General features: G+C 70.5%; 50 protein-coding genes, 1 tRNA gene and 1 other RNA gene (2 of these 52 running past the window's edge). 10 read left to right on the top strand and 42 right to left on the bottom strand.

The genetic code is table 11. The annotated features are described in order from the left end of the window. From ACFYWI_RS07380 to clpS, 3 genes are all read right to left on the bottom strand, one after another. Window positions 1-79 carry the 5' end (the start) of an amino acid permease gene (locus ACFYWI_RS07380; protein WP_389227320.1) on the bottom strand. Its footprint begins 1,346 nt before the window's first position, so only the first 79 of its 1,425 coding nucleotides appear in the window; it begins with the start codon at window positions 77-79; its stop codon lies beyond the left edge, outside the window. 321 nt (window positions 80-400) lie between these two features. Beyond that, window positions 401-1,000, bottom strand: coding sequence for a DUF2017 domain-containing protein (locus ACFYWI_RS07375; RefSeq protein WP_389226600.1), 600 nt, complete (start codon window positions 998-1,000; stop codon window positions 401-403). After that, window positions 1,000-1,311 (bottom strand): ATP-dependent Clp protease adapter ClpS, encoded by a 312-nt coding sequence (gene clpS / locus ACFYWI_RS07370; RefSeq protein ID WP_389226597.1) that lies wholly within the window; start codon window positions 1,309-1,311, stop codon window positions 1,000-1,002. Before clpS ends, ACFYWI_RS07375 begins: the two co-directional genes overlap by 1 nt. Window positions 1,312-1,508: 197 nt before the next feature. On the opposite strand from clpS, the gene ACFYWI_RS07365 reads away from it, so the two are divergent. After that, window positions 1,509-2,837 (top strand): nicotinate phosphoribosyltransferase, encoded by a 1,329-nt coding sequence (locus tag ACFYWI_RS07365; RefSeq protein ID WP_389226594.1) that lies wholly within the window; start codon window positions 1,509-1,511, stop codon window positions 2,835-2,837. Between the two features lie 149 nt (window positions 2,838-2,986). Continuing rightward, complete coding sequence (locus tag ACFYWI_RS07360; RefSeq protein ID WP_389226591.1) at window positions 2,987-3,571, top strand: nicotinamidase; 585 nt, start codon at window positions 2,987-2,989, stop codon at window positions 3,569-3,571. 276 nt (window positions 3,572-3,847) lie between these two features. Here ACFYWI_RS07360 and ACFYWI_RS07355 read toward each other — a convergent pair whose 3' ends face one another. Then, window positions 3,848-4,162 carry a hypothetical protein gene (locus ACFYWI_RS07355; protein ID WP_389227317.1) on the bottom strand — a complete coding sequence of 105 codons (315 nt, stop codon included), beginning with the start codon at window positions 4,160-4,162 and terminating at the stop codon, window positions 3,848-3,850. Window positions 4,163-4,285: 123 nt separating this feature from the next. Then, the gene (locus tag ACFYWI_RS07350; RefSeq protein WP_389226588.1) at window positions 4,286-6,703 is read right to left on the bottom strand and encodes an immune inhibitor A domain-containing protein; all 2,418 of its coding nucleotides are present in this window, start codon (window positions 6,701-6,703) and stop codon (window positions 4,286-4,288) included. A 370-nt stretch (window positions 6,704-7,073) separates the two neighbouring features. On the opposite strand from ACFYWI_RS07350, the gene ACFYWI_RS07345 reads away from it, so the two are divergent. Further along, on the top strand, window positions 7,074-7,424 hold the full coding sequence (locus tag ACFYWI_RS07345) for a hypothetical protein (protein WP_389226585.1): 351 nt from the start codon (window positions 7,074-7,076) through the stop codon (window positions 7,422-7,424). A gap of 141 nt (window positions 7,425-7,565) precedes the next feature. Here ACFYWI_RS07345 and ACFYWI_RS07340 read toward each other — a convergent pair whose 3' ends face one another. Together ACFYWI_RS07340 and ACFYWI_RS07335 are read right to left on the bottom strand one after the other, a co-directional pair. Continuing rightward, on the bottom strand, window positions 7,566-8,285 hold the full coding sequence (locus ACFYWI_RS07340; protein ID WP_389226582.1) for an RDD family protein: 720 nt from the start codon (window positions 8,283-8,285) through the stop codon (window positions 7,566-7,568). 85 nt (window positions 8,286-8,370) lie between these two features. Beyond that, window positions 8,371-9,888, bottom strand: a complete 1,518-nt coding sequence (locus ACFYWI_RS07335) for an RDD family protein (protein WP_389226579.1) — start codon at window positions 9,886-9,888, stop codon at window positions 8,371-8,373. 230 nt (window positions 9,889-10,118) lie between these two features. Here ACFYWI_RS07335 and ACFYWI_RS07330 point away from each other — a divergent pair, with 230 nt between their 5' ends. Beyond that, window positions 10,119-10,565, top strand: a complete 447-nt coding sequence (locus ACFYWI_RS07330) for an SsgA family sporulation/cell division regulator (protein ID WP_389226576.1) — start codon at window positions 10,119-10,121, stop codon at window positions 10,563-10,565. 78 nt (window positions 10,566-10,643) lie between these two features. Here the strand turns inward: ACFYWI_RS07330 and ACFYWI_RS07325 are convergent, their stop codons facing one another. Then, window positions 10,644-12,011, bottom strand: a complete 1,368-nt coding sequence (locus tag ACFYWI_RS07325; protein ID WP_389226573.1) for an FAD-binding oxidoreductase — start codon at window positions 12,009-12,011, stop codon at window positions 10,644-10,646. Window positions 12,012-12,121: 110 nt separating this feature from the next. Between ACFYWI_RS07325 and ACFYWI_RS07320 the strand changes: the two genes are divergently transcribed. Beyond that, window positions 12,122-13,855 (top strand): tetratricopeptide repeat protein, encoded by a 1,734-nt coding sequence (locus ACFYWI_RS07320; protein ID WP_389226570.1) that lies wholly within the window; start codon window positions 12,122-12,124, stop codon window positions 13,853-13,855. A 98-nt stretch (window positions 13,856-13,953) separates the two neighbouring features. Here the strand turns inward: ACFYWI_RS07320 and hppD are convergent, their stop codons facing one another. Then, on the bottom strand, window positions 13,954-15,093 hold the full coding sequence (gene hppD / locus ACFYWI_RS07315; RefSeq protein ID WP_389227314.1) for a 4-hydroxyphenylpyruvate dioxygenase: 1,140 nt from the start codon (window positions 15,091-15,093) through the stop codon (window positions 13,954-13,956). A 139-nt stretch (window positions 15,094-15,232) separates the two neighbouring features. On the opposite strand from hppD, the gene ACFYWI_RS07310 reads away from it, so the two are divergent. Next, window positions 15,233-15,712: an Lrp/AsnC family transcriptional regulator gene (locus tag ACFYWI_RS07310; protein ID WP_389226567.1), complete on the top strand. Its 480-nt coding sequence runs from the start codon at window positions 15,233-15,235 to the stop codon at window positions 15,710-15,712. A 97-nt stretch (window positions 15,713-15,809) separates the two neighbouring features. Here ACFYWI_RS07310 and ACFYWI_RS07305 read toward each other — a convergent pair whose 3' ends face one another. The 6 genes from ACFYWI_RS07305 to ACFYWI_RS07280 all read right to left on the bottom strand — a co-directional run bounded on the left by ACFYWI_RS07305 (window position 15,810) and on the right by ACFYWI_RS07280 (window position 21,972). Next, window positions 15,810-16,598, bottom strand: a complete 789-nt coding sequence (locus tag ACFYWI_RS07305) for a S16 family serine protease (protein WP_389226564.1) — start codon at window positions 16,596-16,598, stop codon at window positions 15,810-15,812. A gap of 236 nt (window positions 16,599-16,834) precedes the next feature. Then, complete coding sequence (locus ACFYWI_RS07300) at window positions 16,835-17,476, bottom strand: IclR family transcriptional regulator (protein WP_389226561.1); 642 nt, start codon at window positions 17,474-17,476, stop codon at window positions 16,835-16,837. Window positions 17,477-17,876: 400 nt separating this feature from the next. Beyond that, window positions 17,877-19,661, bottom strand: coding sequence for a DEAD/DEAH box helicase (locus ACFYWI_RS07295; protein WP_389226558.1), 1,785 nt, complete (start codon window positions 19,659-19,661; stop codon window positions 17,877-17,879). Between the two features lie 141 nt (window positions 19,662-19,802). Beyond that, window positions 19,803-20,186: a type II toxin-antitoxin system death-on-curing family toxin gene (locus tag ACFYWI_RS07290; protein WP_389226555.1), complete on the bottom strand. Its 384-nt coding sequence runs from the start codon at window positions 20,184-20,186 to the stop codon at window positions 19,803-19,805. Between the two features lie 5 nt (window positions 20,187-20,191). Next, window positions 20,192-20,383 (bottom strand): hypothetical protein, encoded by a 192-nt coding sequence (locus ACFYWI_RS07285; RefSeq protein WP_389226552.1) that lies wholly within the window; start codon window positions 20,381-20,383, stop codon window positions 20,192-20,194. A 71-nt stretch (window positions 20,384-20,454) separates the two neighbouring features. Continuing rightward, window positions 20,455-21,972, bottom strand: a complete 1,518-nt coding sequence (locus tag ACFYWI_RS07280; protein WP_389226549.1) for an MFS transporter — start codon at window positions 21,970-21,972, stop codon at window positions 20,455-20,457. 170 nt (window positions 21,973-22,142) lie between these two features. On the opposite strand from ACFYWI_RS07280, the gene ACFYWI_RS07275 reads away from it, so the two are divergent. Then, a tRNA-Cys gene (locus tag ACFYWI_RS07275) sits at window positions 22,143-22,214 on the top strand. 207 nt (window positions 22,215-22,421) lie between these two features. On the opposite strand, the gene ACFYWI_RS07270 is transcribed toward ACFYWI_RS07275, so the two are convergent. The 9 genes from ACFYWI_RS07270 to ACFYWI_RS07230 form a co-directional block, all read right to left on the bottom strand. Further along, on the bottom strand, window positions 22,422-24,737 hold the full coding sequence (locus tag ACFYWI_RS07270) for a xanthine dehydrogenase family protein molybdopterin-binding subunit (protein WP_389226546.1): 2,316 nt from the start codon (window positions 24,735-24,737) through the stop codon (window positions 22,422-22,424). Next, on the bottom strand, window positions 24,734-26,005 hold the full coding sequence (locus ACFYWI_RS07265) for a (2Fe-2S)-binding protein (protein ID WP_389226543.1): 1,272 nt from the start codon (window positions 26,003-26,005) through the stop codon (window positions 24,734-24,736). Before ACFYWI_RS07265 ends, ACFYWI_RS07270 begins: the two co-directional genes overlap by 4 nt. Continuing rightward, entirely contained in the window at window positions 26,002-26,898 is an 897-nt protein-coding gene (locus ACFYWI_RS07260; protein ID WP_389226541.1) for an FAD binding domain-containing protein, read from the bottom strand. The genes ACFYWI_RS07265 and ACFYWI_RS07260 overlap by 4 nt, the downstream gene beginning before the upstream one ends. 285 nt (window positions 26,899-27,183) lie before the next feature. After that, window positions 27,184-28,803, bottom strand: a complete 1,620-nt coding sequence (locus tag ACFYWI_RS07255; protein WP_389226538.1) for a beta-N-acetylhexosaminidase — start codon at window positions 28,801-28,803, stop codon at window positions 27,184-27,186. Between the two features lie 18 nt (window positions 28,804-28,821). Beyond that, a complete protein-coding gene (locus ACFYWI_RS07250) occupies window positions 28,822-29,673 on the bottom strand; it encodes a carbohydrate ABC transporter permease (RefSeq protein ID WP_389226535.1) in 852 nt (283 codons plus the stop codon). Beyond that, on the bottom strand, window positions 29,670-30,644 hold the full coding sequence (locus ACFYWI_RS07245) for a carbohydrate ABC transporter permease (RefSeq protein ID WP_389226532.1): 975 nt from the start codon (window positions 30,642-30,644) through the stop codon (window positions 29,670-29,672). Before ACFYWI_RS07245 ends, ACFYWI_RS07250 begins: the two co-directional genes overlap by 4 nt. A gap of 14 nt (window positions 30,645-30,658) precedes the next feature. After that, a complete protein-coding gene (locus ACFYWI_RS07240) occupies window positions 30,659-31,963 on the bottom strand; it encodes an extracellular solute-binding protein (protein WP_389226529.1) in 1,305 nt (434 codons plus the stop codon). A 223-nt stretch (window positions 31,964-32,186) separates the two neighbouring features. Next, window positions 32,187-32,468 carry a DUF3039 domain-containing protein gene (locus tag ACFYWI_RS07235; RefSeq protein WP_389226526.1) on the bottom strand — a complete coding sequence of 94 codons (282 nt, stop codon included), beginning with the start codon at window positions 32,466-32,468 and terminating at the stop codon, window positions 32,187-32,189. A 65-nt stretch (window positions 32,469-32,533) separates the two neighbouring features. Next, entirely contained in the window at window positions 32,534-33,094 is a 561-nt protein-coding gene (locus tag ACFYWI_RS07230; RefSeq protein ID WP_389226523.1) for a YqgE/AlgH family protein, read from the bottom strand. 276 nt (window positions 33,095-33,370) lie between these two features. On the opposite strand from ACFYWI_RS07230, the gene murA reads away from it, so the two are divergent. Next, window positions 33,371-34,711: a UDP-N-acetylglucosamine 1-carboxyvinyltransferase gene (gene murA, locus ACFYWI_RS07225; RefSeq protein ID WP_389226520.1), complete on the top strand. Its 1,341-nt coding sequence runs from the start codon at window positions 33,371-33,373 to the stop codon at window positions 34,709-34,711. A 257-nt stretch (window positions 34,712-34,968) separates the two neighbouring features. Here murA and ACFYWI_RS07220 read toward each other — a convergent pair whose 3' ends face one another. The 12 genes from ACFYWI_RS07220 to ACFYWI_RS07165 form a co-directional block, all read right to left on the bottom strand. Continuing rightward, on the bottom strand, window positions 34,969-35,250 hold the full coding sequence (locus ACFYWI_RS07220; RefSeq protein WP_030083433.1) for an HU family DNA-binding protein: 282 nt from the start codon (window positions 35,248-35,250) through the stop codon (window positions 34,969-34,971). Between the two features lie 337 nt (window positions 35,251-35,587). Then, window positions 35,588-37,021 carry an NAD-dependent malic enzyme gene (locus tag ACFYWI_RS07215; protein WP_389226517.1) on the bottom strand — a complete coding sequence of 478 codons (1,434 nt, stop codon included), beginning with the start codon at window positions 37,019-37,021 and terminating at the stop codon, window positions 35,588-35,590. 363 nt (window positions 37,022-37,384) lie between these two features. Then, window positions 37,385-39,763 carry a HelD family protein gene (locus ACFYWI_RS07210; protein WP_389226514.1) on the bottom strand — a complete coding sequence of 793 codons (2,379 nt, stop codon included), beginning with the start codon at window positions 39,761-39,763 and terminating at the stop codon, window positions 37,385-37,387. 61 nt (window positions 39,764-39,824) lie between these two features. Beyond that, complete coding sequence (locus tag ACFYWI_RS07205) at window positions 39,825-40,655, bottom strand: anti-sigma factor family protein (protein WP_389226511.1); 831 nt, start codon at window positions 40,653-40,655, stop codon at window positions 39,825-39,827. Further along, on the bottom strand, window positions 40,652-41,236 hold the full coding sequence (locus tag ACFYWI_RS07200) for a sigma-70 family RNA polymerase sigma factor (RefSeq protein ID WP_389227311.1): 585 nt from the start codon (window positions 41,234-41,236) through the stop codon (window positions 40,652-40,654). Before ACFYWI_RS07200 ends, ACFYWI_RS07205 begins: the two co-directional genes overlap by 4 nt. Before the next feature lie 119 nt (window positions 41,237-41,355). Next, window positions 41,356-41,991, bottom strand: coding sequence for a CGNR zinc finger domain-containing protein (locus ACFYWI_RS07195; RefSeq protein WP_389226508.1), 636 nt, complete (start codon window positions 41,989-41,991; stop codon window positions 41,356-41,358). A 372-nt stretch (window positions 41,992-42,363) separates the two neighbouring features. Continuing rightward, the gene (locus ACFYWI_RS07190) at window positions 42,364-43,509 is read right to left on the bottom strand and encodes a uroporphyrinogen-III synthase (protein ID WP_389226505.1); all 1,146 of its coding nucleotides are present in this window, start codon (window positions 43,507-43,509) and stop codon (window positions 42,364-42,366) included. 102 nt (window positions 43,510-43,611) lie between these two features. Next, window positions 43,612-44,964, bottom strand: coding sequence for a nitrate/nitrite transporter (locus ACFYWI_RS07185; RefSeq protein ID WP_389226502.1), 1,353 nt, complete (start codon window positions 44,962-44,964; stop codon window positions 43,612-43,614). A 105-nt stretch (window positions 44,965-45,069) separates the two neighbouring features. Then, window positions 45,070-46,320 (bottom strand): acyltransferase, encoded by a 1,251-nt coding sequence (locus tag ACFYWI_RS07180; RefSeq protein ID WP_389226499.1) that lies wholly within the window; start codon window positions 46,318-46,320, stop codon window positions 45,070-45,072. Further along, window positions 46,317-48,440, bottom strand: coding sequence for a glycosyltransferase (locus ACFYWI_RS07175; protein WP_389227308.1), 2,124 nt, complete (start codon window positions 48,438-48,440; stop codon window positions 46,317-46,319). Before ACFYWI_RS07175 ends, ACFYWI_RS07180 begins: the two co-directional genes overlap by 4 nt. A gap of 69 nt (window positions 48,441-48,509) precedes the next feature. Continuing rightward, window positions 48,510-49,160, bottom strand: a complete 651-nt coding sequence (locus ACFYWI_RS07170) for a hypothetical protein (protein WP_389226496.1) — start codon at window positions 49,158-49,160, stop codon at window positions 48,510-48,512. Between the two features lie 158 nt (window positions 49,161-49,318). Then, entirely contained in the window at window positions 49,319-50,284 is a 966-nt protein-coding gene (locus tag ACFYWI_RS07165) for a LysR family transcriptional regulator (RefSeq protein WP_389226493.1), read from the bottom strand. A gap of 83 nt (window positions 50,285-50,367) precedes the next feature. On the opposite strand from ACFYWI_RS07165, the gene ACFYWI_RS07160 reads away from it, so the two are divergent. Next, window positions 50,368-51,702 carry an MFS transporter gene (locus tag ACFYWI_RS07160; protein ID WP_389226490.1) on the top strand — a complete coding sequence of 445 codons (1,335 nt, stop codon included), beginning with the start codon at window positions 50,368-50,370 and terminating at the stop codon, window positions 51,700-51,702. Between the two features lie 62 nt (window positions 51,703-51,764). Here the strand turns inward: ACFYWI_RS07160 and ssrA are convergent. From ssrA to ftsE, 5 genes are all read right to left on the bottom strand, one after another. After that, window positions 51,765-52,159, bottom strand: a transfer-messenger RNA (tmRNA) gene (gene ssrA / locus ACFYWI_RS07155). 95 nt (window positions 52,160-52,254) lie between these two features. Next, window positions 52,255-52,734 (bottom strand): SsrA-binding protein SmpB, encoded by a 480-nt coding sequence (smpB, locus tag ACFYWI_RS07150; RefSeq protein ID WP_389226486.1) that lies wholly within the window; start codon window positions 52,732-52,734, stop codon window positions 52,255-52,257. A gap of 35 nt (window positions 52,735-52,769) precedes the next feature. After that, on the bottom strand, window positions 52,770-53,927 hold the full coding sequence (locus tag ACFYWI_RS07145; RefSeq protein WP_389226483.1) for a S41 family peptidase: 1,158 nt from the start codon (window positions 53,925-53,927) through the stop codon (window positions 52,770-52,772). A gap of 67 nt (window positions 53,928-53,994) precedes the next feature. Beyond that, entirely contained in the window at window positions 53,995-54,912 is a 918-nt protein-coding gene (ftsX, locus tag ACFYWI_RS07140; RefSeq protein WP_389226480.1) for a permease-like cell division protein FtsX, read from the bottom strand. A 32-nt stretch (window positions 54,913-54,944) separates the two neighbouring features. Then, window positions 54,945-55,634: a cell division ATP-binding protein FtsE gene (ftsE, locus tag ACFYWI_RS07135; protein ID WP_389226477.1), complete on the bottom strand. Its 690-nt coding sequence runs from the start codon at window positions 55,632-55,634 to the stop codon at window positions 54,945-54,947. Window positions 55,635-55,883: 249 nt separating this feature from the next. Here ftsE and ACFYWI_RS07130 point away from each other — a divergent pair, with 249 nt between their 5' ends. Continuing rightward, window positions 55,884-56,078 carry a hypothetical protein gene (locus ACFYWI_RS07130; RefSeq protein ID WP_389226474.1) on the top strand — a complete coding sequence of 65 codons (195 nt, stop codon included), beginning with the start codon at window positions 55,884-55,886 and terminating at the stop codon, window positions 56,076-56,078. Window positions 56,079-56,159: 81 nt separating this feature from the next. Here ACFYWI_RS07130 and ACFYWI_RS07125 read toward each other — a convergent pair whose 3' ends face one another. Then, on the bottom strand, window positions 56,160-56,247 hold the 3' portion of the coding sequence (locus ACFYWI_RS07125; protein ID WP_389226472.1) for a hypothetical protein. Its footprint extends 602 nt past the window's final position; 88 of the gene's 690 nt are visible here — the last part of the coding sequence; its start codon lies off the right edge, out of view; it ends in the stop codon at window positions 56,160-56,162.

Genomic DNA, 56,247 nt, shown 5'->3' with positions numbered 1-56,247 from the left:
CCAGTCCGCGCTGGTAGCCCTCGTCCGCGCCCGCGGCCTCTTTGCTGTCGTGCTGCTTGTCGACCTGCATTGAGGTCATGGTCATGCGCCCTTTCTCCATGCTGATCCGCCGCGACCGCTGCGTCGCGCGGCTGCGGATCAGGTCCTGATCCCCCCGGATGTGGATGGAGTGCTGCCAGCGGTCTGCCGGCTCAAGCGCCCCCGGGCACAGGGGTGGCGTGCCCGGTGGTCGTGAAGATTTATCACGGCCGAAACGATGATCGACCGGCCGGATCGTGGCGCACACCACAGGAAGAACCGGACAAAGCAATCGCGGCACCGCAATACAGGCCGTAGCGGTGACGCGATCGTTATCCGGATTTGAGTGTCCGTTGAGCGAACACTTCAGGGCGTACCGATGTCAGGACATCAAGGTCTCGACGAGCGTTTCCTGCAGCGCGCCGAGCCAGAGGTAGGCCATCACCATCGGCTTGCGCGGATCGGAGTCCGGCAGCCGGTACAGGGCTTCGTTCTCGTCCTCGTCCCCGACCTCCAGCCGGGTGCCGATGGTCAGCCGCAGGTCGTTGAGCGCGCCGAGCCAGTGCAGGCACTCGTCGGCGTCGAGCTCCAGCACGGCCCCGCCGTCGCCGGCGGCGTTGAGCGAGTCCAGGCTGCGCACCACGGCCATGGCGTCGTCGCGCTTGCGCGAGCGCAGGTCGTTCTCGGTGAAGCGCCTGAACTCGGCCGAGGAGGCGAGCAGTTCGTCGTCCTGAGGGGTGGCTTCGGGGTCGGGGTCGGCGTACGCGTCCGGGAAGAGCCGGGCGAGCGCCGGGTCGGAGGGCGCCTCGCTGGGCCCCTCGGCGAACAGGGCGGCCAGCGGGTCCTCGCCGTCGGCCGGCTCGTCACCGGGCCCGATGAGCTCCAGCAGCTGGACGGCGAGCGAGCGGAGGATCGAGATCTCGACCTCGTCGAGCGCGACGGCAGCGCCGCCGCCCTTGAGCGGCTCGAAGTGGCTGGCCATCACATACGGTCCTGGGAGAGCGTCGCCCACAGTCCGTAGCCGTGCATGGCCTGCACGTCGCGTTCCATCTCTTCGCGGCTGCCACTGGAGACGACCGCGCGCCCCTTGTGATGGACGTCGAGCATCAGCTTGTGCGCCTTGTCCTTGGAGTATCCGAAGTACGCCTGGAAGACGTAGGTGACATAGCTCATCAGGTTGACCGGGTCGTTGTGCACGAGGGTCACCCAGGGCACATCGGGTTCGGGGACGGCGAACGTCTCCTCGGCCGACTCCGGTCGTTCGATCTCTACGGGCACAGTCACTCCACCCATGCTGCCACCCGAGAGGCCTCGTCGCACAAACGGCCCCGGCCGGTGTCCACGACATCTCGTCAAACTGACGAGATGTGGGGTAGCATTCTCGTCATGGCTGCATCACCGGGGGGCGCCGCATCCGATCGCGGCTTCGCCGCCCCGGCGCCCCGGCCGACCGGCCGGCAGCCCGAGACGAAAGCGCGAGGTTGACTGCCGTGAACGTTGCGGACCTTGGGTTGCCGGTGGATGTTCCTTCGACGGCGCTCTTCACCGACCAGTACGAGTTCACGATGCTTCAGGCGGCACTGAAGGCCGGCACCGCGGAGCGCCGTTCCGTCTTCGAGGTCTTCACCCGCCGGCTGCCCGAGGGCCGCCGCTACGGCGTGGTGGGGGGCGTCGGACGCGTCCTGGACGCCGTGGAGAACTTCCGCTTCGACGCCGGCGTCCTCGGCTTCCTGCGCGAGGGGAACATCGTCGACGAGCCCACCCTGAAGTGGCTGGCCGACTACCGCTTCAGCGGCGACATCTGGGGCTACCCCGAGGGCGAGGTGTACTTCCCCGGCTCGCCGATCCTGCGGGTCGAGGGCTCCTTCGCCGAGTGCGTGCTGCTGGAGACCGTGATCCTGTCGATCCTCAACCACGACTCGGCGATCGCGGCCGCGGCCTCGCGGATGTCGTCCGCCGCCGGCGGCCGCAAGCTGATCGAGATGGGCGCGCGCCGCACCCATGAGCTGGCCGCGGTGGCCGCCGCGCGGGCCGCCTACGTCGGCGGCTTCGACTCCACCTCGGACCTGGCGGCCGGGTTCCGCTACGGCATCCCGACGGTCGGCACCAGCGCGCACGCCTTCACCCTGCTGCACGACAGCGAGCGCGACGCCTTCCAGGCGCAGATCGACTCGCTGGGCCGCGGTACGACCCTGCTGGTCGACACCTACGACGTGGCCGAGGCCGTCCGTACCGCCGTCGGGATCGCGGGTCCCGAGCTCGGGGCCGTCCGCATCGACTCCGGGGACCTGCTGCTGGTGGCGCACCGGGTGCGGCACCAGCTGGACCAGCTGGGAGCCGTGAACACCAAGATCGTGGTCACCTCCGACCTGGACGAGTACGCGATCGCCTCGCTGGCGGCGGCGCCGGTGGACGCGTACGGGGTCGGCACCCAGCTGGTCACCGGCAGCGGGCACCCCACCTGCTCGATGGTCTACAAGCTGGTCGCCCGTGCGCAGTCCGCCGGCCCCAAGGCTCCCTTGCACGCCGTGGCGAAGAAGTCGCTGGGCGGCAAGACCTCGATCGGGGGCCGCAAGTGGGCCGCGCGCCGCCTTGATGCGGACGGGATCGCCGAGGCGGAGGTGCTCGGAACCGGCGAGGTGCCGCCCGGTCTCGTGGACCGCCAGCTCCTCGTCCAGCTGGTCAAGGGCGGCGAGCCGGTCGCGCGCGAGCCGCTGGACGCGGCACGCGGACGGCACACCGCGGCCCGTGCGGCCCTGCCGATGTCCGCGACCCAGCTCTCGCGGGGTGAGCCGGTCATTCCGACCGAGTACGTGTGAGCCGAGGCCGTGTGAGCCCAGTGCGTCTGGGAGGCGCTCGCCGGACGCCCCCTCCCGTACGGCACGCCGAGTCTCTACGCTCAATGGCGTCCCCGCAGTTCGCCCGCTGATCCCAGCGCCCCCACCGACCCCACCGAAGGACACCCGCCATGCACCGCGCCTTGCTCGTCGTGGACGTTCAGAACGACTTCTGCGAAGGCGGAAGCCTCGCGGTGACAGGGGGTGCCGATGTCGCAGCCGCCATCACCGACCTCATCGGTCAGGCCCAGCCGGGCTACCGGCATGTGGTGGCCACGCGCGACCACCACGTCGATCCGGGTGACCACTTCTCGGAGCGGCCCGACTACGTCGACTCCTGGCCGCCCCACTGTGTCGCCGGCACGGAGGGTGTGGGCTTCCATCCGAACTTCGCTCCCGCGGTCGCGTCGGGCGCGATCGACGCGGTCTTCGACAAGGGCGCGTACGCCCCGGCGTACAGCGGCTTCGAGGGCACCGACGAGAACGGGACGACGCTCGCCCAGTGGCTGCGCGAGCGCGATGTGACCGAGGTGGACGTGGTGGGCATAGCCACGGACCACTGCGTGCGTGCCACGGCAGTGGACGCGGTACGGGAGGGCTTCACGACGCACGTCCTGCTGGACCTGACGGCGGGCGTCGCGGAGGCGACCACGGACCGCGCGCTGGACGAGATGCGCGCGGCGGGCGTGGAACTGTCCGGCAAGCCGGTCGTCTGACCCAGCGGGGCCCTGCGGGCGCAGGCCGGGTACGGGCTACCGCCGCGAGGTGTCGGCCCCCGGCCGTCGAACGCAAGCCGGGCACCGGCTGCCCGTTGGCAGCCACCGCGAGGCGTCAGCCCTGGTCACAGGCTCGTGGCGCGGAGCCACAGCTCCGGTGTCCGGTGCAGCACCGCCGTGACCCCGTCTGCGGACGGCGGCGGCGCCGGACCGCCGGACGGGCAGGTCCGGATTCCGCGTCGGCGCCGGGCCCGGTACGCGCATGCCGGGCAGGCCTCAGCCGTGGCCCGCGGGGCGCAACAGGGCTCGTATCGGGTGCCAGAGCTCCGCCGTCGCGTTCTGGTTCGCGCGCCACAGCAGGCCGTCGGGGTGGTGGAGCACCGCCGTGATCTCGTCCGGTGTGGGCGGCTCCGCGTTGCCGCGCAGATAGACCGCCCGCAGGCCGAGGTTCCGCAGCCGCGTCAGCGCCCTGGCCCGGTTGGCCGCATGCACCAGGAAGCGCACCGTGCTGCCGTCGCCGACCGGGCTGGGCAGGCTGAGAGCCACCACCACGCTGCCGTTCGGCAACTTGCAAAAACCTCCGCCGGGCATGCGGAACCACTCCCCCGTGAGCTGGTCTGTCAATAAGCACTTCGTCAGACGCACCTAAACACGATCGGCCGTCGCCCGCTAGAGGGCGACGGCCGATCATGCTTTGACCTGTGGTGATACCAATTACTTGGTCGACGGACCAACCTTGACGGTGATCGACTCGCCGCTGCGCGGCTCCTTGACGATCGAGATCTTGGTGTTGGTGTCAGCGACCTTCACGCTCGCGGTCGGGTTCTCCTCGTACCAGTAGACGCCCTTGCGGTCGTCGAAGACGGGGTTGCCCTTCTGCGGCTTGATCCACTGCGCCACGTCCGCGTTGTGCAGCGTGAAGCCGTCCGTCGCGTACCGGCTGAACGCCGAGTCGAACGTCTGGATCTTGTTCCGCATCAGCTTGCCGTCCGCCCACTTCATGGGCTTGGCGTGGGCGTCGACCGGAAGGACCAGTCCGTGGCCCGGGTGGGCGCTGGTGTTGTTGTCCTTCTGCGAGGTGTCCCACAGCCAGATCAGCAGGCCGTTCTGGTACGGGTAGTGCTCGACCCAGGCGTCCTTGGGCGCCTTGAAGCCGAAGTTGTACGGGCCGGCCTTGAGGGTCTTGTCGTACGACACGTACTGACGGTTCTCGGCCAGGTAGTACTGGTCGTACTCCTCGGTGAAGGACTCACCGATGCGCGAGAAGCCCTTCGCGGTCCAACCGGCGTCGTCACCCTCGGCGTTGTCCGAGAACAGCGGGGCGCCGTCGGCGGTGATGCTGATGGCGTCGGCCGCGAAGCCCTTGCCCGCCACTCCGCCGTCCGTCTGGTAGCGGAAGCGGACGTCGACCTTCTTGCCCGCGTAGGCGTCCAGCGCGTAGACGAGCTTCTTGTGCCCGCCCGACGGACCGGTCAGGGCCGGAGCGTCGCTGCTGTCACGGGTGATGGCCTTGCCGTCGGCAGTGCCGTCCACCGGCGTCCAGTTGGCGCCGCCGTCCGTCGACACCTCGGCGTAGAGGTAGTCGTAGTCGGCCTCGATGTCCCACCAGCCGGAGAGCTCCAGGGAGGCCTTCGACCTGCCGGTGAGGTCGGCGGAGCGGGTCAGGGTGTTCTTGAGGTCGTCACCCATGTTGCTCCACCACTGCTTGGAGCCCTCGGCGGGCTTCACGACAGTCGTGGTGACGGCCTTCTTCGGCAGCTCGACGACGAGCGCCTGCGGCCGCTTGGTGTTGTACTCCGCCACACCCAGGGTGTGGGTCGACTTCGTCGCCGCCTTGCCCTTGGTGTAGTTGAGCCAGCCCAGCTGCAGCTTGTCCCAGGCGGTCATGTCGCCCGGCAGGTCGCCGATGGAGTCCTTGCCGGTGCCGAGCCAGGAGCCCGCCGACATCAGGGTCCAGTAGCCGGTCGAGTTCTCGCCCTTGCCCGTGGTGTCGTAGTGGTCGGGCAGACCGAGGTCGTGGCCGTACTCGTGGGCGAAGACACCGAGGCCGCCGTTCTCGGGCTGCATGGTGTAGTCGCCCACCCAGATGCCGGTGCTGCCGATCTGGGTGCCGCCGGCCTTGTTGTTCTCCGGACCGGTCTTGCCGGCCTGGGTGCCGTAGGCGTACCAGCGGTGGGCCCACAGGGCGTTCTCGCCCTCGGCGCCGCCCCCGGCCGACTCGTCCTCGCCCGCGTGGACGATCTGGAAGTGGTCGATGTAACCGTCGGTCTCGTTGAAGTTGCCGTCACCGTCGAAGTCGTAGCGGTCCCACTGGTCGTACTGGGCCAGCTCCGCCTTGATCTGGGCGTCGGACTTGCCCTTGGCCTTCTGGTCGGCGGCCCAGGCGGTGACGCCGTCGCGGACCGTGTCCCAGACGTTGGCGCAGTTGGAGTCGCCGCAGTAGTTCGAGCCGTAGCGGGCCTCGTTGTAGTCGACCTTGACCCAGTCGGCGACCTTGCCGTCGACCGAGTAACGGCCGGAGGAGGTCTTCTCGTAGTAGGTCTTCAGGGACTCCTTCTGCCGGCCCTTCTTGTCCTTGCCGGTGGCGAAGTACAGGTCCTGGAAGTGCTGCTGGTTGTAGTCCGCCTGCCAGGCCGTCGAGTTGTCCTTCGCGCGGTCGGGCTGGGCGATCTTGTTGTGCAGCGGGCCGGGCGTGCCACCGTACTTCTTGACCGGGGCCTGCGGTCCGTCGGGACCGTCCGGGTCGAACATCGTGGTGTCGTCGACCTTGTCGCCGAACTCCACCAGGATCGTGAAGATCTTGTCCGTCTTCTCCCGGCCGAGCTCGACGTACTTCTTGTCGTCGAGCTTCACGACCTTGGACGCCCCGCGCTTCTGCACGGTGGCGTCGCCGGATATCACCTGCTCCAGCGCCGCCTGGCGCTGCTGGTCCTGCTGCTCGCTGAAGGGGCCCTCGAGGTCGTGCTCGACGTGGCCCTTCTGCGGTGCCGGGTCGTGCCGTTCGATACCGGCCGGGTTCGACGGCTTCTGGCCGTCGGCCTGAGCGCTGGTGAACGCCGCGGCCGAAGCAGTGGTCGCGGCGAGCGCAACGAGCACTGCGGACGCTCTGAACGTCCGTCGCTTGCTGGTCACTTGATGGTGTCCTCCCCCGCGCCCCGTCGCCACGGACCTATGTGGGGTCGTCCGCGCGCGGTGACGCGTCACAAGTGACGACATTCGACCGGAGTTGACGAAGAAAAGACAGCCCTTGACTTCGGTCGACCAACTGCACTATGCAGGAGAGGAGTTCCGGTATCCGGACGATGCCGAATCCGGACAAGAGGCGCACACTTTGGCCAGTTGGCCCCATGAATGACTCAATGCGCCCCCCATGCACCGGCACCGTGGGTTAGGTCACGCTTACTGTTCGTTCCGTCCGGGCATCCACCGTCGTAGAGTCTCTTGGCAGTGTGCGAACTGGCCTGAGACTCCCCCTGCCCCTGTCCCGAGGACGGATACCGTCATGCCGCGTCCGACTGCCGCACAGCTCGCCTACGGTTCGGCGACCGTCGTTCTCTCGACCGTCGCCCTCCTGCTGCTGACCCGCACCACCAACGGCGTCGCGGTCGCTGCCATCGGTGTCGCCGCCATGATGCTCGGCCTGCTGGTCGCCGTCGCCCTCCCGATGCGCCGGGCCGCACGGTCCGCCGTCCGCAGGAGCCGGGCCACCGCGGCCGGCGTCTCCACTCCGGCCGGCGTCACCGCCCCGCCCGCCGCGGCCCCTTCATCGGACGGGCTCACCACCCGGGTACCGGGCCCGCGGGCGCGCGCCGGAGCCGAAGCCAGGGTCGGCGAGCACTCGCTGCGCCGCTGAGGCGTGCCCCAGCCGCTGCGTGAGCCATGCCGTTGAGCCGGTGTCACCCGGCGGGTGCGGTTGAGCCGTCACCGGGCCGTGCCACCGAGCCGTGCCACCGGGCCGTGCCACCGGGCCGTGCGGTCGAGCCGTGCCACCGCACTACCCGCCCGCGACCACCACCGTCTTGCCGGCCTTGTCGTGCAGCCCCTGTCTGTAGGGCCTGTCCGCGACGATCGTGATGATGATGACGAGCCACCAGACGCAGAAGCAGCAGATCAGGGCAGGCACCCAGAGCACGATCGCACGCATCAGCGCGGAGCTGGTGTCGGGCACCCGGCCGTCGTTGAGCATCGCCACGCGCAGCTTCATGATGCTCTTGCCGATCGTCTGACCGTTGCGTTTGGTCAGGAGCGTGTCATAGCCGACGTAGGCGACGAGGGACACCAGCGACCACAGCCACTGCCGGCCCGTGTTCACCTGGTCGGTGATCTCGTCCCAGCTGTCCCCGTTCGTCGCCATCTCCCAGCCGCCTGCCGCCCAGGAGATGAGGGCCAGGGGAATGGCCACGATCAGCACGTCGATGAACCGGGCGAGGAACCGCTTGCCGAAATCGGCGAGCGGCGGCATCCCCGCGAGCGGGTCCACGCCGCCGAAGGCACCACCGCCGAAGGCGTTCGGATCGTACGGCGGGGGCTGCCCGCCACCGTACGGGGAACCGGCGCCCTGCCCCGGGCCGTACGGAGAGCCGGGCGGCGGGCCCTGTCCCGGCTCGCCCGGGGCGCCTGCCCCGGGCCGCCCCGGCTCCTCGGGGGGCTGTGGCTTCTTCCGGAAGGGATCGTCCTCGGGAGGCTCGCCCGACGGCGGCTGGTGGTTGCTCATGGGGGCAGTGCACCCCGCCCCGAAGGGCCCCGCAACGGCTCGCGTGCGTTCGGGGGAACGCCCCCGGACTCCGTACGACCGCGGCTCAGGCGGTCACGAACGTATGCGCCACCTTGTCGTGCCAGCACTGCCGCCAGGGGCGGTCGAACAGACACCACAGGACGTTGACCACGCCGACGACGAGGAGGCCCAGCACGCTGTAGAGGAGCCAGCGGCGCAGCGCTGCCCCGAACGGCGGCGGTTCATGGGACTCGATGTCCAGCACGCTGAGACCGCACAGCTTCTTGCCCAGGGTGCGGCCCCACTTGGCGGTCGGGAGTGCCTCGTACAGCACGCCGAGGACCAGCAGCGCCCCGAGGACGATGCCGAGGTGGCCCGCGGTGGTCGCGTCGATCAGCCAGACGGTGACCGTCTCGCCGGACAGCTTCGCCGCCTCGATCTTGTCGTCGATATGGGCGCGGGCCTGGGCGACGACGGGTACGGCGACGGCGCCGACGAGCGCGCCGAGCACCAGGGTGTCGACCAGTCGGGCGGCGAAGCGCCTGCCGAGCGATGCGGGGCGGGCCGCCGCCTGGGCCTGGGCGGCCTGCAGGAAGGGGTCGTTGACCGGGGGCTTCCAGGGCACGACGGGCGGCTCGCCGCCGCCGGACGCGGGTGCGGGCTGGGCGGAGTGGTGAACCTGCTGCGCCCAGGAGGCCGCACCGCCGCCGGTGCCGCTGGTCATGGGTGCGCCGGTCTGCGCCGGGAACTGCTGCTCCGGGGTCTGCGGCTGGGGCTGCTGGGGCGCCGGGGCCGTGGGGCCGCCGGGGGTGAGCGGCCGGATCGTCATGGTGCCGTCGCCCTGTCCGGTCGGCGTCCCGGTGCCGGCGCCCGGGCGCTGAGCGCGGATGGTGACGGTGCCGTCGGTGGGAGGCTGGGCTCCGCGGCGGGAGGCCTCTTCGGCGGCGGGCGTGGCCGCGTCGGCCTGGCCGGTCCCGGCCGCGGCACCCGGGCGCATGGCGCGGATGGCGACCGTGCCGTCGGTGGGAGGCTCGCCGGTACCCGTCGGGCCCAGCGGGCGTACGCCGCCGGGGACTTCGCCGCGCGGAACACCGGAGGCGGCCGGGCTCACCGAGCGGACGCCGGGCAGGGCGCCGCCGGTCGGGTCGGCGGGACGGCGAGGATCGGGCGCCTCAGCGGCCTGACCCTGCTGCGCGGGCAGCCGCGGGTCCTGCCCCGCGCCGCTGCCGCCGCCCCATGAGACCCGGTGGTCGCGGTCGCCGCCGAAGCCCGCCTGACGCGAGGCGTCGGCGTGCCAGGCGCTGGCCGGCTCGGGGCGCGTCGGCTGCTCGGAAGGGGTGGCCGTGGAACGCGAGGACTCCTCGACCGGATCCTCGTCGAGGAAGACCGGGCCGGTCTCCTCGAGGGGGGACGGACCGGGGGCTCCCGGTGCCGAGGTGCCGGGTGCTGTGGGCATGGCTTCACCCGAGGACGGCGCGGGCCTGCTCGTACCAGGCACCCAGGCAGCGCCGTTCCAGTACCGGACATATCCAGGAATGGATGGGTCCGGGTAGTAGCCGGGTGTGGGGCTGCCGTCGCCGGTTGCCGGGGTTGGGGCGCTCATCACCGTGGTCCCGTATCTCTTCGAGCCTCAATGCAGGGTCCACATCTATCAGACCGCCGCATGCCGCCGGGCCGGTCCCGCCGGAACGACCACTTTCCGGTTACGACCTGATCACAGAAAGTTGTTCCCGGAAGTCGCGTCACAGTGAGGAGGGAACCCGCTCTCCGTCGGTGATGGCCCGCTCATCGGGTCGTGTCACAGCAGTGCGGAGCGGAAAGGGAGAGCAGTCCATGCACACCGTGGTGGAACGCGAACTGGAGCTGGATCTGGTGCTGTCGCCCGAGCGCAGCATCGCTGTCCCGGCCCGGCTGATCTACCGCACGGCCGACCCTTACGCCGTGCACATCACCTTTCACATCGACTCCGAGCACCCCGTGGTATGGAGCTTCGCCCGCGAGCTGCTGGTCGAGGGGGTGTTCCGGCCGTCCGGTCACGGTGACGTGCGGATCCGGCCGACAAAGACCGACGGGCGCTGCGTCATCCTGATGACACTGAGTTCACCCGACGGGGAGGCGCTGCTCGAGGCGCCGTCCGCCCTGGTGTCCGCCTGGCTGGAGCGGACGCTGCGGGTGGTTCCTCCGGGCACCGAGCCCCAGCGGCTCGGCATCGACAGCGGCCTCGCCGAACTGCTCGCGCCCACGGTGACCGAGGACCGTTCGCAGGACGGTGACGGCTGAGACGGGGCCGTGGGACTCGAGGGGCTCAAGGAACTCGGCGGACCCGAGGGATTCGGCGGACCCGACGGACCCGACGGCTCAGAAGAGTTTGCCCGGGTTGAGGATGCCGAGCGGGTCGAAGGTCTGCTTGATGCCGCGCTGCAGCTCCAGTCCCACCGGGCCCAGCTCGCGCGCCAGCCACTCCTTCTTCAGTACGCCGACGCCGTGCTCGCCGGTGATGGTGCCGCCCAGTTCGAGGCCGAGCGCCATGATCTCGTCGAAGGACTCGCGGGCGCGCCGGGACTCGTCGGGGTCGGTGTGGTCGAAGCAGACGACGGGGTGGGTGTTCCCGTCGCCCGCATGGGCGCAGACGCCGATCGTGAGGCCGTACTTGTCCGCGATCGCGGCGGTGCCGTCGAGCATCGCGCCGAGCTTCGAGCGCGGTACGCAGACGTCGTCGATCATCGTGGCCGATTTGACGGTCTCGAGTGCGGTGAGGGACAAGCGCCGCGCATGAAGCAGCAGTTCGGACTCCGCAACGGTGTCCGCGGGGACGACCTCGCTCGCGCCGGCCGCCCGGCACAGCGCGCCGACAGCGGCCAGGTCGGCTGCGGGGTCGGGGGTGTCGAAGGCGGCGAGGAGGAGTGCTTCGGTGGTCTCGGGGAGGCCCATGGCAGCCAGCTTGTTGACGGCACGGACGGTCGTGCGGTCCATGAGCTCGAGGAGCGAGGGGGTGTGCCCCCGTTCCATGATCGCGCAGACGGCGTCGCAGGCGGCTGCCGCGGTGGGGAACTCGGCGGCCAGCACCAGCTGTGCCGGCGGCTGCGGCCGCAGCGCCAGAACCGCTTCGACAACGACGCCGAGGCTGCCTTCGGACCCGACGAACAGCCGGGTCAGGTCGTAGCCCGCGACGCCCTTGGCGGTGCGCCGGCCGGTGTTCAGCAGGCGCCCGTCGGCGAGGACGACCTTCAGGCCCAGGACGTACTCCGCCGTCACCCCGTACTTGACGCAGCACAGTCCGCCGGACGCGGTGCCGATGTTCCCGCCGATCGTGCAGGTCTCCCAGCTGGAGGGGTCCGGCGGGTAGTAGAGACCGTGTTCGCCCACGGCACGCGACAGCACCGCGTTGACGACACCGGGTTCGACGACAGCGATCCGGTCGACCGGGCTGATCTCCAGGATCCGGTCCATCTTGGTCAGCGACAGCACGATGCAGTCGTCGGAGGCGTTGGCCGCACCGGACAGCCCGGTGCGGGCGCCCTGCGGGACCACGGGCACGCGCAGCTCGGTCGCGGTGCGCATGACGTGCTGCACCTGTTCGACGGTGCGCGGCAGGACGACGACGGCGGGGGTGCCCGCGTCGCAGAAGCTCGCCATGTCGCGCCCGTACGAGGCGGTCACGTCCGGGTCGGTGATGAGGGCTTCGGCGGGGAGACCGGCACGCAGCCGTCGCAGGAGATCGTCCATGTTCCTCAGCGTGGCACCAGGGGGCCATCGGTGTGAACCGGTCCGTGTTCCGCTTCGCAGAGCCGAGTGTGTTCTTCGTATTGACTGGCCGCTGACGCACAGTGAGCGGCATGAACAGCCAAACCCTGAAGAAAGCCGCAATCAGCACACTGATCGGCGCGACTCTGGTCACCGGGGTGATCCTGATCGGCCCCGGGTGGGGGAACGACAGCGGTCCGGCTCCGGCGCCGGGTCCGGCGTCGCGGGCGATGGCGGCGGTGGGCGCGGGCGCGCCGGCCTCCCTGTCCGATCTCGCCGCCCTCATCGCGGATCGTGAGCGGTGGCTGCGCAAGAGCCCTCGCGACGACGAGTCATGGGCGGTGCTCGGGGCCGCCTATGCGGAGCGGGGCACGCGGCTCGCGGACTCGTCGTACTACCCGTCGGCGGAGCGTGCGCTGCAGCACTCGCTGGAGTTGCTCCCGGCCGCCGAGGGCAATGTGGATGCGTTGATCGGCCAAGCGGCGCTGGCCAACGCACGGCACGACTTCACGAAGGCGCGCGGCCTGGGAGAGAGAGCGGTCGAGCTGAAGCCGAATCTCTGGCGGGCGTATCCGGAGCTGATCGACGCCTACAACGGGCTCGGCGAGTACAAGGCCGCGATCAAGGCCATGGACAGGCTGCAGAAGCTGCGCAAGGACCCGGGGATGCAGGGGCTCGAAGCCCATGTCTACCGGGAACGCGGCTGGCGCGAGGACGCGGCTGCGGCGGCCCACGACGCAGCCGCGAGCGCCGAGTCCCCGGTGGAGAAGGCGGCCGCGCTGCACCTGCTGGGCGAGTTGGCCTGGGAGCAGGGCGAGCCGGCCGAGGCGGAGCGGCAATACACGGCGGCGCTGCGCGTGTCTGCCGAAAGCCATCGGTCCCTGGCGGGCCGGGCCCGGGCCCTTGCGGCGCAGGGGCGTACGGCCGAGGCGATGCGCGACTACCAGGCGGCGCTCGCCAAGGTGCCGCTGCCCGAACACATCCTGGAGCTGGGCGAGTTGTACGAGTCGCAGGGGCTCGACGGCGATGCCACGACGCAGTACGACCGTCTGCGCGAGCACGTGGCGGAGGCGGCCGCCCACGGGGTGGACAACGAGCTGGTCCTGGCGCGCTTCGAGGCGGACCACGGGGCTCCGGCAGCCGCGGTGCGCCGGCTGCAGGACGAGTGGCGGCGGGGGCACCGGAGCGCGGACGTGGCGGACGCGATGGGCTGGGCGCTGTACAAGGCGGGTCGGCCGAGCGACGCACTGCCGTTCGCCAGGCGGGCGACCCAACCGGAGCTGCACAGCGCGCTGTTCACATACCACAGAGGGCAGATCGAGCGGACGCTGCAGAATTACGGGGCTGCGCGACGGAACCTGGAGGAGGCGCTGCGGATCAACCCGCAGTTCTCACCGCTGTTCGCGCCGTTGGCCCAGGAGGCGTTGGCGGATGTGGGCCAGCCGCCCGCAGGCGGGCCGAGGGACATGACCGGCGAAGAGACGGGCGGGGGAACGGGCGAGGAGCGGGAGGAGACGGAGGAAGGGGCGAGGTCCGGGGCCGACACCGGGAGCCGGAGCGGGACCGAGTCACCGGAGACGGCGACGCCGTCTCCGGCTCCGCCGTCCACTGCGCCGACGCGGTCGGCCACGACCGAGCCGGAGGAGCGCGCGCGTGCCTCTGAGGAGCCGGCGGAGCCGTCCGCGTCGGGTGGGTCCACCCCGCGTACGGCGACGGCCGGAACCGCGGACCGGCCCCCCTCGGGGCAGCCCGCTCGCCTTGCCTCCCGACCCGCCGACGAACCCGCGTCCTGGACATCGCTCTCGGTGCCGTCCGGGGTCACGTAGCCGATCACGTGGTCCACACGGGGCCCTGGAGAGACGCGAGAACCGGACGGGCCCGGAATTCAGGCCCGTCCGGCACTTCGAGCACGAGGTGTCAGAGGTCAGAGGTTGCCGCGCTTGGCCTGCTCGCGCTCGATCGCCTCGAAGAGGGCCTTGAAGTTGCCCTTGCCGAAGCCCATCGAGCCGTGCCGCTCGATCATCTCGAAGAAGACGGTCGGACGGTCCTGGACCGGCTTGGTGAAGATCTGCAGCAGATAGCCGTCCTCGTCACGGTCGACCAGGATCTTCAGCTCGCGCAGCGTCTCGACCGGCACCCGGGTCTCGCCGGCCCACTCGCCGAGGGTGTCGTAGTACGAGTCGGGGGTGTCCAGGAACTGCACTCCCGCGGCACGCATGAAGCGCACGGTGGCGACGATGTCGTTCGTGGCGAGCGCGATGTGCTGCACACCGGCCCCGTTGTAGAACTCCAGGTACTCGTCGATCTGCGACTTCTTCTTCGCGATCGCCGGCTCATTGATCGGGAACTTCACCTTCAGCGTGCCGTCGGCGACGACCTTCGACATCAGGGCGGAGTACTCGGTGGCGATGTCGTCGCCCACGAACTCCTTCATGTTGGTGAAGCCCATGACCTTGTTGTAGAAGCCGACCCACTCGTTCATCCGGCCGAGCTCGACATTGCCCACACAGTGGTCGATGGCCTGGAAGGTGCGCTTGGCCGGCGGCTCGACGATCGGCTCGGCTGCGGCGAAGCCGGGCAGGTACGGGCCGTCGTAGCGGGACCGGTCGACGAGCGTGTGGCGGGTCCTGCCGTACGTGGCGATGGCGGCGAGGACGACGACCCCGTGGTCGTCCTTGATCTCGTACGGCTCGGTGATGCCGGTGGCGCCGTGCTCGGTGGCGTACTTGTAGGCCGCGTGGGCGTCCGGCACCTCGATGGCCAGGTCGACGACGCCGTCGCCGTGCTCGGCGACATGCTCTGCGAGGAAGCGGCCCCAGTCGGTCGTGGCCTTGATCACGGAGGTGAACACAAAGCGGGCCGCGCCGTTGGTGAGGACGTAACTCGCCGTCTCACGGCTGCCGTTCTCCGGCCCGGAGTAGGCGACCAGCTTCATGCCGAAGGCCGTGGAGTAGTAGTGCGCGGCCTGCTTGGCGTTGCCGACGGCGAAGACGACCGCGTCCATCCCCTTCACCGGGAAGGGGTCGGCCTCACGCGCGGTGGTCGGGTGCTGATCGGTGATCATCGAGTTATCTGCCATGGTGGCAGGCTCCACCCGATCCACAAGGTGCGCAATAGTTCGCCGTATCACTGGGCAACCTGTACACCCATGAAGCAGGATGACAGGGCTTTCTGTACATGATGACCATCAGGGAGAGACCGTCATGGCGATCGACCATCTGGACGGCCGGCTCATCGTGCTGCTGGCGCGCGAGCCACGCATAGGGGTGCTGGAGGCATCCCGGCGGCTCGGCGTGGCACGCGGGACGGTCCAGGCGCGGCTGGACCGCCTTCAGTCGAACGGCGTCATCCGCGGGTTCGGTCCCGACGTCGATCCGGCGGCGCTCGGGTATCCGGTCACCGCGTTCGCGACGCTGGAGATCAAGCAGGGGCAGGGCGCGGATGTACGGGCCCATCTGGCGACGGTGCCGGAAGTCCTGGAGCTGCACACCACCACCGGCCACGGCGACATGCTCTGCCGGCTGGTCGCCCGCTCCAACGCCGATCTCCAGCGGGTGATCGACCGGGTGGTCGGCTTCGAGGGGATCGTGCGGGCCTCCACGGCGATCGTCATGGAGAACCCGGTACCACTGCGGATCATCCCGCTGGTGGAGCAGGCGGCGGCACAGGACCGGGACGACTGACGCCTCGGGGCCGCGGCCGGAGCCGTCGTTCGGGCGACGGGCTCGCCCGAAGTCCGCGTCTCGGGGAGGCGGTCGTTCGGACGCCCGGGCTCGGGCGTCAGCAGCTCGGGACCTTGCCGCCGTTGTCCAGTGCGCGGAGCGAGTCGACCGCACCCTTGAGGGTGGTGACCGGGATCAGCCGCAGCCCGTCGGGCAGTTCGGCCTGGGCGTCGGAGCACTCGCCCTTGGGCACCAGGAAAACGCTCGCGCCGTCCCGCTTGGCCGCCTGAGTCTTCAGCGACACGCCACCGACCGCGCCGACCTCGCCATCGGCGCTGATGGTGCCCGTACCGGCGATGCTGCGACCGCCGGTGAGGTCTCCGCCCTCACCGTCGCCTTCCAGCTTGTCGATGATGCCGAGCGAGAACAGCAGCCCGGCGCTCGGGCCACCCACGTCGGCAAGGTGCAGGGTGACCTTCACCTTGGCCGGGTCCTCGCCGAGGTAGGAGAGAGCGGCGCGGGTCGCGACGTTCTGGGACTCCCGCATGTCCTTCACGTTGCGGCGCTCGATCTCCCTGTCGGACTCGCCGGCCGGATAGACGGCGTCGCGCGGCAGGATCGCCTGGTCCGTACGGAACCAGCCGTCGACCACCTCGTCGAGACCGACGTCGGCGGAGGGGCCGGTGGCCACGATCGTCGTCATCCGCAGCTCGCCCTCGGTGGTGCGGGTGGGCGCCCCGGAGATGGTGATGACCGGCCTGCCCTGGACCTCACCGAGCACGTTCGCGGTCATGCCGGGCTGGGCCACGACGTACGGCAGCGGCACGAACGCGGCGACGGCGACGAGCGCGACGACGGGCAGGGCGCAGACGGCGAGGGCGCGGGGGCGCGAGAGACGGGAGAGCACGGTGTCAATGTATCCGCCACGGCAGGCCGGCCGCCCGGCCCGGGAGGGTTCGGGGGCGGGCCCGGGGCGCCGGACGCGCCGGCCGCCGGGACCGAGGTACCGGCAGCAGGAGGGGTGGGCCGAGACACCCCCGTGCAGGGGCACCTCGGCGCCGTACGACCGCCGGTGCCGGACGGGCGGGAACGGGATAATGCCGGGCGGGCCGGTCGCCCACCCGCGTGCCCGTCCCGCCCCCGTCAGCGCAGTGCGTCCGCCACCTCGCGTGCGGCGTCGACGACCCGGGGGCCGACCCGTTCCGGGACGGCGTCCGCGAGCATCACGACGCCCACACTGCCCTCTATCCCGGTCACGCCGACCAGGGCCGCGGCCGCGCCGCTCGCGCCCGCCTCCAGTTCGCCGTGGGTGAGCGTGTACCCGGGCTCGGCGTGGTTGCCCTGCCGGGCCGCGAGGATGGCCTTGCCGGCCGCGCCGCGGTCCAACGAGTGCCGGAAGCCGGCCCGGTAGGCAACGTGGTAGTCCGTCCAGGTCGGTTCGACGACGGCGACCGCGAGAGCATCCGCCCCGTCGACCAGGGTGAGATGAGCCGTCGCCCCGATGTCCTCGGCGAGGGAGCGCAGCGCGGGCAGCGCGGCCTCCCGCACCAACGGGTGCACCTGCCGGCCCAGGCGCAGCACGCCGAGTCCGACCCTGGCGCGACCACCGAGGTCACGCCGGACGAGGGCATGCTGTTCGAGCGTGGCAAGCAGACGGTAGACGACGGTACGGTTGACCCCGAGTTTGTTGGACAACTCGGTGACGGTCAGCCCGTGGTCGGTATCGGCGAGCAGTTTGAGGACACGCAGTCCCCGGTCGAGCGTCTGAGAGGTTTCCGCGGTCACGACGCCCCCCTCCTTCGGAGTGAGTGACGGCGGTCCTTCGACGGGACGGCGACACCGAGTCCCATCGGCGACGCGCCCAGAGGCCGCCGGCAGGCCAAAGCACACCGACTGCGCTCCGCGGCGGCGCTGCCACGGGGCGTTTGCAATGCGGGGACAGTAGCGAGCGGCACCGCTCAGCGGAAGCCCTCGTCCAGAATCCGGTCGGTGAGGCCTCTCACCAGGTCCGGTCTCCCGGCGTGAGAGCCGACCGTGCCCAGCTCGACGCGCCGACTTTCCGCGCCCGACCCACCGCACCGGAACCGGCTCACCGGGCCCGAACCGGCTCACCGAACCGTCTCGCTCCCGCGGCCCTCTCCGACCCCGCGCACCCCGGCTCGCATCCCCACGGGCAGCGCGCGGCTCACCGCATCCGGGTGGCCCACTCCTGGACCTTCTTGATCCGCTCCCGGATCTGCCCGGCCGTCGCCTCCGCACTCGGAGGTCCGCCGCACACCCGCCGCAACTCGGTGTGGATCACGCCGTGCGGCTTGCCGCTCTGGTGCACATACGCGCCGACCATGGTGTTCAGCTGCTTGCGCAGTTCGAGGAGTTCCTTGTGGGAGACGACGGGCCGCCGCTCGGCGGGCAGCTCCAGCAGGTCCGCCTCGGCGTCGGGCTTCTTGCGGCTGTGCGCGATCTGCCGCGCCTGCCGCTTCTGCAGCAGCAGTTGCACCTGGTCGGGTTCGAGCAGTCCCGGGATGCCGAGGTAGTCCTGCTCCTCCTCGCTGCCCGGATGCGCCTGCATGCCGAACTCGGCGCCGTCGTACAGCACCCGGTCGAAGACCGCGTCGGACTCCAGTGCTTCGAAGGGGAGCGTGTCCTGCTCGCCGGTGTCCTCGTCCTGCTGCTTCTCGGCCTCCGCCATCTCCTTCTCGGACTCGGCGTAAGGGTCCTCGTCCCCGTCCTTCTTCGGCCGGTCGAGCACATGGTCGCGCTCGACCTCCATCTCGCTCGCGAAACCGAGGAGGTTGGGGATCGTCGGCAGGAACACGGACGCGGTCTCGCCGCGCCTGCGGGAACGCACGAAACGCCCCACGGCCTGTGCGAAGAACAGCGGCGTCGAGATGGTCGTCGCATACACGCCGACCGCGAGGCGTGGCACGTCGACGCCTTCGGACACCATGCGGACCGCGACCATCCAGCGGTCCTGGCTCTCGCTGAACTCCTCGATGCGCCGGGAAGCCGCCGCCTCGTCGGAGAGCACGAGCGTCGCCCGGGTGCCGGTGATCTCGCGGATCAGCTTGGCGTACGCGCGGGCCGAGTCCTGGTCGGACGCGATGACGAGCCCGCCTGCGTCCGGGATGCCCTTCCTGACCTCGGTCAGCCGCTGGTCGGCGGCACGCAGCACGTTCGGCATCCAGTCGCCGCGCGGGTCGAGCGCGGTCCGCCACGCCTGCGAGATCGCGTCCTTGGTCATGGGCTCGCCGAGACGGGCGGCGATCTCGTCACCGGCCTTCGTGCGCCAGCGCATGTTGCCGCTGTAGCTCAGGAAGATCACAGGCCGGACGACGCCGTCGCCGAGGGCGTTGCCGTAGCCGTACGTGTAGTCGGCGGCCGACCGCCGGATGCCGTCGTTGCCCTCTTCGTAGGTGACGAAGGGGATGGGGTTGGTGTCGGACCGGAAGGGCGTACCCGTCAGGGTGAGGCGGCGGGTCGCGGGCTCGAAGGCCTCGAGGCAGGCCTCGCCCCAGGACTTGGAGTCACCGGCGTGGTGGATCTCGTCGAGGATGACGAGCGTCTTGCGCTGCTCGCAGCGGTTGCGGTGCAGCATGGGCCGCACGCCGACACCGGCGTACGTCACCGCCACCCCGTCGTACTCCTTGCTCAGCGGTCCCGCGCTGTACTCCGGGTCCAGCTTGATGCCTATCCGCGCCGCCGCGGAGGCCCACTGCTTCTTCAGGTGCTCGGTGGGTGCGACGACCGTCACCTGCTGCACGACGTGGTGGTGCAGCAGCCAGGACGCGAGGGTGAGGGCGAAGGTGGTCTTTCCGGCGCCGGGCGTCGCGACGGCGAGGAAGTCGCGCGGCTGGTCCTGGAGGTATCTCTCCATGGCGCCCTGCTGCCAGGCGCGCAGCTTGCCGGCCGTACCCCAGGGGGCACGGCCGGGGAAGGCGGGTGAGAGGTGGTGGGAGGCGGTAGTAGTCACGGTCTCCGGTTCAGTGGCTCTCGGCGGGGCGACGGGCGGGCACAGGACGGGTCGTTACGTACGACAACCGGGCCACCCTACCGGTGGGCCGGCGCCCCTCCGGCCGACGCGACGACGTCACCCGGCAAGGTGCGACCCAGCTCACAACGCGCGCAGCCGCCCGGCGATCTCCGCCAGGTCGGCCGTGGACCCGGAGGCCACATCGATGACCAGGTCGTACGCCACGTCCTGATCGGCGTCGGCCAGATCCACGCCGTTGACGGCCAGAAAGGTTGCCGCGGCGAGCCAGGCCGTGCGCTTGTTGCCGTCCACCAGGGGGTGGTTGGTGGCGATGGCATGCAGGAGCGCGGCGGCCTGCTCGTACAGGTCCTGGTAGGCGGACACGCCGAACATCCGCGCCCGGGGCCGGTGGACGGCGGACTCCAGCAGCCCTGCCGCGCGCAGCTCGGGCGGGCGCCCGAAGCCGATGCCGGCGAGCTCTGTGACCTCGGCGACGGTGAGGTGCCTGCTGTTGCTGCCGCTCATGCCGGTCACTCCCCCAGCCGCCTCAGCAGCGACGCGTGCCGTAGGGCGAGTTGCGTCCCCTGATGCCGTACAAGGCTCTGCTCGGTACAGGCGTGCCGCCGGAGCGCATGGAGGGCGAGGTCCTCGACCGACCGGCCTTGAGCGTCGGCGAGAGCGGCCCACTCGTCGTCGGGAAGCGTGATGTTCAGCTCGGGCATGCGGAGAGCGTACGAGGCGCATGCCTCTGTGCCCTGTCCGGGCCTCTGGTCGCCAGGCCAGGGCCCGGCGTTCACCGAGCGGCGGAGCCGCTCGCCCGGGGGTCCCGCAGCCTGGTCCCCACCCACGCCCCCAGGAGTGCCACGCCCGCCATGGGCAGGAACACCGCCGCGAAGGCCACCGGGTGCGAACCGGACGCAGCCGCCACGCCGTGGGCCGTGCCCACCGCACCGCCGCCCAGCGCGGCGAACGCGGCACCGCCGGCCGCCAGCAGCAGGACGTTCGACAGTGCGTCCGAGATCTGCAGCGCCGCCGAGTTCGCGCCCGCCTCGTGCGGTGCCGACAGCTTGAACAGCAGCACGCTCGTCGACCCGAGCACCAGACCCATCCCGAAGCAGCCGAACCCCCAGGCGACGGCGACGATCCACACCGGGACCGCCTCGATCAGGACGCTCGGCGCGGTCGCGATCGCCGCCGCGATCAGGAGCATGCCGAGCACGACGAGCCGTTCACGGTACGGCTCGGTGCGCGGCCGGGACTGCACGTACGACCCGAGCGCCCAGGTCGCCCCGCCCACCGCCAGGGACAGACCGGCCATCGTCGGCGACAGCCCCCGCTGGGTGACAAGCATCAGCGGTACGAAGGATTCGGCCGCGATGAAGGAGCCTGCGGCCAGGCCCCGCAGCAGCACCACGGACGGCAGCCCGCGCGCGGCCCGGTAGGTGCCGCGCGGCAGCAGCCCGAGCGCGCACGGCACGAGCAGCGCCGCTCCCGCCAGCCCGGGGAGCGCCGAGAGGGGGCGCAGATCCTGTCCGGCGTACTGGAGCAGCCCGGCGCCCAGCGAGATGCCGAGGGCGAGCCGGATCCCTCTCCTGCCTTCGGCGGCAGGGCCCGCGCCGTCTTCGGAAGGGGGCACCGGGGCCATGGGGCCGGCGGGCCCGGCTGCGGTCCGCGCTATGGCGGGCAGGGCGAGCGCCAGAGGAGCGACGACGAGCGCGGGGATGCCGACGAATACCCAGCGCCAGCCGAGGTGTTCGGTGATCGTCCCCGAGGCCAGCGGTCCGACCACGGACGGGATCACCCAGCTCGCCGCGAACGCCGCCATGATCGCGGGCTGGAGCCGCTGCGGATAGGCGCGGCTGACGACGACGTACAACGCGACGATCACCAGACCGCCGCCGAGCCCTTGGACGGCGCGGCCGAGGACGAACACCCACATGGCACTCGCGGTCCCGGACATCAGCAGTCCGGCGGCGAACGCGCCGATCCCGCCTGCGACCGCGCCCAGCGGACCGCGCCGGTCGGACCACTGGCCCGCGACGACCATGCCGAAGAGGCTGGTGGTGAAGTAGGCGGAGAAGGCGAAGGCGTACAGGGCGATGCCGTGCAGCTCGCGCGCGGCGACCGGCATGGCGGTGCCGACGGCGGTGGCCTCGAAGGCGATCAGCAGGACGACGGAGACCATGCCGGTGGTGAGCGCGCGATGCTCCTTGCCGAGCACCCCGCCCTCGGCCTGCCCGTCGAGCAGGGGTGCGTGAGGGTCGGCTGGTGGCGGCGTGACCTCGGCGTCACGGGGTTCGAGGGCGGTCATGGCCACCAGAGTAAGGGGCATGGTTCGTCTTGGCCCCTGTCGTCGGACCCGACCCGACCGGTCCCTTGGTCGTAGGACCATGAACGCGATGTGGCAGTCGTGTTGCAGCCGCGCCGGGACGCTTGAGACAGGGCCCACGGCCCGCTTACGGTCGAGGAGTTGGAGCACATGACCGTGTGCCCGAGTGGTTCAGGGGCTCGCCTGCAAAGCGAGTTACGTGGGTTCGAATCCCGCCACGGTCTCCGGCAGCCGATGGCGCTGAGCTGCCCAGCACAAAGGGCGGTCCCGAGGGGGACCGCCCTTTGTGATCGTTCGTCCCGGTGCACATCCGTCAGATCTGTGCCGCGCGCGCAACCGGTCGCCGATGACCGGCGCGGCCTCGGGCCGGCCCTGCCGGTGCGCGCCCGGACCCGCCGGACCCGCTCGCAGTCCCGCAGCGTGTCACACGGCTACGAACGGGGAGCGGCCACCGCCGCCTGAGGCCTTATCGGGAGGCGGTTGACCGGGCGGCCCGTCGCCGCGCGGACCGCTGAGGCCACCGCCGCCGGGCTGGTGACCACCGGTACCGCGCTCGCCGCCTTCGCGCCGAAGGGGGCCACCACGTCGCGTTCCTCGATCAGCTTCACGATGCGGATGTCCGGGGCGTCCAAGGACGTCGGCAATGCGTAGCCCGTCAGGTCCGGGTGGCGGATCAGGCCGCGGGCCGTGCGGAGGTTCTCCGTGAGGGCTGCGCCGACTCCCTGGGTGATGCCCGCCTCGATGCGGGTGGCCAGTTGGGCCGGGTTGAGGACGCGGCCCACGTCCTGGGCCACCGCCATCTCCACCACACGGATCGAACCCAGTTCGATGTCGACGTCGACCACCGCGCGGATCGCGCAGAAGGCCAGGCCGACGAAGGCGTCGCCCTGGCCAGACTCGTCGAGGGGCTCGGTGGGGTGCGGGCGGCACTGGGCCGTGGCCCAGAGTTCCTTGCCGTCCATCGCTTCGGTGACCGTCGTGGACAGCACACCGTCGTACGACGTGATCTTGCCGTCGGTGATCTGGAGCAGTTCGGTGGACATGCCGAACTTGTGGGCCAGCGGCTGCAGCAGCTGGGTGCGGACCATCTTCGCGGCGCGTTCGACCGCACCGCCCGAGACCCAGGTGTGGCGGCCGTGGGCCGCCGGTCCGGCCGGGGGCTGGTCGGTGTCGATGGAGGCGACATGGACCTCGTCGATGCCGAGCGTCTCCTGGACGATCTGGCGGGCGAGGGTGGAGAAGCCCGAACCGGTCTCCACCGCGGCGCAGATGACGGTCGCCCTGCCGTCCTGGACCTTGACCGTTGCCGTGGAGACTTCGTCGGTGCCTTCTGCTCCCAGCATGTGGACCATGCCCAGGGCGTAGCCGACGCCGCGGCGCACCGCGCCCGGTTCACCGGCGCCCTCGGGGCCGCCGGGGAGGAGCCAGGCCGCTTCCGGGGTGTCCTTGGGCAGTTGGGGAAGGGGGAAGTCGCGGACGGCCTGGAGGAGTTCGGCGACCGGTGCGGGACAGGTGACCGTCTGGCCGGTGGGGAGGATGTCACCCGTGGCCAGCACATTGCGCAGGCGGATCTCGGTGGGGTCCACGCCCAGTTTCGAGGCCAGTTTGTCCATCTGTGCCTCGTAGGCCGCGCACACCTGCATCGCGCCCTCGCCGCGCACATGGCCGGACGGGGGGTTGTTGGTACGCACAGCCCAGCCCTCGATGAAGGCGTGCGGAACGACGTAGGGGCCGCAGGCGAAGGCGACCGCGGCGGCCAGGGACTCCGAGGAGGCGTCGCCGTAGGCGCCGGCGTCGAGCAGCAGCTGGGCCTCGACCTTGACCAGATGGCCCTCCGCGTCCGCGTGGTGGCGGTAGCGCAGCAGCGTCGGATGGCGGTGGGCGTGGCCGAGGAACGACTCCTCGCGGGTGGCGGTCAGCTTCACCGGGCAGCCCGTACGCAGCGCCAGCAGTCCGAGCGGGAGCTGGAAGCCGGGGTCCTCACGGTCGCCCGTGGCGCCCGGGACGCCGGTGACGACGACTTTGACCCGCTCAGGCTCCAGGCCGAAGCAGGCCGCCGCCAGATCGCGGTCGGTGTGCGGGTCGGTGGAGGCGCAGTACAGCTCGACACCGCCGTCGGGACGCGGCACGGCGAGGCCCGCCTCGGCGCCGATGGGGGCGGGGTCCTGGCGGCCGATGCGGTACAGGCCCTCGACGATCACCTCGCCGGTCGCGTCCACGTCGCCGTAACGCAGCGGGATGTGGCGGATGAGGTTGCCGTCCGGGTGCAGCGGTTCGGCGGCGAAGGCCTTCTCGGGGTCGGTGACCGGTTCGAGGACTTCGTACTCGACCGCGATCGCCGCCGCGGCGAGGCGGGCCGTGTCGGGGTGGTCGGCCGCGACCGCGGCGATCGCCTCGCCGTGGTGGCGGACGATCTCGGAGGCGAACACGGGCCGGTCGGCGATCCGCCTGCCGTAGGCGCCGTCCCCGGGGATGTCCTCGTGCGTGATCACCGCTCGTACACCCGGCATTTCACGTGCGGCCGAGGTGTCGATCGAGACGATGCGGGCGTGCGGGTGCGGTGATCGCAGCAGCGCCGCCCACAGCAGGCCCTCGGCCCACAGGTCGGAGGCGTACGGGAAGGTGCCCTCCGTCTTGGCGCGGGTGTCGGCCGGCGGGAGGGAGGCGCCGAGGCCGTGGGCGGGCGGTTCCGGCTGAGGGCCGTCGACGGCCGCGGGGGGCGCTGTGGTGGCTGCGTCGTTGCTCACGCCATGCCTCCGTCATGCGGGTGGAGCTGCACACTACCGGCGCCAGGGGGTGCCTGGTGCGGGATGCGGGCTTCCTCGGCCGGCGGCTCCACGGCTGCCGCGGCGCTCGCCGCGCGCTCGGCGACCACTTCGTTCACGGCGTCCAGGACGCCCCGGTAGCCGGAGCAGCGGCAGAGGTTGCCGCACAGGGCCTGGCGGGTCTCGAGCTCGGTGGGGGCGTGGTTGCCCTCGAGGAGGTCGTGGACGGTCATGGCCATACCGGGAATGCAGAAGCCGCACTGGACCGCGCCGCAGGCCGCCAGGGCCCGCTGGACGTCGGACGGTTCGCCGTCGGTGGCCAGGCCCTCGACCGTGCGCACCTCGGATCCGGCCGCGGTCGCCGCCGGGACCAGGCAGGAGGCGACGAGCCGGCCGTCGACCTGGACGTTGCACGCGCCGCACTCGCCCTGCGAGCAGCCGTCCTTGGCACCGGCGAGGCCGAGGCGCTCGCGCAGTACGTAGAGCAGGGACTCGCCGATCCAGGCGTCGGTGACGGGGCGGTCGGTGCCGTTGACCCGCAGGACGAACGAGGTGGACGGGTGCTCGTCGCTCCCCGTGGAGCTGGAAAGGGGCGCCCCGTCCGCGGCGTCGGCGTCGGCGTCGGCGTCAGGCGCTTCGGCGGCGGGGGGCGTTTCGACCGGCTCCCGCTCCGGCTGCGTCTGCGCTTGCGGCTGCTCCGGTTCGTGGGCCGCCGCGGCAGGGGCGGCCGGCTCCTGCTGTGCCCACGGTGCCGTCGCGCCGCCCGGCAGCGTCGACCATGTGGCCGGCGCTGCGCCGGGGAACGCCGCGGGCGCGGACGGGTTGTCCCACCGGGGCTCCTGCTCGGAGGCCGATGCCTCGGCGTCCACCACCGGGAACGACCACTGCCCGGTCACTTCAGAGGCCGCGGGCTCCGGGCCGGGCTCCTCGGGGAAGGTCCACTGGCCGGTCGCCTGAGGATCCCTCTCCTCCGCCGGTGCCGGATCCGGCCACGGCACGGCCCAGCTGCCCGTCGCGCCCTGGTCTCGCCCGACGGCCGGGGTCAGCGGAAGGATCATGGGCGGCACATAGCCGTGGCCGGGCGCCTCGAGCGGGGCGGCGTCGAGCCCCTCGGGCGGCAGCTGTACGAAGGCGGTCGATTCGCCGTCGTACTCGCCGCCCAGCGGCGTCGGCTGCCAGCCGCCCTGTTCGTAGCGGAAGTCCTCGGAGGAGCCCTCCGGGTGCTCCGGCATGTTGTCCTGGTTGCTCACGACAGCGCCCTCCCCAGTGCTCGTCGGGCCAGCGCGGCGACCGTGCGCCGCAGATGCAGTACGGCCGGCGACAGCACCTGCTGCTCCTCGCCCTGGGCGGCCGGCGGCGGGTCGGGGATGCAGGCCGCGGCGACGTACTCGCCGAACGCCGCCAGTGCCTCGCCCGCGAGCCCCCGCTCGCCGTCCCAGTCGATCAGCGAGGCGATCCAGCGCTCGGCCTCCAGCGGGCGCAGCGGCATCGGTGCGATGGCGCCCACGGCGCAGCGCACTCCGCGGCGCGCCGGGTCGAGCACGACGGCGACCGAGGCGGTGGCTCGGCCGGGGCCGGTGCGTCCGGTCGCCTTCACGAAGACCTGCGGGGCGTGCAGCAGGGGGACGCGTACGAAGCCGATGAGCTCGGCGGGACCGAGCATCTCCCGGCCGGCCAGCAGGTGGGAGACGGGAATCTCGCGGCGCGCGCCGTCGGGGCCCGCGATCACGAGGTCCGCCTCCAGGGCGGCCAGCACGGGCAGGGTGTCGCCGGTGGGTGCGGCGCTGACGATGTTGCCGCCGAGGGTGCCCGCGTTGCGGATCTGGGGCGGGCCCGCCGCGCGTGCGGACGCGGCCAGTGCGGGGATGAGGGCGGCGAAGTCGGGGCGGCCCATCCGGGCGTGGGTGAGGCCCGCGCCGAGCAGCGCGTGTCCGTCCTGGTAGCGCCAGCCGCGGATCTCGCTGATGCGGCCCAGGCCGACCAGACCGGCGGGACGCAGCTGGCCCTTGTTGACGGCGGACATGAGGTCGGTGCCGCCGGCGACGGGGACGGCGGCAGGCATGGCGGTGAGCGCCGCCACGGCCTCGTCGAGCGAGGCCGGCAGCGTCACCGACTGTGCCGACTGCGGTGCGTGCGTGGTCACCCAGCTGCCCCTTCCCGGTGTCCCGGCTGTCCCGCGTGTGTTGCCGTACCGTACGTGCTCACAGGGCGGACGTGGCAACTCTGGCACATCTTCCGAGCCGACCGGCGAGAGGGTCCGCGAAGGGCACATCCGCCCCGAACGTCCACTCTCGAGCCAATTGTCCGGTTTCAGGTTCCGTCACCACCACCGCCGGATTGCCACGCTTCGGCGACCCTTGTACGACTTTCTCCTCACGGTCCCACCGTCGCAAAGATCCGGGCGCGTCGCGGCCGGGTCGGGCCGGGCTCACACGTTCGGGGGCGGCCCCTCGATCGGGCGTCCGATCACTCCGGGTCGCCGCTGCCGGGGCAACGGGCCGCCGGGCGGCCGGTAGTCGACACCGAGAGCGTCAAGGCGGGCGTAGTGGACCGCCATGCGCCGCTCGAAGTCCGCGAAGTCGCGCTCGGCGGGGGCGGGCAGTGCGGACCAGGCGACCTCCGCGAAGGCCGCCAGACGCGGAAAGACCTGGTAGTCGACGCGGGAGGGGTCCTGCATCACCTCGGTCCAGACGTTGGCCTGCGTACCGAGCACATGCGCGGCGGCCTCGGGCGAAAGGGAGGGCGGTACGGGCTCGAAGCGGAACACGTCCTCCAGGGTGCGCACATGGCCGATGGGCATGGGCTCGTCGTCGCCGACGGCCTGGCGGTGGTCCAAGTACACGTGCTGCTCGGGGCACATGACGACGTCGTGGCCGGCGGCCGCGGCCGCGATGCCGCCACCGTAGCCGCGCCAGGAGGAGACCGCGGCGCCCGGGGCGAGGCCGCCCTGAAGGATTTCGTCCCAGCCGATGAGCCGGCGGCCGCGGTCGGTGAGCCAGCGGTCGAAGTGCCGGACGAACCACGACTGCAGCTCGTCCTCGTCGGCGAGACCGAGCTCCTTGATACGGGCCTGGGCGGCCGGTGACGCCTTCCACTGGTCCTTGGGGCACTCGTCACCGCCGATGTGCACGAAGGTGGACGGGAAGAGGTCGAGGACCTCCTCCAGCACTCCCTCGTAGAAGCGCAGGGTGTTGTCGGTGGGGGCGAGCACGTTCCTGCTGATGCCCCAGGTGTCCAGGACCGTCAGGGAGGTTGTGTCGATGACGTCGGTGTTGCCCAGTTCCGGATATGCGGCGATGGCCGCCTGCGAGTGGCCGGGGATGTCGATCTCGGGGACGACGGTGATATGCCGCTCGGCGGCGTATGCGACGATCTCGCGGATGTCGTCCTGGGTGTAGTAACCGCCGTGCGGCTTCTCGTCCCACAGCGGCGACGCCCGGTGCCCGTATTTGGTGCGGGCCCGCCAGGCGCCGACCTCGGTCAGCCTCGCGTGGCGCTCGATCTCGATGCGCCAGCCCTGGTCGTCGGTGAGGTGGAGGTGGAGGACGTTGAGCTTGTGGGCGGCGAGCAGGTCGAGGTAGCGCAGGACGCCGTCCTTGGGCATGAAGTGCCGTGCCACGTCGAGCATCAGACCCCGCCAGGGGAAGCGGGGTTCGTCCTCGACCACGACCGCGGGGAGATCCCACTCCAGGCCGGGTGTGAGGGGTGCTTTGCGGTACGCCGCCGGTCCCAGCAGTTGACGCAGGGTCTGCGCACCCCAGAACACCCCGGCGGCGCTGCCGCCCTCGAGGCGGATCGCGTACCCGTCGCCCACGAGCCGGTAGCCCTCGTCGGCCAGTTGGGGATCGATGCTCAGAACGATGCGGTTGTCGGAGCAGTCACCGGGTGCCAGAGGCAGTCCGGTGGCTGCTCCGACGGTTGACCGCAGCCACCGCGCGGTGCCCTCCGTGCCGGGCTGCGCCTCGATCAGCGTCTCCTGGTCGAGGACGTAGCAGCCGGGGGGCGGCATCCATGCGGCACGGCGGGGCGCGGGGATCAGGTCTTCCATGCCATCAACCTTTCAGCGTCAGTCCTTCACCGCTCCGCCGAGCCCGGAGACCAGGCGTCGCTGTACGAGTACGAAGAAGACGAGCACCGGCACGGTCATCGCGGTGGAGGCCGCCATGATCCCGCCCCAGTCGTTCTCGTCGGGCTTGAAGAAGACCAGGAGTGCCATCGGCAGCGTGGACTGCGAGGTGTCGCTGATGATGAAGGACTTGGCGAACAGGAAGTCGTTCCAGGCGGAGATGAACGAGAACACGCTGGTGGCGACCAGGCCGGGGAAGACCAGCGGGAACAGAATCTGCCACAGGAAGCGGGCGCGGCTCGCGCCGTCGAGACAGGCCGCCTCCTCCAGCGCCTCGGGCACCGCCTTGACGAAGCCGCGCAGCATCCAGATCGCGAACGGCAGGGAAAAGGCGATGTGCGGAAGGATCAGCGCGCCGAGGGTGTTGAGCTGTCCGAAGTCCCGCATCAGGAAGAACAGCGGAATGGTCAGCGCCTCGACCGGCACCATCTGCGCGACCAGGAACATGATCAGCAGGGTGGTGCGGAACCGGAAGCGGAACCGGGTCACCGCCGTCGCCGCCAGAAAGGCGATCAGCGCGGACGCCAGGACCACGCTGCCGGCCACCACCAGGCTGTTGACGAAATAGCGGCCGAATTCCTGCTGTTCGAAGACGCGCCGGAAGGAGTCCAGCGACGGGGAAAGCGTCCACGGGCGGGGATCGGCCGACTGGATCTCACCCGCCGGTTTGAAGGCGGAGAGGACCATCCAGTACAGCGGGAACGCCACGAGGAGCGCGATGACGAGCGCCGATGCCTCGGCGGCCAGGCGCCAGGGACGCCGGATGCGTGCGGCACCCGAACCGAGGCTCATATCTCTTCTCCCTGGCGTCGCAGCAGCCGCAGATACACGAGGGTGACCGCCAGCAGGATCAGCAGCATGACCACACCGATCGCCGAACCCAGGCTGTACTGGGACGACGCGAAGGCCTTTTGATAGGCGTACACGTTGAGCACCAGATTCTGTCCGGCGATGCCTCCGCCGTTCGTCATCACATAGATCTGGGTGAAGACCTTGAAGTCCCAGATGATCGACTGAATGGTGACGACCACCAGAATGGGACGGAGCATCGGGGCCATGACGCAGCGCCAGATGCGCCAGTTCGACGCACCGTCCAGGGCCGCCGCCTCCAGCACCTCGCCGGGTATCGCCCTGATGCCGGCGTACACGGTCACCATCACAAAGGGGAACGAGCACCAGACGACTTCGAACAGGACGAGCGCGAAGGCGCTGTGGCGCCCGTAGGTCCACGAGAAGTCGCCGAGTCCCAGCACCCGGTTGGCCGGGCCGAAGTCCGGGTCGAAGAGGAAGACCCAGACGGTGGAACCGGTGACGGCCGGGGTCGCCCAGGCACCCAGCCCTGCCAGCATCAGGGCGAGCCGCGGCACGGCCCGCACCCGCGTGAGCAGTACGGCCAGCGCGCAGCCGACCGCGAGGGTGGCGACGACGCAGGCCCCCGCGAAGAGCACGGTCGCGAGCAGCACCTGCCGGAACTGGCTGTCGGAGAAAAGGGTGCGGTAGTTGCCAAGGCCCTGGAAGGTGATGGGTTCGCCTCCGCTGACCTGGGCCTGGGTGTATTCGAGGAAGGAGATCAGGCCGAGCTGGTAGATCGGGTAGACGAGCAGCCCGGCGAGCACCACCAGCGCGGGTGCCAGGTAGAGCCACGGCGTCCAGGAGCTGTCGCGGCGGCGGGTCGTCACCGGCGGCCGTGGAGTCTTTCGTGGCGGCCGGGCGGCCCCGGCGGGGACCGCGGCCTGCCCGGCGGCCGTCGCGTGGTGCGTCATCGCGCTCGGCCCGCTCAGCCCGCGTCCGCGAACGCGGCGTCCATCTTCTTCGCGGCGTCGGCCGAAGCCGTGGCCACGTCCTTCTTGCCGCTGACGACCTCCTGGAACATGGTCGGCAGGACCAGCGAGGCGTCGATCTGCCCCCAGGCCGGGGAGGCCGGAACGAACTTGGCGCCCGCACCCAGCGTCTCGATGAAGGGCTCGACGAACGGCTCCTTCTTCGCCGCCTCGGCACGTACATCGGTGTACGTCGGCAGGAAGCCCATCGCGTCGAACAGCTCGGCCTGGGTCTCCTTGCCCGCGAACCGCTTCATCAGGTCGACGGCCCGCGTCCGGTGCGAACTGCTCTTGAGCACGCCGATGTTGTTGCCGCCCGCGAACGCCGGGGCGATCTCGCCCGCCTTCAGGCCCGGCAGCGGTACGACCGCGTACTTGCCCTTGACCGAGCCGGCCTCGATCGCCTGGTGGCTGAAGTCGCCGCCGATCGCCATGGCGGCCTTGCCCGACGCGAAGGCGGTGACGGTGGCGTTGCCGCCCATGGAGGCGCACTTGGCGGCAGGGCAGTTGTCGTCGCCGAAGAGGGACGTGTAGGAGGTGATGCCCTTCCGCGCGGCCGGCCTGTCGATCGCGGACCTGTAGGTGCCGTCGCTCGCCTCGGCCAGTTCGCCGCCATTGGCCCAGATGAAGGGCATGGCACCGTAGGTGTACGCGCCGCCCACCGCGAGCCCGTAGAGATCGGGCTTCTTCTTGTGGATCTTCTTTGCGGTGGCGATCAGTTCGTCCTGGGTCCTGGGGGGCTCGATCCCCAGATCCTCGAAGACGTCGGTGCGGTAGTACAGCGCACGCGCGCCGACGAACAGCGGTGCGCCGTAGATCTTTCCGTCGACGGTGACCGACTGCCTGGCGGTCGGGTCGGTGTCCTTGGCCTCGTCCCAGGCGTCGAACTCCGCGCTGATGTCCGCGAGTCCGCCGTCCTTGACGTAGCCGGCGGTGTCGGTGTTGCCGTACTCGATCAGATCCGGGGCACTCGCGGGGTCGTTGAAGGCGGCCTTGATCTTCTGGGCGCGGGTCTCGACCGGTATGTACTCGATCTCGACCTCGGCGTCCTTGTGCTCCTTGCGGAAGGCGGCGACGGCCTCGTCGACGACCTGTTCCTTGGGCTTGTTGTTGACCTCCTGGAAGAGCCAGACCCGCAGTGTGCCGCTCTTCTCGTCGTTCTTGGCGCTGTTGTCGGAGGTCTGGGGAGCACAGGCGGCGGCGGTGAGGCCCGCCAGCGCAAGTGCCGCGGCCGGGGCGACGATTCGGGCGATGAGCTTCATGCGAGGTCCCCTGTGAATCGGCGTTGCAATATATGCAACGAGCGTTTCGCACTGCACAACACGCAGGAGGCTAGAGGGTGCGCAATCCACCGGACAAGAGGTCTCGACCACTTGGTGACCGACAGCCGCACTCCACGCAACGCACAACGGCCCCCGGGGCGCGCAGTGCGCGCCCCGGGGGCCGTGAGCCGGCGAGCTCTCGGGGTTACCCCTCGATCACCGCCTACTTCTTGTCCTTGTCGCCCTTGTCGCCACCGGAGCCCATGGACTCGTAGATCTCCTTGCACATCGGGCAGACCGGGTACTTCTTCGGGTCACGCCCGGGCACCCAGACCTTTCCGCACAGCGCCACCACGGGAGTGCCGTCGAGGGCACTCGCCATGATCTTGTCCTTCTGGACGTAATGGGCGAAGCGCTCATGGTCGCCGTCGCCGTGCGACACCTGTGGCGTCGGTTCTACCAGGGTCCCGGTGCCTGTCCCGCGCTCGGGCTCAAGAGTGCTCATGAGCTCCAAGGGTACCCACGCGCGGGCCCGTACGGGAGCGAGACCCCACGGGGCGGACGGACCTGTCAATTCAGGGTCGGGTCGTCCGGATAGGTCGCGAACATGGCCAGTTCGCTGCGCTGGCGCCGCAGCACCGCGCGCCACAGGCTCTCCGGGCGCGGCGACGAGACATCACCGGGCTCCGACTCGACGACGTACCAGGCGCCTTCGGTCAGCTCGTCCTCCAGCTGGCCCGGGCCCCAGCCCGCGTACCCGGCGAAGATCCGCAGGGAGCCGAGGGCCGCTCCGAGCAGCTCCGGCGGCGCCTCCAGGTCCACCAGACCGATCGCGCCGTACACCCGCCGCCAGCCGAGCGGCCCCTCGTCACCGGGGATCACCGCGACGCCGAGCGCCGAGTCGAGGGAGACCGGGCCGCCCTGGAAGACGACCCCGGGATCACCCGCGAGGGCCGCCCATGGCTCCAGGACGTCCCCCACGCCCACCGGGGTCGGCCTGTTGAGAACCACACCGAGGGAGCCCTCGTCGTCGTGATCGAGCAGCAGCACCACCGCGCGGTCGAAGTTCGGGTCCGTGAGGGCGGGTGCGGCGACGAGCAGCCGTCCTGTGAGCGAGGACACCTCGGTCATGCGAGACATGATCCCGCATCTTCGCCCTCCGCGGGGGTCGAGCGGCAGAGTGTGAGTGAGCGCAGCTCAGAGCGCGCGGTGCGCACATGCGTCCGAAGGGCGGCGTGGTGACCCTGCGCATGCCGGTGCCAACGGAACGTGTTGTACCGAATTCATTACGCCTGAGGTCCACCTCGGCCCTACGGGGCAGAGGTGTAGGACGCTTACCCTTTTCCCTGGCCCCTGCCCGACGTCCCCCTCGCTCCACCGGGGGGACCCCTCCGGAACGCGAGATTCATGACCGGCACAGACGATGTACTGCTTGTCCACGGCGGAACCCCGCTCGAGGGCGAGATCCGCGTCCGCGGCGCGAAGAACCTCGTGCCCAAGGCGATGGTTGCCGCCCTGCTCGGCAGTGAGCCGAGCCGGCTGCGCAATGTGCCCGACATCCGTGATGTGCGCGTCGTCCGCGGGCTCCTGCAGCTGCACGGAGTGACGGTACGGCCCGGTGAGGAGCCGGGTGAGCTGGTCCTCGACCCGTCGCACGTCGAGAGTGCGAACGTCGCGGACATCGACGCGCACGCGGGCTCGTCGCGCATCCCGATCCTCTTCTGCGGGCCGCTGCTGCACCGGCTCGGCCACGCCTTCATCCCAGGCCTCGGCGGCTGCGACATCGGCGGCCGGCCCATCGACTTCCACTTCGAGGTGCTGCGCCAGTTCGGCGCGACGATCGAGAAGCGGGCGGACGGGCAGTACCTGGAGGCCCCCCAGCGGCTGCGCGGCACCAAGATCCGGCTGCCGTACCCGTCGGTCGGCTCGACCGAGCAGGTGCTGCTTACGGCCGTGCTGGCCGAGGGTGTCACAGAGCTGACCAACGCCGCGGTGGAGCCGGAGATCGAGGACCTCATCTGCGTTCTGCAGAAGATGGGCGCGATCATCTCCATGGACACGGACCGGACCATCCGGATCACCGGTGTCGACAAGCTCGGCGGCTACACGCACCGCGCGCTCCCGGACCGGCTGGAGGCGGCCTCCTGGGCATCGGCCGCGCTGGCGACCGAGGGCAACATCTACGTGCGCGGCGCGCAGCAGCGCTCGATGATGACCTTCCTCAACACCTACCGCAAGGTCGGCGGCGCCTTCGAGATCGACGACGAGGGCATCCGCTTCTGGCACCCGGGCGGGCGGCTGAAGTCGATCGCACTGGAGACGGACGTGCACCCCGGCTTCCAGACCGACTGGCAGCAGCCGCTGGTGGTGGCGCTGACGCAGGCGACGGGCCTGTCCATCGTCCACGAGACGGTGTACGAGTCGCGGCTCGGCTTCACCTCGGCGCTCAACCAGATGGGCGCGCACATCCAGCTGTACCGCGAGTGCCTGGGCGGCTCCCACTGCCGCTTCGGCCAGCGCAACTTCCTGCACTCGGCGGTCGTGTCGGGCCCGACGAAACTCCAGGGCGCGGACCTGGTCATCCCGGACCTGCGGGGCGGCTTCTCGTATCTGATCGCGGCGCTGGCCGCGCAGGGCACGAGCCGGGTGCACGGTATCGACCTGATCAACCGCGGCTACGAGAACTTCATGGAGAAGCTCGAGAAGCTGGGCGCGAAGGTGGAGCTCCCCGGCGGCGCACTCGTCTGACGCCCGCACCGCACGGCGACGGCCCCCTGGGGACACCCCCAGGGGGCCGTCGCCGTCCGTGTGCGCACCGCGGCGGGGCGGGCGAGGGCAGGCGGCGTCCGCCCGGCCAGGCCGGCGCCGAGGGCAGTCATCCGCGCCGCGGCCCGCGCGGACGGCAGGCGTCGGGCCGGGGAAGGCGCTGTACGGCCCGTGGAGCGGCAAACACCGAGGCGGCCACCCCCTGACAGGGTGGCCGCCTCGGTGCACTGCCTGGGGGCTTACTTGCCCTTGGCGGCTTCCTTGAGCTTGGAGCCCGCGGAGACCTTCACGCTGTAGCCGGCCGGGATCTGGATCGGGTCGCCGGTCTGCGGGTTACGAGCGGTGCGAGCGGCACGGTGGGTGCGCTCGAAGGTCAGGAAGCCGGGGATGGTGACCTTCTCGTCGCCCTTGGCGACGACCTCGCCGACCACCTCGGCGAGAGCGGCCAGCACGGCGTCGGCGTCCTTGCGGGTCACCTCGGCGCGGTCGGCCAGGGCGGCCACCAGCTCACTGCGGTTCATGTTGTTACTCCCGTGTTCTTCTTGCCTGTGAGGCGTGAGATCGAAGCCGATGCTGCCAGGGCCCTTGGACAGTCCCCGGACCCGGGTCTGCTGTCAGACCCTCGCGCCCGAATACGCATCCTGCCCCCACCAGCGGCGGGAAAGCCAATCCGGCACCCTCCGGGGTCACACGAAAAGCGCCACTGCCTCGCCGTGGTGACGTTCCGTCGACTCCGTCGAAACTCCTCGGAGCCGAAACTCCTCGGAGCGACGGTCGGGGGCATACCGGGGCCGCCGGCTCATGGTCCGCCACCCTAAAGGGGGGTTTGCAACCCCGCGACCCGCGACGCGCCGTATGTCAGGCGGACGTGGGGCCTGTCACAGCCGCCCCTGCCGCCTTGGCAGCCTCGCGCACGGCGCCCGCCACCGCTCCGGCGACCTTGTCGTTGAAGACGGATGGAATGATGTAGTTCGGGTTGAGTTCGTCCTCGGTGACGACGTCCGCGAGTGCCTTCGCGGCCGCGAGCATCATCTCGGTGTTGACCGTGCGGGACTGGGCGTCCAGCAGACCGCGGAAGACGCCCGGGAAGACCAGCACATTGTTGATCTGGTTGGGGAAGTCCGACCGTCCGGTGGCCACAACTGCCGCCGTCTGGCGGGCGATTGCCGGGTCGACCTCCGGGTCCGGGTTCGCGAGCGCGAACACGATGGCGCCCTCCGCCATCGCCGCGACGTCGTGGGCGCCGAGCAGGTTGGGGGCGGAGACGCCGATGAAGACGTCCGCGTCGACGACGGCCTCCTTGAGCGTGCCCGTGACGCCTTCGGGATTGGTGTTGTCGGCGACCCAGCGCAGCGGGGACTCGGGTGCGGCGTCGACCAGGTCCGCGCGGCCCGCGTGCACCACACCATGGATGTCGGCGACGACCGCGTGCTTGACGCCCGCGGCGATCAGCAGCTTGAGGATGGCCGTGCCGGCCGCACCCGCGCCGGACATGACGACCCGTACGTCCTCGGCCGCCTTGCCCACCACGCGCAGCGCGTTGGTCAGCGCCGCGAGCACGACGATCGCGGTGCCGTGCTGGTCGTCGTGGAAGACGGGGATGTCCAGGGCCTCGCGCAGTCGCGCCTCGATCTCGAAGCAACGGGGCGCGGAGATGTCCTCGAGGTTGATGCCGGCGAAGCCGGGGGCGATCGCCTTGACGATCTCGACGATGGCGTCGGTGTCCTGCGTGTCCAGGCAGATCGGCCAGGCGTCGATGCCGGCGAAGCGCTTGAAGAGGGCCGCCTTGCCCTCCATCACCGGGAGCGCGGCCATGGGGCCGATGTTGCCGAGGCCGAGTACGGCGGAACCGTCGGTCACCACTGCAACCGAGTTGCGCTTGATCGTGAGGCGGCGGGCGTCCTCGGGGTTCTCGGCGATCGCCATGCAGACGCGCGCCACGCCCGGCGTGTAGATCATCGAGAGATCGTCACGGTTGCGGATGGGGTGCTTGGACTGCATCTCGATCTTGCCGCCGAGGTGCATCAGGAACGTACGGTCGGAGACCTTGCCGACGACGACGCCCTCGATCAGGCGCAGCTCCCGCACGATCTCGTCGGCGTGCGCGGTGGAGGTCGCTGCGACCGTGACGTCGATCCGCAGCTTCTCGTGGCCGGAGGCGGTCACATCCAGGCCGGTCACGTGGCCGCCGGAGGACTCCACGGCCGTGGTGAGCTGGGAGACCGCGGTCCCGCTCGCGGGCACCTCCAGCCTGACCGTCATCGAGTACGAGACGCTGGGCGCCGTTGCCATGACCGGGTTCCTCTGCTTTCCCTAGCTTCATTGCTGTGCGGCGCCATGGCTGTCGCCCGGCAGCGCCTTCCGATGGTGACACCTACCTGCCAGTAGCAGGTAATGCGGTCATTTTGTTTTCGGAAGATTCTTTCCACCATACGAGAAGGCCAGGTCACGCAGAAGAGGTCCGCGCCACCGATGCGGTGGCGCGGACCTCTTCGATCCACGTGTTGAGTGACACCGGCCCGCCATGCTCGCCTCGCGGCAAGTGGTCGCTCGTGGCGACGAAGGTTGGGCCCGGGGGCTTGGATCGGGCCGGTGCCACACCCAGGCTAACAAACGACCCCGGGAAGTGATTCCTCCTCGCGCACTGACCGCGCCTCAGTCCCGCAGCAGGTCCGGAACCCCGTCCGCGTCCGGCTCGTCGCGGCGGTCCGAGACCACCGTGAGCTGCTGCGTGGCCCGGGTCAGCGCCACGTAGAGCACCCGCAGCCCGGCCGGGGACTCGTCGGCGATCTCCGCGGGCGAGACGACGATCGTCGCGTCGTACTCCAGACCCTTGGCCTCCAGCGAGCCGAGCGCCACCACGCGGTCGCCGAGGCCCGCCAGCCAGCGCGCCGCCTGCTCGCGCCGGTTCATGGCGACGACGACACCGACCGTGCCCTCGACCTCGTCCAGCAGCCGCCGCGCCTCGGCCCGTACGGCCCCGGCCAGATCCCCGCCCTGCGGCACGACGGCGAAACGCGGCCGCACGCCGGTGGAACGCACCGCGGAAGGGGCCTTCATACCGGGCATGGCGAGCGTGAGCACCTTCGCCGCGAGTTCGGCGATCTCGGACGGGTTGCGGTAGTTCACGGTCAGCTCGAAGCGGCGGCGCGGGCGGGTGCCGAGAGCCTCGTCGCGGGCCTCGGCCGCCTCGTCCGGGGAGGACCAGGACGACTGCGCGGGGTCGCCGACGACCGTCCAGGTGGCCTGCCGGCCGCGCCGGCCGACCATCCGCCACTGCATCGGCGTCAGGTCCTGCGCCTCGTCGACGATGACATGCGCGTACTCGGTGCGCTCCGCCGCCAGCCGCTCGGCCCGCTCGCGCTGCGTCTCCTCGCGCTGCGGCATCAGCTCCTCCAGACCGGTCAGCTGGTCCAGCGGGTCGAACTCGCGCTTGCGGCGGGGAGGGGCAGGGGTGCCGAGCAGCGTCTGCAGCTCGTCCAGCAGCGCCACGTCGTGCACCGAGAGGGCGTCGCGGCGCAGCGAGCGGGCGAGTCTGCGCACCTCTCCCTGGTTGAGCACCCGGCGCGCCCAGCGGCCGAGCCGCCGCTCGTCGGCCATCGCCGAGAGCACGGAGCGCGGGGTCAGTTCCGGCCACCACGCGGCCAGGAAGTCGATGAAGCTGTCCTCGCCGGTGATGTCCTCGTCGAAGGAGGAGCGCAGCTCGGCGGCGAGCTCCGGGTCGCTGTGCCGGCCGACCGCGCCGGACTTGGCGTACAGGGCGTCCAGCAGCAGTCGCCGGGCCCGCGGGCGCAGCAGATTGACCGGTGTGGTGCCGCCGAGGACGTTGTGCCTGATGCGCTGCAGCTCGTCGGCCTCCAGCTCCAGACGCCGCCCGAAGGCGACCACTCTCAGCCGGGTCGGCGTGGCGGCGGGCCGGGGCTCGTCCTCCTCGCCGAAGGCCAGCTGGCCCCGGGGGCCTCCCGCCGCGGTCGGCAGCTCCAGTGCGCCCCGCGCGGCCCTGCGCAGCACCGTGAGCATGCGGGACGAACCCTTGATGCGGGCGACGGCGGGGTCGTCGTACGCCGTCGCCTGCGCTCCGTCGACCAGCGAGCCGAGTGCGCGGATGGCGACCTGCCCCTCCTCGCCCAGCGACGGCAGCACGCCCTCGGTGTAGGCGACGAGCAGCGGGGTCGGGGAGACGATGAGGATGCCGCCCGCGTACCGTCTGCGGTCCTGGTAGAGCAGATACGCCGCCCGGTGCAGGGCCACCGCGGTCTTGCCCGTCCCCGGGCCGCCCTCGACGTAGGTGACCGAGGCGGCGGGGGCGCGGATCACCAGGTCCTGCTCCGCCTGGATGGAGGCGACGATGTCGCGCATGGTGTGGCTGCGGGCCTGTCCGAGCGCCGCCATCAGGGCGCCGTCGCCGACGACCGGGAGCTCGGCCCCGTTCAGCGTGGCGGTCAGCTCCGGGCGCATCAGGTCGTCCTCGACGCCGAGGACCTTGCGGCCCTTGGAGCGGATGACCCGGCGGCGCACCACGCGGCCGGGGTCGACCGGGGTGGAGCGGTAGAAGGGGGCCGCGGCCGGCGCGCGCCAGTCGATGACCATGGGCGAGTAGTCGGAGTCGAGGACGCCGATCCGCCCGATGTGCAGGGTCTCGCCGATCTCCGCGACCTGATGGGTGCCGTCCTGCCGTACGGCGTCGTCGGCGGGCTCGACGGAGGTGTAGGCGCCGTCCGGACCCTTCGTGCCGTCCTTGCCGTACAGCAGGTCGATGCGGCCGAAGAGGAAGTCCTCGAACTCGTTGTTGAGGCGGTTGAGGTGGATGCCCGCTCGGAAGACCTGGGCATCCCGCTCGGCGAGCGCGCCGGGGGTGCCCACCTGCCCCTTCTTGGCGGCGTCGTGCATCAGGAACTCCGCCTCGTGGATCTTCTCCTCGAGGCGGCGGTACACCTGGTCCAGATGTTCCTGCTCGACACCGATTTCACGGTCTCGCACCGTGTCGGCGGTCGAACCGACCACGGAATTCACAGCGGCATCCTGCGCGGCCACCGAGGCCCCCTTCTGACGTGCACTGGGCAGCCGTCAACCGTACGCGAAGGGGGCGGGTCTGTCAGGCGCCGACCTCCACCAGTCGCTCGCCGTCGAAGGTACGTACCTCGAAGTGATCGATGTCGTTGCGGTCCATCGCCGCGCCGCCGTGGACGTACAGCGGCTTCTTGGCCATCTCGTTCTGGCTGTCGGGGATGCCGTATCCCCACTTGGGCACGGCCCAGGACGTCACGACCTCCTCCTCGCCGGTCTTGGAGACGGCGATGAGGTTGCACTTCAGCGGGCCCTTGACGTTCTTGAGCTGCAGGACCGCGTGGGTGCCGTAGGGCTTCTTCTCCATGCCGACGACCGCGTTGACCTTGGTTGACGCGTCCGTGGCCTGGATCTTCTCCTCCATGTGGTTGAAGAAGGCGTCCTCGGCAGGGCTCGTGGGGTGCGGGTCGACGGGGCTGCCGGCCTGGTTGCCGCCGCTCTCGTTGCCGGTGGCGACGACCGCGACGGCCGGACCGCCGATGATCATCGCGGCCGCGGCCGCGACGAGGTACATCCCGCGCCGGCGCTTCTGCGCACGCCTGGCGGCCACCTCGTTCAGCAGGCCGCCGAGCACCTTGGGGCCGGGCGGCGAGGGGACCACGGGCACGGCCCGTGGCGGCGGTGTCGCCGATCGCATGCCGGGCAGGTTGTAGACATTGCTCTGCGGTGGTGCGGGGGCGGGTGCCTCGGCCAGCATCGCCAGCATCGGCTCGATGCCCGAGAACTCCTCGAGGTGGGCGGCGCAGATGTCGCAGCCCGCCAGATGCGCCTCGAAGGCGGAGGCGTCCGCTTGGTCGAGCACGCCGAGCACATACGCGCCGACGGCGTCGTGTACGGACTCCTGCTCATACATGGTCATGCCGAGACCCCCCTTTCCTCCAGAGCTAGCTTCATGGAACGGAGTGCGTAGAACACCCGGGACCGCACCGTCCCGCTGGGTATGCCGAGTGTTTCGGCAGCCTCATTGACCGTGCGCCCCTTGAAGTACGTCTCGACAAGAACTTCCCTGTGAGCGGGCGTCAAATCATCGAGCGCATCCGATAGCGTCATCAGCCACAACGCCTTGTCGATCTCGTCCTCCGCGGGCATGACCTCCAGCGGCGACGGGTCGACCTCCTGCGGCCGGGCCTGCCGGCTGCGGTGACCGTCGATGACGATGCGCCGGGCGACCGTCACCAGCCAGGGTCGGACAGAGCCGGTAGCACGGTTGAGCTGGCCGGCGTTCTTCCAGGCACGGATGAGCGTCTCCTGTACGACGTCTTCGGCGCGCTGGCGATCGCCGGCGACAAGACGGAGTACATAAGCAAGCAACGGTCCGGCGTGTTCGCGGTAGAGCGCACGCATCAACTCCTCGTCGGGCGTGGAGGTGTCGCGTGCCTTCTCGCTGCGATGGCGGGCCCGTTGCGGACGGTCATCGGCCACGGCGGCATCTTTGCGCACCTGATCCTCCCGGTCGAGACCTTGTTCTTCGGCTGGCTGCTTGTCCCCCTTCACTACGGGGGCCGCGGAAGGTTGACTCAACGCCGGCCGAAAAAGTTTCAAGATCTTTTAAGGGGTCATCAGGCCCTAGCCACGGCGGCGTTGCGGCGCCGATGCCTGGCAACGCGCTCCCGGTTGCCGCATACCTCACTCGAACACCAGCGGCGCCGACGTCCGCGTGATGTGTCCAAATACACACGGCGGCAGTTGTCTCCCTCGCACTGCCGCAGCCTCGCGCGGGCCGTGGGATCGGTCAGCAGCTCGACGGCGTCACGCGCCACGGCGGCGAGCAGCGCCCCGCACTCGGGCGCCGTGGCGAGGGCCCTGACGAGCGCGCCGTCGTGATCCCGTACGGCCCTGATGCAGGGCGGCGGACCCGCGGCGATGGCGTTGACCCGGTCCAGCGCGGACTCGGCGCCACGGCCGTCGAGTTCGGCGCGCACCAGCTGGGCCACACAGTCGCGCAGGTCGACGAATCGGGCCACCCAGCCGTCGTCGACGCAGCCGAGCAGAGTGCCGCCCGGCACCAGTCCGGCCCCGATCAGCCAGTGTTCCAACCGCCCGTCTCCCGCGAGTGGTTCGCGCGCGGCGGCGGCCGCCTGGGGGACCTCCTCGGATGTCGCCACGAGATCCAGGCAGATCCGCCCGGAGTCGAACCTCCACTCTCCCCCTCGCTGCGCGGGGGGAATCCCCACATCCATGCCCACCGCTGTCATGCGCCTGCCACCGCCTCGGGGTCACCGCCGGCTGTCCCCCACCAGAGTGCCCGTCGGCGGGTGCCGCCGGAACCCCTCCTCGGGCCGCACCCTGTGTTTACCGGTCACTGGCGCACGGTCGGCCCGGCGGCGGGCGTTCACCGGCGCGACGCGGCGCCTTGGGCCGTACAGCGGAACGGGGCTTCCGGACTGCCGGCCAACACGCCCAGCACATCAGGGCGGTTGGAGGGAGGGGCCACCCCGGTCACGCCCCGCGGCCCATGGCCCCGCAGACAGTCCTGCCGGTGGAGTCGACTCCGCGTCTCTCAATGACCGGTCACCGGCTGCCTGTCGGCGGGCCGTCACCGGTGCGCGGCATCCGCCCGCGTACGGTCAGGCGTCGGCGTACTTGGTGTCGGCGGCCGGGTCCAGCGCCAGGCGGTAGCCCCGTTTGACGACGGTCTGGATCAGCTTGGGCGCTCCCAGAGCCGTACGCAGCCGGGCCATCGCCGTCTCCACGGCATGCTCGTCCCTGCCCGCGCCGGGCAGCGCGCGCAGCAGGTCGGGGCGGGAGACGACCCAGCCCGGCCGCTCCGACAGGACACGCAGCAGGGCCATGCCGGCGGGCGGGACCGGGCGCAGATCGTTGTCGACCAGGACGGCATGACCGCGGATCTCGACCCGGCGGCCGGCGACGGGGAGCGTACGGGCGCGGGCGGGCAGTTCCATGCCGATCAGCTGGACGAGCGGGCCGAGCCGGAAGCGCTCCGGCGACACCGTGGGCACGCCGGAGGCCTGGAGCGGCACCGCGGTGACCGGCCCCACGCAGGCCGCGAGCACATCGTGATCGAGGGCCTCTAGCAGCTGCGGCAGCAGTCCGCGGTGCTCGGCGCGCGCGAGCAGGGAGACGGCGGCCGGGGCACTGGTGAAGGTGATGGCGTCCAGGCCCCGTGAGAGGGCCGCGTCCAGCAGCCGGTCCAGCGGGGCGATGTCCTCGGGCGCCATCCAGCGGTAGACGGGTACAAGGACCACATCGGCGCCCCCGGCCCGCAGTGCCTCGACGAACCCGGGCAGCGGCTCGCCGTGCAGCTGGAGGGCGATACGCCGGCCGTCGACGCCCTGGCCGAGCAGCCGGTCCAGCACCTCGGCCATGGACTCGGACGCCGGTGACCACTCCTCGGTGAGCCCCGCGGCGCGGATCGCGCCCTTCACCTTCGGGCCGCGCGCCAGGAGTTCCACACCGCGCAGCCGGGCCAGCAGCTCCTCGCCGAAGCCCCACCCGTCGGCGGCCTCGACCCAGCCGCGGAACCCGATGGCGGTGGTGGCGACGACCACGTCGGGCGCGTGGTCGATCAGCTCCTTGGTGGCGGCGAGCAGTTCCGCGTCGTCGGCGAGCGGGACGATGCGCAGCGCGGGGGCATGCTGCACGGCCGCTCCACGACGTCGCAGCAGGGCGCCGAGCTCATCGGCGCGCCGGGCGGCGGTGACGCCGACGGTGAAGCCCGCGAGGGGGCCGTGCGATTGGCCGTGGTCGTGCATGGTGTGGTCCCCACTGAACAGTGAATGGGCGACCGAGCCTGTCAAAGGTGCGTGACAGGCCCGGATCGCTCATATTTCCTTGCCGTTACGTACTCCGCCCGTTCACACCCTGGCGTACTCGAGCTGGGGCTCCGCGTCGGTCTCGGCGGTGCGCACCGGCACCGCGACCGGCCGGCGAAGGTATACCGCCCAGGTCACCACGGAGCAGACCGCGTAGAAGGCCAGGAAGGAGACGAAGGCGGCCGTGCCGGTGCCCGCGGTCAGGAAGGACTGGCGGAAGGCGAGGTTGATGGCGAGGCCGCCGACCGCGCCGACGGCTCCGATCAGGCCCATCGAGGCCCCCGAGAGCCGGCGTCCGTAGGCGGCCGCGGCCTCGCCGGTCATGCCCTTGGCGAGCGCCTTGTTCTGGAAGATGCCGGGGATCATCTTGTAGGTGGATCCGTTGCCGAGGCCGCTGAGCACGAACAGGGAGGTGAAGCCGATGAGGAAGACCGGCAGGGACTTCTGGACCGAGGCGGCGACTACGACACCGGTCGCCCCGGCCATGGCCACGAAGTTCCACAGGGTGATGCGTGCGCCGCCGAAGCGGTCGGCGAGCAGTCCTCCGACGGGCCGGATCAGGGAGCCGAGGAGCGGGCCGATGAAGGTGAGCGAGGCGGCCTGCAGCGGGGTGCGGCCGAACTGGGTCTGCAGGACCAGGCCGAAGGCGAAGCTGTAGCCGATGAAGGAGCCGAAGGTGCCGATGTAGAGGAAGGACATGATCCAGGTGTGGGGATCCTTGACCGCTTCCTTCGCCGCGCCGGTGTCGTTCTTGACCGGCGTGAGGTTGTCCATCCACAGCGCGGCGCACAGGGCGGCGATCACGATCAGCGGCATGTAGATACCGAGCACGAGACGCGGGTGGGCGGCCCCTGCGGTGCCGATGACCAGCAGGGACACCAGCTGGATGACCGGTACGCCGATGTTGCCGCCGCCCGCGTTGAGCCCGAGCGCCCAGCCCTTCTTGTGCAGCGGGAAGAAGGCGTTGATGTTCGTCATCGACGACGCGAAGTTGCCGCCGCCGACGCCGGTGAGCGCGGCCACCGCCAGGAAGGTCGTGTACGAGGTGCCGGGCTCCATGACGGTGTAGGCCGCGCCGGTCGGCAGGAGCAGCAGCAGTGCGCTGAAGATGGTCCAGTTGCGGCCGCCGAACTTGGCGACGGCGAAGGTGTACGGCACCCGGATCACGGCGCCGACGAACGTCGCCGTCGCGATCAGGAAGAACTTCCCGGCCGGGTCGATGCCGTACTCGGGTCCCATGAACAGGACCATCACGGACCACAGGGTCCAGATGGAGAAGCCGATGTGCTCACTGAGCACGGAGAAGGCGAGATTGCGCCGGGCGATCCGCTCCCCCTTCTCCCGCCAGAAAGTCTCGTCCTCGGGGTCCCACGTTTCGATCCACCGGCCTGCCATCACGCGCCTCCACCTTTGTCTGGTCGTGAGGATGAAGGTAGGGACGGCTCGTTTCATCCCGGTGCCGGGAGGTGACCGGTGCGAAACCTTGCTCTCACCCGGCGGTCACGCCCGGTGTGAGCGACGGCGCCCCCGGGACGATCCATTGGGCCACAGCCGCGGGCGGCGCTTGGCCGCGACGTCCTCCAGCCACCCCACCGCGACGATCATCAGGCCGATCAGCGGCCAGACGACGATCAGCATCAGGGTGGTGTAGACGCTCTCCAGGAGACCTTCGTACGTCGGATAGACGCCCGGGATCTCCCAGAGCAGGTCGATGACCGGGATCGTCGCCATGATCAGCAGGTTGTGCCAGAGGTAGATCGTCACGGCGCGGTTGTTGGAAAGAGTAACAAGCGTGTCGAATCGGGCGAGCTTGCCGGGCAGTTCCTGCCAGGACGGCGAGTACGTCAGCAGGATCACGCAGAAGCCGAACGACCAGGTCGCCTGGGCGAGGGGAATGTCATTGAGGTCCCAGCCGTCGGCCGTCAGATGCCCTGACGCCCACCACAGGCCGAACGCCATGATCAGCGCGGACGCCGATATCGAGAGGTAGCGCGGAACCTTCGCCAACAGGCCCGACTGGTGGGCGAAGCCCAGCACCCAGCAGGAGCCGTAGCAGGCGAAGTCGCTGATCGCGTTGCCGGTCTCGCCGGGGATCGTGACCAGCCCGGAGCCTACGATCGCGGTGAGCCCGAGCGGCGCCAGCAGCGTCGCCCACGGCACCTTGCGGAACGCCCACAGCAGCAGCGGCGAGGCGATCACGAACCACAGGTAGGCGCGGATGTACCAGAGCGGGCCCGCCGCCTGGACCGCCCAGGTGTCCTCCAGCAGGCCGGCCTTGTCACCGCTGTGCCAGGGGTACGGCGGTGCGCCGACCGGCACGATGTACCAGGCCAGCTTGATGAACCACCACACGCCTTCTTCCTTCAGCGGCTTCCAGCCGAAGTAGAAGATCACCGGCACGACGAACGCCGAGAACGCCCACATCGGCGGCAGCAGCCGGCGGACACGGCCCCGGATGACGCCCCAGGCCGGCCGTGAGAGCGAACGCGCCATCAGCGAGCCGGCCAGCGCGAACATCACGCCCATGGAGGGGAAGACGACCGTCAGCCAGGCCCAGCCGAAGATGTGGTACACGACGACGCGGACCAGCGCGACGGAGCGCAGCAGGTCGAGATAGCGGTCCCGGCCCGGGCGCTTGGGCGCCGCCGCCGGAGCGCCGGCCGCCGCGGCCGGGACGGCTGTGGCTGCGTCCGTCGCCGCCGTGTGACGGCCCTGCGGCACGCCGCCCGTGTGGATCGGGTGGGTGGTCATGCGACGGGCCTCCGGTCGTCACCGCGCTGGCGCTGGCCCGGTATGCCACCGGGCGCCTCCACCACACCCGTACGGCGCAGCTTCTGCCAGCGAAGCCGCCCACCGGTGAGCGCGGTGATCCAGGACTGAAGCAGCACCACGTACATGAGCTGCCGGTACAGGAGCTGCTGCAGGGGCAGCGTGATCAGGTGCGTCATGCGTTCCCGGTCGAGCCGGAAGGCGTACGCGGCGCAGACGGCCTGGATGGCGAGCACGCCGAGCCAGGCGGCGATCGTCTTCCCGGTGGGACCGAAGACCAGCCCGTACAGGAGGAAGACGTCGATCAGCGGGGCCAGCAGCGGGAACACGATCATGAACAGCGACACCATCGGCAGGCCGACCCGGCCGAAACGGCCCGAGGGACCGCGTTCGACGAGGGCGCCGCGGTGCTTCCAGATCGCCTGCATGGTGCCGTAGCTCCAGCGGTAGCGCTGCGACCACAACTGCTGGACGGACTCGGGGGCCTCGGTCCAGGCGCGGGCGTTCTCGGCGTATACGACGCGCCAGCCGTCGCGGTGGATGGCCATGGTGATGTCGGTGTCCTCGGCGAGGGTGTCCTCGCTCATGCCGCCGACCCGCTCCAGGGCCTGGCGGCGGAAGGCGCCGACCGCACCGGGGATGGTGGGCATACAGCCCATGACGTCGTACATACGGCGGTCGAGGTTGAAGCCCATGACGTACTCGATGTGCTGCCAGGCGCCGATGAGGCTGTCGCGGTTGCCGACCTTGGCGTTGCCCGCGACCGCGCCGACGCGCATGTCCGCGAAGGGCTGGACGAGTTCGCCGACGGTGGACGGCTCGAAGACGGTGTCGCCGTCCATCATGACGACGATGTCATAACGGGCGTGCCGGATGCCGTTGTTGAGCGCGGCGGGCTTGCCGGAGTTGGGCTGCCGTACGACACGGACGTTGGGCAGCCGCAGCGCCTGGACGATGTCGGCGGTGCCGTCGGACGAGCCGTCGTCGATGACGATGACCTCGATGGGGTGCTCGCTGGCCATCAGCGAGTTCACGGTGTTGGCGATGCATTCGCGTTCGTTGTACGCGGGCACGAGCACGGACACCGGGCGGGTGATCGGCGGCCCCCAACCGAAGCCCGGCCTGCGCACCTTGCGGGCGTGGGCGAAGGAGAGCACCAGCATCAGTCCGAAGCGGACGAAGACGAGCACGCCGATCGCGGCCAGGCCGACGACCAGGACCTCGGTGGTGTTCTCGGAGACGGCGACGGCGGCGACGAACGCCTTGCCCTTCCACAGCTCGGGTCCGGTGACCTGGGTGTGGGCGCTGGCTACGCCGAGTGCCTCGGTGAGATTGGTGAACTTGTAGCCGCGTTCCTTCATCTGCGGCAGGAAGCGGTCCAGGGCCGCGACGGTCTGCGAGCGGTCGCCGCCGGAGTCGTGCATCAGCACGATCGAGCCCTTGGTGCCCTTGGGCGTGGCCCTCTCGATGATTGCTTCGACGCCGGGACGCTTCCAGTCCTCGGAGTCGGTGTTGTTGAACGCGGTGATGTAGCCGCGGCTGCCTATGTACTGGGTGACCGGCCAGGACTCGTTGTCCAGGGCGTCGGAGAACGAGGAGTACGGGGGCCTGAACAGTGAGGTGCGGATACCGGCCGCGCCGGCGATGGCCAGCTGGTTCTGCGACAGCTCCCAGTCGATGCGGGCGGTGGACTGGAAGGAGAGATCGGGGTGATTGAAGGTGTGCAGCCCGACCTCGTGCCCCTCGTGCACCATCCGTTCCACCAGTTCCGGGTGGCGGGAGGCCATGGTGCCGGTGACGAAGAAGACGGCATGGGCGTTGTGCTGCTTCAGCTTGTCGAGGACCTTCGGAGTCCACGCCGGGTCGGGCCCGTCGTCGAAGGTGAGCACGAGCCGGCGGTCCGGGACGCTCAGCGCTGTCGGGGCCTTGGTGCCGCGGGCGTCGATGACCGGCCCGCCCTGGAGGATCTTCTCGGGCACCTGGTCGCTGGACGCCGGCGGTCGTACGCGGTGGTCCGCAAGGATCTCGCTGTGCACATAGCCGCGCAGCATCAGCATGGCGAGCAGCGCGACGAGCAGGAGCACGGGCAGCAGATAGCGCATGGGCAGGCGACGGCGAACGACGCGCCGGGGCCTCCGCCGCTGCGGGGCCCGGGATGCGGGGAGGGTCATCTAAGGTGCGCCTTCTTGCACGGGTGGATCGGTGGGGTCTCCAGGAGGCCCGGAGTCGGACGGCGTCGGGCCGGGCGCACTGCTCGGGGGGCCGGGCGCGGTGCTGGGGACGGACGGGGTGACGGCCGGCCGGGGGGCGGCCGGTCCGCCGGAGGGCTTGGCCGGCGGGGAGCCCGAACCGCCGGGTGCGGGCACCGCGGGCGGTGAACTGCCGTCGGTGCTGCCGGAGGGCTGCGGCAGAACGGCGCCGGTGGAGTCGCTGGGGGTGGGTGCGTCAGGGGTGCTGCCGGGCGTGGCCACGGTGGAGGCGCGGTCGGTGGGGGCGGGCTGTATCTCGACCTGGTCGGTCTGCTTCTCGCCCGCCTGACCGAGGCCGGGCAGCCAGGGCGCGGTGGAGTTGCCGCCGGCCAGGGCGGCGACGAGCGTGATCGCATAGCACGCGCAGGCGGTGGCCAGAACCCATCCGAGGCGCCGGAACTTCTTGCTGCGGCGGCCGCTCTCGTCGACGAAGACGGGTCCGTCGGAACCCTCCTGCGCGCTGGCCGATTCGGCCTGCATCCTGCGCAGTTGCCCGAGGCCGTCGAGTTGGACGGTCACCTCGTGCAGTTCATGTGTCTGGCCGACACCGGCGTCTTCTTGCCATTTTTCCATGGCTGATCGCACATCCCCCACTGGCAGCTTGCGGGTGCACGGTGTGACAGACCGGCCGCTGTCCATCGGGTTCCCCAACCCGCTCACAGCATCTCCACCTAATTCACTCACCCGGGTGATGAATGTAGCGCACCCCCGGTGGACCGTGGGCCCCTGTCTCACTTGTTGTCACACATCAGGGACATATCACGTTCCGGCAACCATCCGGCGGACGGTCTGTCCAGCCAGCCCTCCTGCGCGGCGAGTTCGGCGGCGGACCGGCGCAGCGCGTCCAGTCCGGGGTGGCGCAGCCCCTTGCGCCACACCAGGGAGAGCGGTGACAGCGGTACCGGGTCGATGATCGGCCGCAGTGCAGCACCGGGCATGTCCGGAAAGTCGATCACCGCAAGAACGGGGGTTGACGTCTTGGCCATGATCCGCTCGAACTCCTCCCGCCCGATCGCCACGGGCGCGGGCGGCGCGATCGAGATCCCGCGCCCGGCGAAGAGCAGCCTGGCGAGCTCGGTCCACTCCAGGGTCCGAGAATTGCCGGCACCTGCGTATACGGTCTCGCCCGCGAGAGCGTTCAACGGAACACGGTCCAATTCGGTGAGCGGATGCCCGTGGGGCAGCAGGACGGCCATCGGCTCGAACCGAACAGGCTGCTGCGACAACAGCGCCTGCACGGCGGGCTCGAGACCCGCGAAGCGTCCGAAGGACGCATCCAGCCGCCCGGCCAGGATCTCGGCCGCGGCCCAGGTCAGGCCGCTCTCGAACCGGGCCATGAGCTCGCATTCCGGGGCGAGTTCACGCGCCCGCGCGAGGATCCGCCCGGACGTCATGCCCGCGGTGTTCAGGTCGACCAGCAGCGGTCGCTCGTCTCCGGCGGCTGCCCTGACCAGCTCGTCCTGCGCGGCCAGCACCCGGCGGGCGTACGGCAGCAGCCGCTCACCATCGGCGGTGAGGGTCACCTGGCGGGTGGTCCGGACGAACAACTCGACGCCCAGCTCCCGCTCGAGGCGCCGGATGTCCCGGCTCAGGGCCTGCTGGGCGACGTAGAGACGGGCGGCGGCGCGGGTGAAGTGCAGCTCGTCGGCGACGGCGGCGAACGCACGGAGCAGCCGGGGTTCCAGGTCCTGGGGCACGGGGCATTCAACAACACGGATGCGTGAATGGCCACCGAACGGGTGTTGGACGGGTGCGTGATCGCGCGGCGAGTCTTGAACCCATGCCGCAGCCGATCCGGTCCCAGAGGACCACCGACCCCTCACTGCCCGCCACGACCCGGACACCCACCCTCGCAGCGGATCCCGAGCGCACGGCGCCCGGCAGCGCGACAGGCACCGAACCCGGCGGGGGGCCCGGCAGCGCCACAGACGACGAACCCCGCGTGGAGCCCGGCGGCGCGCAAGGTTCCTACCGGAGGCTGTTCGCGGCTCCCGGGGCCCTGGCCTTCACCGCCGGGAATCTCATCGCCCGGCTGCCCATGGGGATGTTCAGCGTCAGCGCCGTCATCATGATCGCCGGGTCCCGGGGGTCGTACGCTCTCGCCGGTGCCGTCACCGCGACCGGGCTCGCCGCCACCGCGCTGGTCGCGCCGTGGACCGCCCGTCTCGTCGACCGGCACGGCCAGGCCCGCATCGCCGTGCCGGCCACCGTCCTGGCCGCACTCGGCTCGCTCGCGCTGCTGCTGTGCATACGTTTCGACGCCCCCGACTGGACCCTGTTCGCCGCCTACGCGGCGACAGCCACCACCCCCAACAGCGGCGGTATGTCCCGGGCCCGCTGGGCCCATCTGTACGAGGGCGACCCGGCCGCCCTGCACACCGCGAACTCCTTCGAGCAGGCCGCCGACGAGCTGTGCTTCATGCTCGGCCCGGTGCTGGCCGCATTCCTGTGCTCGGCGCTCTTCCCGGAGGCCGGCACCCTCGTCGGCGCGATCCTGCTGCTCACGGGCGTCCTGGTCCTCGCGGCCCAGCGCTCCACCGAACCGCCCGTCGCACCGCGCGCCCGGGTGGGCTCGCCGCTGCGCGCCAAGGGCATGCCCGCCCTGCTCACGGTCTTCCTCGCCACGGGCGCGGTCTTCGGCTCGATGGAGGTCGTCACCCTCGCCTTCGGCGACGGCCCGGCGGCAGGCGCGGTGCTCGCGCTGCAGGCGGGCGGCTCGTGCGTCGCCGGGCTCGTGTACGGAAGGGCCCGGCGCACAGCCGGGCTCGTCACCTGTCTCGCCGCGATGACCGCCTTGATGTCCCTGCCCCTGCTGGCCGCCGTCGGCACGGGCTCGCTCGTGGCCGTCGCGGGCGCCCTTCTGCTCGCGGGAATGGCGACGGCTCCGACGATGGTGACCGGGATGACCCTGGTCCAGCGTCTGACCCCGCAGGGACAGAGCAACGAGGGCATGACGCTCGCCGTCACCGCGCTGCTCGGGGGGATCGCGGCGGGCTCCGCGAGCGGCGGCTGGCTGGTCGAGCACGCCGGCCCGGCCACCGGGTACGCCGTGCCGGTGTGCGCCGCGGGCCTCGCGCTCGTACTGGCGGGCATGACAAAGGCCCGGCTGTCGTGACAGCCGGGCCTTCGCCCACATGGGATGAGGGGTTCTGGGGGCATGCCCCCAGAGACTCCACCGAGTGGAGATGGCGGGAATCGAACCCGCGTCCAACGGTGCTAAAGCAGGGCTTCTCCGTGTGCAGTCCGCTGCGATTTTCTCGGCCCCGGAGATCACGCGGACAAGTCTCCGACGGGCTCAGTCACTGTTTGATTTCCCTCCGGACCCCGTGACCGGGTCTAGAGGTTTAGTTCCCTGGTTGACGCCAGGAACCGGGTCGGGAACAGCCCCGGGCTGACGCTCCATAGTGAAGGTTCGTCTCTACTGCCTAATCAGGCAGCGAGGGCGAAGGCTTCGGAGTTATCGCGCTGAGAATTGGCGATTATTGTTTGCGACATATGGTTAACGAGATCATTGCCGCTTCCTCGACACGCTTCCCCTGCTTCGACATCCGCTGTCGAAACCGATCATCCCCATGTTGATTTTTCAATCCACGCATGCCCCCTCGGTGGGGGGCAGGTGCCATCGTACGTGACCAACGCACGACCGTGCCAGCCTATTCCCGAGGGGTCAGGCCTGCTGACGCCGACGGACCGCCGAGATCGCCCGGTCCGTCTCGCGCCGGTCCTGCTTCTCACGCAGCGTCTGCCGCTTGTCGTACTCCTTCTTGCCCTTCGCCAGCGCGATCTCGACCTTGGCCCGGCCGTCCTTGAAGTACAGGGCCAGGGGCACGATGGTGTGACCCGTCTCCTGGGACTTCGACTCGAGCTTGTCGATCTCCTCGCGGTGCATCAGCAGCTTCCGCTTGCGCCGCGCGCTGTGGTTCGTCCAGGTGCCCTGGCTGTACTCCGGCACGTGCACGTTGTGCAGCCACGCCTCGTGGCCGTCGATCTGGACGAAGCCGTCCGCCAGCGAGGCCCGCCCCTGGCGCAGCGACTTCACCTCGGTACCCATCAGCACGAGACCGCACTCGTAGGTGTCGATGATGTGGTAGTCGTGCCGCGCCTTCTTGTTCTGCGCGATCAGCTTGCGCCCTGTTTCCTTAGCCATAGTCCCGCCATTTTCGCACTACGCCGCAACACTTTTTAAGACGTGCCGCCCAGGCCGCTCAATACCGTCTGCGCACGCTGCTCGGCGCCCTCGCCGGCGACCAGGTCCGGTGTGATGCCCCGGCCGTCGACGCTGTGGCCCGCCGGGGTCCGGTAGTGCCCCACGGTCAGCTCGGCGACCGAACCGTCGGGCAGGGGGCTGGGCATCTGCACCGAGCCCTTGCCGAAGGTGCGCGAGCCCACGGTGACCGCGCGGCCCCGGTCCTTGAGGGCGCCGGTGACCAGCTCGGCCGCGCTCATGGTGCCCGCGTCGACGAGCGCGACGACGGGCCGCTGGGTGTCGCCGCCGGGGTCCGCGTACAGCGCCTGCTGCTCACCGCGGACGTCGTACGTGGCGACCAGGCCGCCGTCCAGGAACGCGGAGGCGGCGGTGACGGCCTCGGAGACCAGCCCGCCCGGGTTGCCCCGCAGGTCCAGCAGGACACCGGCGCCGGAGGGTGCCTTGCGCACCGCGTCGCGCACCCGGCTGCCCGACCCCTTGGTGAACGACGCGACCTTGATCATGACGGTCCCGCCCTCGAGGTGCTCGACGGTCACCGCCTCGGTGCTCAGCCGGGCGCGGGTCAGCCGCTCGGTCCACTCGCGCCCCCCGCGCTCCAGACCCAGCACCACGGTGGTGCCGTCGCCGCCGCGCAGCAGTGCCACGACCTCGGTGACCGGGCGGGTGGCGACCTCGTGGCCGTCGATCGTACGGAGTCGGTCGCCGACACGGATCCCGGCGCGCTCGGCGGGGCCGCCGGGCTGGACCTTGGCCACCTCCACACGGCCGTCGCCGGTGCGTCTGGCCCCGAGGCCGACGCCGGTGTACTCACCGTCGAGGGCCTTCACGAACTCCTCGTACTCGTCCTTGTCGTACACCGCGCCCCAGCGGTCACCGCTGCGGCTGACGACCTCTTCGGCCGCCTGGGAGGGGGACTTGCCGTCGGCCATGGCATCGGCCGCGGCTCGTTCGACAGCGTCGCGGTCGACGGTGGCGCCCGCGGCGCGGGCCGCCAGGCGGCGGTGCGGTTCGCCCTGTTCACGCGGCAGACAGTCGGTCGCCGCAGCGGTGGCGAGAACGGTCGCGAAGACCAATGTCAGGGCCGCCCCGCGGCGGATGCCGCGGGACCCTGTACAGAACTCAGGTCCCGACATGGCGTCGAGTCTAGGACAAGCAAAAGGCGCCGTACGGCCGTTGACCGTACGGCGCCAAGGGCGCTTGTCACACCTTGAGATACTTGCGCAATGCGATGAAAGCAGCAACAGCCGGCATCAACAGCCCGATCGCCAGCACCAGGGGCAACTTGGTGATCACGGCATCCCAGCCGATGAAGTTGACCAACTGCATCTTCTCGGAAAGCGCGAGACCGTGGTCGATCAGGAAATATCTGCCGAGCAGCAGCATGACGCAGGCGACACCGGCACCCAACAGCCCCGCGACGGCGGCCTCCATGATGAACGGCATCTGGATGTAGAAGCTGGACGCGCCGACCAGACGCATGATCCCGGTCTCACGCCGACGGCTGAACGCCGAAACACGCACGGTGTTGACGATCAGCATCAGCGCAATGACCAGCATCAGGGCCATCACGAAGATCGCGGCCACGTTCATGCCGTTCATGAGCTCGAAGAGCTGGTCCAGGATGTCGCGCTGGTCCTGCACCGACTGGACGCCGTCACGCCCGGCGAAGGCCGTCGCGACCACCTTGTACTTCTCCGGGTCGTCGAGCTTGACCCGGAACGACTCCTGCATCTGGTCAGGGGTGATCGTGGAGGCGATCGGAGTGTCGCCGTACTGCTCCCGGTAGTGCTTGTACGCCTCCTCGGCCGACTCGAGATGGATGGTGTCCACGACGTCCATCTTGTCGAGATCGGCCCTGATCTGTTCCTTCTGCGCCGTGGTGACCGCACCCTTGCCGCACTGGGGCGAGGTGGCGGCATCGTTCTTGTTGCAGAGGAAGATCGAGACGTTGACCTTGTCGTACCAGAAGTCCTTCATCGTGCTGACCTGCTCACGCATGAGCAGCGCACCGCCGAACAGGGCGAGCGAGAGGGCAACGGAGACAATCACCGCGAAGGTCATCGTGAGATTTCGGCGGAGACCGACGCCGATCTCCGACATCACGAACTGGGCGCGCATGGCGTGCTTTCAGCCTTTCAATCTGTCCGGGCTCAGTGCTGGTAGCCGTAGACGCCGCGGGCCTGGTCGCGAACGAGCCGGCCCTTCTCGAGCTCGATGACGCGCTTGCGCATCTGGTCGACGATGTTCTGGTCGTGGGTCGCCATGATCACTGTCGTACCGGTGCGGTTGATCCGGTCGAGCAGCTTCATGATGCCGACCGAGGTCTGCGGGTCGAGGTTGCCCGTAGGCTCGTCCGCGATCAGCAGCATGGGGCGGTTGACGAAGGCCCGCGCGATCGCGACGCGCTGCTGCTCACCACCGGAGAGCTCACCGGGCATCCGGTCCTCCTTGCCGCCGAGGCCGACGAGGTCGAGGACCTGGGGCACCGCCTTGCGGATCTCACCGCGCGGCTTGCCGATGACCTCCTGGGCGAACGCCACGTTCTCGGCGACGGTCTTGTTGGGCAGGAGGCGGAAGTCCTGGAAGACCGTGCCCAGCTGGCGGCGCATCTGCGGCACCTTCCAGTTGGACAGCCGGGCCAGATCCTTGCCGAGGACATGGACCAGGCCCTGACTGGCGCGCTCCTCGCGCAGGACCAGACGCAGGAAGGTCGACTTGCCGGAACCGGACGAGCCCACAAGGAAGACGAACTCGCCCTTCTCGATCTCGAGGGAGACGTCACGCAGGGCAGGTCGGTTCTGCCGGGGGTAGGTCTTGGAGACGTTGTCGAATCGGATCACGGGTGCACCACGGTCGGCCGGGAGTAGGTGTGCGTGACCTTACGCGAACCGGGCGGCGGCGTGCAGGCGGCGTCCGGGGTTGCGCGTTTTGTCCGGTCAGGAACGGGTGTAATCCGGCGGGGCGCGCCGAAACGCGTGCGAGCTGGCACAGTGGTAGGGGAACAGTCGCGTTTCCCCGGGCGTTGCCGGGAGAGAACTGTGCTGACGGTCCGCGTCCTGCGGCTCCGGCGCGCGGGAGGAGGAAAGCGCATGACCTACGACCGATTGGTGTGCGCCAACTGCGCGGGACCCGTAGCCGAGGGTCGCTGCCACGTCTGCCGGGCGAATCGTGAGCGGCTGCAGCAGGAGGGCCCGTTCGGCGGGCTGAGCCCGATGGCTCTGCTGACCCTGCTGGTGGTGCTGATAGCGGCGGTGGCGCTGGTGGCGGCGCACCAGCCCGCATAGAGGTCACGGAAAGGGCCCGGGGTGCTCACCCCGGGCCCTTCCGCATGTCACGCGCTATGTCACGCGCTGTATCACTGTCGCTCAGGCGACGGTGCGTCCGCCACCGACGAGGCGCGGCAGCATACGGAAGCCGATGCCACCGGCGATCATCGTCGCGGCACCGATGAGC

The sequence above is a fragment of the Streptomyces sp. NPDC002889 genome (assembly GCF_042888425.1).
Taxonomy (GTDB): domain Bacteria; phylum Actinomycetota; class Actinomycetes; order Streptomycetales; family Streptomycetaceae; genus Streptomyces.
Note: the sequence above shows the minus strand (reverse complement) of the source record. Positions and strands in the feature narration are given on the sequence as shown.

What these genes read in the sequence shown, in the direction of transcription:
- ACFYWI_RS07375 (WP_389226600.1), bottom strand. Translation starts at nt 1,000, where the DNA reads ATGGCCAGCCACTTCGAGCCGCTCAAGGGCGGCGGCGCTGCCGTCGCG.
- clpS (WP_389226597.1), bottom strand. Translation starts at nt 1,311, where the DNA reads ATGGGTGGAGTGACTGTGCCCGTAGAGATCGAACGACCGGAGTCGGCC.
- ACFYWI_RS07360 (WP_389226591.1), top strand. Translation starts at nt 2,987, where the DNA reads ATGCACCGCGCCTTGCTCGTCGTGGACGTTCAGAACGACTTCTGCGAA.
- ACFYWI_RS07355 (WP_389227317.1), bottom strand. Translation starts at nt 4,162, where the DNA reads ATGCCCGGCGGAGGTTTTTGCAAGTTGCCGAACGGCAGCGTGGTGGTG.
- ACFYWI_RS07345 (WP_389226585.1), top strand. Translation starts at nt 7,074, where the DNA reads ATGCCGCGTCCGACTGCCGCACAGCTCGCCTACGGTTCGGCGACCGTC.
- ACFYWI_RS07340 (WP_389226582.1), bottom strand. Translation starts at nt 8,285, where the DNA reads ATGAGCAACCACCAGCCGCCGTCGGGCGAGCCTCCCGAGGACGATCCC.
- ACFYWI_RS07335 (WP_389226579.1), bottom strand. Translation starts at nt 9,888, where the DNA reads ATGAGCGCCCCAACCCCGGCAACCGGCGACGGCAGCCCCACACCCGGC.
- ACFYWI_RS07330 (WP_389226576.1), top strand. Translation starts at nt 10,119, where the DNA reads ATGCACACCGTGGTGGAACGCGAACTGGAGCTGGATCTGGTGCTGTCG.
- ACFYWI_RS07325 (WP_389226573.1), bottom strand. Translation starts at nt 12,011, where the DNA reads ATGGACGATCTCCTGCGACGGCTGCGTGCCGGTCTCCCCGCCGAAGCC.
- ACFYWI_RS07320 (WP_389226570.1), top strand. Translation starts at nt 12,122, where the DNA reads ATGAACAGCCAAACCCTGAAGAAAGCCGCAATCAGCACACTGATCGGC.
- hppD (WP_389227314.1), bottom strand. Translation starts at nt 15,093, where the DNA reads ATGATCACCGATCAGCACCCGACCACCGCGCGTGAGGCCGACCCCTTC.
- ACFYWI_RS07310 (WP_389226567.1), top strand. Translation starts at nt 15,233, where the DNA reads ATGGCGATCGACCATCTGGACGGCCGGCTCATCGTGCTGCTGGCGCGC.
- ACFYWI_RS07290 (WP_389226555.1), bottom strand. Translation starts at nt 20,186, where the DNA reads ATGAGCGGCAGCAACAGCAGGCACCTCACCGTCGCCGAGGTCACAGAG.
- ACFYWI_RS07285 (WP_389226552.1), bottom strand. Translation starts at nt 20,383, where the DNA reads ATGCCCGAGCTGAACATCACGCTTCCCGACGACGAGTGGGCCGCTCTC.
- ACFYWI_RS07280 (WP_389226549.1), bottom strand. Translation starts at nt 21,972, where the DNA reads ATGACCGCCCTCGAACCCCGTGACGCCGAGGTCACGCCGCCACCAGCC.
- ACFYWI_RS07255 (WP_389226538.1), bottom strand. Translation starts at nt 28,803, where the DNA reads ATGGAAGACCTGATCCCCGCGCCCCGCCGTGCCGCATGGATGCCGCCC.
- ACFYWI_RS07250 (WP_389226535.1), bottom strand. Translation starts at nt 29,673, where the DNA reads ATGAGCCTCGGTTCGGGTGCCGCACGCATCCGGCGTCCCTGGCGCCTG.
- ACFYWI_RS07245 (WP_389226532.1), bottom strand. Translation starts at nt 30,644, where the DNA reads ATGACGCACCACGCGACGGCCGCCGGGCAGGCCGCGGTCCCCGCCGGG.
- ACFYWI_RS07240 (WP_389226529.1), bottom strand. Translation starts at nt 31,963, where the DNA reads ATGAAGCTCATCGCCCGAATCGTCGCCCCGGCCGCGGCACTTGCGCTG.
- ACFYWI_RS07235 (WP_389226526.1), bottom strand. Translation starts at nt 32,468, where the DNA reads ATGAGCACTCTTGAGCCCGAGCGCGGGACAGGCACCGGGACCCTGGTA.
- ACFYWI_RS07230 (WP_389226523.1), bottom strand. Translation starts at nt 33,094, where the DNA reads ATGACCGAGGTGTCCTCGCTCACAGGACGGCTGCTCGTCGCCGCACCC.
- murA (WP_389226520.1), top strand. Translation starts at nt 33,371, where the DNA reads ATGACCGGCACAGACGATGTACTGCTTGTCCACGGCGGAACCCCGCTC.
- ACFYWI_RS07220 (WP_030083433.1), bottom strand. Translation starts at nt 35,250, where the DNA reads ATGAACCGCAGTGAGCTGGTGGCCGCCCTGGCCGACCGCGCCGAGGTG.
- ACFYWI_RS07215 (WP_389226517.1), bottom strand. Translation starts at nt 37,021, where the DNA reads ATGGCAACGGCGCCCAGCGTCTCGTACTCGATGACGGTCAGGCTGGAG.
- ACFYWI_RS07205 (WP_389226511.1), bottom strand. Translation starts at nt 40,655, where the DNA reads ATGACCATGTATGAGCAGGAGTCCGTACACGACGCCGTCGGCGCGTAT.
- ACFYWI_RS07195 (WP_389226508.1), bottom strand. Translation starts at nt 41,991, where the DNA reads ATGACAGCGGTGGGCATGGATGTGGGGATTCCCCCCGCGCAGCGAGGG.
- ACFYWI_RS07190 (WP_389226505.1), bottom strand. Translation starts at nt 43,509, where the DNA reads ATGCACGACCACGGCCAATCGCACGGCCCCCTCGCGGGCTTCACCGTC.
- ACFYWI_RS07185 (WP_389226502.1), bottom strand. Translation starts at nt 44,964, where the DNA reads ATGGCAGGCCGGTGGATCGAAACGTGGGACCCCGAGGACGAGACTTTC.
- ACFYWI_RS07180 (WP_389226499.1), bottom strand. Translation starts at nt 46,320, where the DNA reads ATGACCACCCACCCGATCCACACGGGCGGCGTGCCGCAGGGCCGTCAC.
- ACFYWI_RS07175 (WP_389227308.1), bottom strand. Translation starts at nt 48,440, where the DNA reads ATGCGCTATCTGCTGCCCGTGCTCCTGCTCGTCGCGCTGCTCGCCATG.
- ACFYWI_RS07170 (WP_389226496.1), bottom strand. Translation starts at nt 49,160, where the DNA reads ATGGAAAAATGGCAAGAAGACGCCGGTGTCGGCCAGACACATGAACTG.
- ACFYWI_RS07160 (WP_389226490.1), top strand. Translation starts at nt 50,368, where the DNA reads ATGCCGCAGCCGATCCGGTCCCAGAGGACCACCGACCCCTCACTGCCC.
- smpB (WP_389226486.1), bottom strand. Translation starts at nt 52,734, where the DNA reads ATGGCTAAGGAAACAGGGCGCAAGCTGATCGCGCAGAACAAGAAGGCG.
- ACFYWI_RS07145 (WP_389226483.1), bottom strand. Translation starts at nt 53,927, where the DNA reads ATGTCGGGACCTGAGTTCTGTACAGGGTCCCGCGGCATCCGCCGCGGG.
- ftsX (WP_389226480.1), bottom strand. Translation starts at nt 54,912, where the DNA reads ATGCGCGCCCAGTTCGTGATGTCGGAGATCGGCGTCGGTCTCCGCCGA.
- ACFYWI_RS07130 (WP_389226474.1), top strand. Translation starts at nt 55,884, where the DNA reads ATGACCTACGACCGATTGGTGTGCGCCAACTGCGCGGGACCCGTAGCC.